Source organism: Cellulophaga fucicola (assembly GCF_900119145.1).
Taxonomy (GTDB): domain Bacteria; phylum Bacteroidota; class Bacteroidia; order Flavobacteriales; family Flavobacteriaceae; genus Cellulophaga; species Cellulophaga fucicola.
On record NZ_FPIY01000001.1, the window covers coordinates 1268773 to 1326443 of the forward strand.

General features: G+C 32.0%; 50 protein-coding genes (2 of these 50 only partly in view). 29 read left to right on the forward strand and 21 right to left on the reverse strand.

Translation table 11 applies throughout. The features are described from left to right. The 8 genes from murB to BT107_RS05595 all read left to right on the forward strand — a co-directional run. On the forward strand, nucleotides 1–895 hold the 3' portion of the coding sequence (murB, locus tag BT107_RS05560; RefSeq protein ID WP_072302749.1) for a UDP-N-acetylmuramate dehydrogenase. 122 nt of this gene lie to the left of the window's left edge; only the last 895 of its 1017 coding nucleotides appear in the window; its start codon lies off the left edge, out of view; it ends in the stop codon at nucleotides 893–895. 205 nt (nucleotides 896–1100) lie between these two features. Beyond that, complete coding sequence (locus tag BT107_RS05565; RefSeq protein WP_072302750.1) at nucleotides 1101–1664, forward strand: RNA polymerase sigma factor; 564 nt, start codon at nucleotides 1101–1103, stop codon at nucleotides 1662–1664. Continuing rightward, a complete protein-coding gene (locus BT107_RS05570) occupies nucleotides 1661–2425 on the forward strand; it encodes an anti-sigma factor (protein ID WP_072302751.1) in 765 nt (254 codons plus the stop codon). The genes BT107_RS05565 and BT107_RS05570 overlap by 4 nt, the downstream gene beginning before the upstream one ends. A gap of 56 nt (nucleotides 2426–2481) precedes the next feature. Next, entirely contained in the window at nucleotides 2482–2691 is a 210-nt protein-coding gene (locus BT107_RS05575; RefSeq protein ID WP_072302752.1) for a membrane or secreted protein, read from the forward strand. Between the two features lie 24 nt (nucleotides 2692–2715). Beyond that, entirely contained in the window at nucleotides 2716–3285 is a 570-nt protein-coding gene (locus BT107_RS05580) for an RNA polymerase sigma factor (RefSeq protein ID WP_072302753.1), read from the forward strand. Nucleotides 3286–3342: 57 nt separating this feature from the next. Next, nucleotides 3343–4218, forward strand: coding sequence for a lipoyl synthase (lipA, locus tag BT107_RS05585; RefSeq protein WP_072302754.1), 876 nt, complete (start codon nucleotides 3343–3345; stop codon nucleotides 4216–4218). Between the two features lie 61 nt (nucleotides 4219–4279). Next, entirely contained in the window at nucleotides 4280–5290 is a 1011-nt protein-coding gene (gap, locus tag BT107_RS05590; protein WP_072302755.1) for a type I glyceraldehyde-3-phosphate dehydrogenase, read from the forward strand. Beyond that, nucleotides 5287–7494: a tetratricopeptide repeat-containing hybrid sensor histidine kinase/response regulator gene (locus BT107_RS05595; protein WP_072302756.1), complete on the forward strand. Its 2208-nt coding sequence runs from the start codon at nucleotides 5287–5289 to the stop codon at nucleotides 7492–7494. The genes gap and BT107_RS05595 overlap by 4 nt, the downstream gene beginning before the upstream one ends. Here BT107_RS05595 and lpxK read toward each other — a convergent pair. Further along, nucleotides 7487–8485, reverse strand: coding sequence for a tetraacyldisaccharide 4'-kinase (gene lpxK / locus BT107_RS05600; RefSeq protein ID WP_072302924.1), 999 nt, complete (start codon nucleotides 8483–8485; stop codon nucleotides 7487–7489). The genes BT107_RS05595 and lpxK overlap by 8 nt on opposite strands. Before the next feature lie 50 nt (nucleotides 8486–8535). On the opposite strand from lpxK, the gene BT107_RS05605 reads away from it, so the two are divergent. Together BT107_RS05605 and BT107_RS05610 are read left to right on the forward strand one after the other, a co-directional pair. Next, nucleotides 8536–9630 (forward strand): Nif3-like dinuclear metal center hexameric protein, encoded by a 1095-nt coding sequence (locus BT107_RS05605; RefSeq protein ID WP_072302757.1) that lies wholly within the window; start codon nucleotides 8536–8538, stop codon nucleotides 9628–9630. A 3-nt stretch (nucleotides 9631–9633) separates the two neighbouring features. Next, nucleotides 9634–10413: a zinc ribbon domain-containing protein gene (locus BT107_RS05610; RefSeq protein ID WP_072302758.1), complete on the forward strand. Its 780-nt coding sequence runs from the start codon at nucleotides 9634–9636 to the stop codon at nucleotides 10411–10413. A gap of 374 nt (nucleotides 10414–10787) precedes the next feature. Here the strand turns inward: BT107_RS05610 and BT107_RS05615 are convergent, their stop codons facing one another. Both BT107_RS05615 and BT107_RS05620 read right to left on the reverse strand, forming a co-directional pair. After that, entirely contained in the window at nucleotides 10788–11594 is an 807-nt protein-coding gene (locus tag BT107_RS05615; protein WP_072302759.1) for a lysophospholipid acyltransferase family protein, read from the reverse strand. Between the two features lie 38 nt (nucleotides 11595–11632). Further along, a complete protein-coding gene (locus BT107_RS05620) occupies nucleotides 11633–12274 on the reverse strand; it encodes an NUDIX hydrolase (RefSeq protein ID WP_072302760.1) in 642 nt (213 codons plus the stop codon). Here BT107_RS05620 and BT107_RS05625 point away from each other — a divergent pair. After that, a complete protein-coding gene (locus BT107_RS05625; protein WP_072302761.1) occupies nucleotides 12273–12983 on the forward strand; it encodes a peptidylprolyl isomerase in 711 nt (236 codons plus the stop codon). The two genes, BT107_RS05620 and BT107_RS05625, sit on opposite strands and share 2 nt — an antisense overlap. A 23-nt stretch (nucleotides 12984–13006) precedes the next feature. Here the strand turns inward: BT107_RS05625 and BT107_RS05630 are convergent, their stop codons facing one another. Together BT107_RS05630 and BT107_RS05635 are read right to left on the reverse strand one after the other, a co-directional pair. Then, nucleotides 13007–13636 (reverse strand): trimeric intracellular cation channel family protein, encoded by a 630-nt coding sequence (locus BT107_RS05630; protein ID WP_072302762.1) that lies wholly within the window; start codon nucleotides 13634–13636, stop codon nucleotides 13007–13009. Nucleotides 13637–13640: 4 nt separating this feature from the next. Then, entirely contained in the window at nucleotides 13641–14357 is a 717-nt protein-coding gene (locus BT107_RS05635) for an RDD family protein (RefSeq protein ID WP_072302763.1), read from the reverse strand. A 34-nt stretch (nucleotides 14358–14391) separates the two neighbouring features. On the opposite strand from BT107_RS05635, the gene BT107_RS05640 reads away from it, so the two are divergent. The 11 genes from BT107_RS05640 to BT107_RS05685 all read left to right on the forward strand — a co-directional run bounded on the left by BT107_RS05640 (nucleotide 14392) and on the right by BT107_RS05685 (nucleotide 24273). Continuing rightward, on the forward strand, nucleotides 14392–15360 hold the full coding sequence (locus tag BT107_RS05640; RefSeq protein WP_072302764.1) for a stage II sporulation protein M: 969 nt from the start codon (nucleotides 14392–14394) through the stop codon (nucleotides 15358–15360). Next, the gene (locus BT107_RS05645; RefSeq protein ID WP_072302765.1) at nucleotides 15347–16231 is read left to right on the forward strand and encodes a hypothetical protein; all 885 of its coding nucleotides are present in this window, start codon (nucleotides 15347–15349) and stop codon (nucleotides 16229–16231) included. Before BT107_RS05640 ends, BT107_RS05645 begins: the two co-directional genes overlap by 14 nt. Nucleotide 16232: 1 nt before the next feature. Next, nucleotides 16233–16970: a DUF4129 domain-containing protein gene (locus BT107_RS05650; protein ID WP_072302766.1), complete on the forward strand. Its 738-nt coding sequence runs from the start codon at nucleotides 16233–16235 to the stop codon at nucleotides 16968–16970. Next, complete coding sequence (locus tag BT107_RS05655) at nucleotides 16967–18178, forward strand: DUF4350 domain-containing protein (protein ID WP_072302767.1); 1212 nt, start codon at nucleotides 16967–16969, stop codon at nucleotides 18176–18178. Before BT107_RS05650 ends, BT107_RS05655 begins: the two co-directional genes overlap by 4 nt. Next, a complete protein-coding gene (locus BT107_RS05660; protein ID WP_072302768.1) occupies nucleotides 18165–19151 on the forward strand; it encodes an AAA family ATPase in 987 nt (328 codons plus the stop codon). The genes BT107_RS05655 and BT107_RS05660 overlap by 14 nt, the downstream gene beginning before the upstream one ends. A 3-nt stretch (nucleotides 19152–19154) precedes the next feature. Next, nucleotides 19155–20486 carry a DUF58 domain-containing protein gene (locus tag BT107_RS05665; protein ID WP_072302769.1) on the forward strand — a complete coding sequence of 444 codons (1332 nt, stop codon included), beginning with the start codon at nucleotides 19155–19157 and terminating at the stop codon, nucleotides 20484–20486. A 60-nt stretch (nucleotides 20487–20546) separates the two neighbouring features. Beyond that, nucleotides 20547–20684, forward strand: a complete 138-nt coding sequence (locus BT107_RS17660; protein ID WP_244543100.1) for a hypothetical protein — start codon at nucleotides 20547–20549, stop codon at nucleotides 20682–20684. 382 nt (nucleotides 20685–21066) lie between these two features. Then, nucleotides 21067–21297, forward strand: coding sequence for a putative signal transducing protein (locus tag BT107_RS05670; RefSeq protein WP_072302770.1), 231 nt, complete (start codon nucleotides 21067–21069; stop codon nucleotides 21295–21297). 123 nt (nucleotides 21298–21420) lie between these two features. After that, a complete protein-coding gene (locus tag BT107_RS05675; RefSeq protein WP_072302771.1) occupies nucleotides 21421–23037 on the forward strand; it encodes an ATP-binding protein in 1617 nt (538 codons plus the stop codon). Further along, entirely contained in the window at nucleotides 23034–23456 is a 423-nt protein-coding gene (locus BT107_RS05680) for a response regulator (RefSeq protein ID WP_072302772.1), read from the forward strand. The genes BT107_RS05675 and BT107_RS05680 overlap by 4 nt, the downstream gene beginning before the upstream one ends. 28 nt (nucleotides 23457–23484) lie before the next feature. Further along, a complete protein-coding gene (locus BT107_RS05685) occupies nucleotides 23485–24273 on the forward strand; it encodes an ABC transporter substrate-binding protein (RefSeq protein WP_072302773.1) in 789 nt (262 codons plus the stop codon). Here BT107_RS05685 and BT107_RS05690 read toward each other — a convergent pair whose 3' ends face one another. The 5 genes from BT107_RS05690 to BT107_RS05710 all read right to left on the reverse strand — a co-directional run bounded on the left by BT107_RS05690 (nucleotide 24274) and on the right by BT107_RS05710 (nucleotide 30693). Further along, the gene (locus tag BT107_RS05690) at nucleotides 24274–25215 is read right to left on the reverse strand and encodes an NAD(P)H-dependent flavin oxidoreductase (RefSeq protein ID WP_072302774.1); all 942 of its coding nucleotides are present in this window, start codon (nucleotides 25213–25215) and stop codon (nucleotides 24274–24276) included. A 30-nt stretch (nucleotides 25216–25245) separates the two neighbouring features. Further along, a complete protein-coding gene (mnmA, locus tag BT107_RS05695; RefSeq protein WP_072302775.1) occupies nucleotides 25246–26436 on the reverse strand; it encodes a tRNA 2-thiouridine(34) synthase MnmA in 1191 nt (396 codons plus the stop codon). A 376-nt stretch (nucleotides 26437–26812) separates the two neighbouring features. After that, the gene (gene yidC, locus BT107_RS05700) at nucleotides 26813–28660 is read right to left on the reverse strand and encodes a membrane protein insertase YidC (RefSeq protein WP_072302776.1); all 1848 of its coding nucleotides are present in this window, start codon (nucleotides 28658–28660) and stop codon (nucleotides 26813–26815) included. Nucleotides 28661–28775: 115 nt separating this feature from the next. Then, nucleotides 28776–30398, reverse strand: coding sequence for a CTP synthase (locus BT107_RS05705; RefSeq protein ID WP_072302777.1), 1623 nt, complete (start codon nucleotides 30396–30398; stop codon nucleotides 28776–28778). Nucleotides 30399–30459: 61 nt separating this feature from the next. Beyond that, nucleotides 30460–30693: a DUF3820 family protein gene (locus BT107_RS05710; RefSeq protein ID WP_072302778.1), complete on the reverse strand. Its 234-nt coding sequence runs from the start codon at nucleotides 30691–30693 to the stop codon at nucleotides 30460–30462. 121 nt (nucleotides 30694–30814) lie between these two features. On the opposite strand from BT107_RS05710, the gene BT107_RS17500 reads away from it, so the two are divergent. Beyond that, the gene (locus BT107_RS17500) at nucleotides 30815–31915 is read left to right on the forward strand and encodes a lipocalin family protein (protein ID WP_072302779.1); all 1101 of its coding nucleotides are present in this window, start codon (nucleotides 30815–30817) and stop codon (nucleotides 31913–31915) included. Nucleotides 31916–31993: 78 nt separating this feature from the next. Here the strand turns inward: BT107_RS17500 and BT107_RS05720 are convergent, their stop codons facing one another. From BT107_RS05720 to bshC, 5 genes are read right to left on the reverse strand one after another with little or no spacing between them, the layout of a single operon-like run. Then, on the reverse strand, nucleotides 31994–32491 hold the full coding sequence (locus BT107_RS05720) for a DUF922 domain-containing protein (RefSeq protein ID WP_244543101.1): 498 nt from the start codon (nucleotides 32489–32491) through the stop codon (nucleotides 31994–31996). Between the two features lie 45 nt (nucleotides 32492–32536). Then, entirely contained in the window at nucleotides 32537–34948 is a 2412-nt protein-coding gene (locus BT107_RS05725; protein ID WP_170854701.1) for a LysM peptidoglycan-binding domain-containing protein, read from the reverse strand. A gap of 2 nt (nucleotides 34949–34950) precedes the next feature. Next, nucleotides 34951–36486, reverse strand: a complete 1536-nt coding sequence (gene guaA, locus BT107_RS05735) for a glutamine-hydrolyzing GMP synthase (protein ID WP_072302781.1) — start codon at nucleotides 36484–36486, stop codon at nucleotides 34951–34953. Nucleotides 36487–36537: 51 nt separating this feature from the next. After that, the gene (locus tag BT107_RS05740; RefSeq protein ID WP_072302782.1) at nucleotides 36538–37908 is read right to left on the reverse strand and encodes a pyridoxal phosphate-dependent decarboxylase family protein; all 1371 of its coding nucleotides are present in this window, start codon (nucleotides 37906–37908) and stop codon (nucleotides 36538–36540) included. A gap of 5 nt (nucleotides 37909–37913) precedes the next feature. Then, entirely contained in the window at nucleotides 37914–39515 is a 1602-nt protein-coding gene (bshC, locus tag BT107_RS05745) for a bacillithiol biosynthesis cysteine-adding enzyme BshC (RefSeq protein ID WP_072302783.1), read from the reverse strand. A 228-nt stretch (nucleotides 39516–39743) separates the two neighbouring features. On the opposite strand from bshC, the gene BT107_RS05750 reads away from it, so the two are divergent. Together BT107_RS05750 and BT107_RS05755 are read left to right on the forward strand one after the other, a co-directional pair. Next, on the forward strand, nucleotides 39744–41048 hold the full coding sequence (locus BT107_RS05750) for a carboxypeptidase-like regulatory domain-containing protein (RefSeq protein WP_072302784.1): 1305 nt from the start codon (nucleotides 39744–39746) through the stop codon (nucleotides 41046–41048). Nucleotides 41049–41084: 36 nt separating this feature from the next. Then, entirely contained in the window at nucleotides 41085–42131 is a 1047-nt protein-coding gene (locus tag BT107_RS05755) for a S66 peptidase family protein (RefSeq protein WP_072302785.1), read from the forward strand. A gap of 24 nt (nucleotides 42132–42155) precedes the next feature. On the opposite strand, the gene rocD is transcribed toward BT107_RS05755, so the two are convergent. Then, a complete protein-coding gene (gene rocD / locus BT107_RS05760; protein WP_072302786.1) occupies nucleotides 42156–43436 on the reverse strand; it encodes an ornithine--oxo-acid transaminase in 1281 nt (426 codons plus the stop codon). Nucleotides 43437–43716: 280 nt separating this feature from the next. Here rocD and rlmD point away from each other — a divergent pair, with 280 nt between their 5' ends. From rlmD to BT107_RS05775, 3 genes are read left to right on the forward strand one after another with little or no spacing between them, the layout of a single operon-like run. Beyond that, entirely contained in the window at nucleotides 43717–45129 is a 1413-nt protein-coding gene (rlmD, locus tag BT107_RS05765) for a 23S rRNA (uracil(1939)-C(5))-methyltransferase RlmD (RefSeq protein WP_072302787.1), read from the forward strand. Between the two features lie 39 nt (nucleotides 45130–45168). Beyond that, a complete protein-coding gene (locus tag BT107_RS05770; protein ID WP_072302788.1) occupies nucleotides 45169–45675 on the forward strand; it encodes a DUF6452 family protein in 507 nt (168 codons plus the stop codon). Beyond that, on the forward strand, nucleotides 45656–46423 hold the full coding sequence (locus BT107_RS05775) for a DUF6048 family protein (RefSeq protein WP_072302789.1): 768 nt from the start codon (nucleotides 45656–45658) through the stop codon (nucleotides 46421–46423). Before BT107_RS05770 ends, BT107_RS05775 begins: the two co-directional genes overlap by 20 nt. Before the next feature lie 76 nt (nucleotides 46424–46499). Here the strand turns inward: BT107_RS05775 and BT107_RS05780 are convergent, their stop codons facing one another. Genes BT107_RS05780 through BT107_RS05800 form a run of 5 tightly spaced genes read right to left on the reverse strand, consistent with a single transcriptional unit; the run spans nucleotide 46500 to nucleotide 56612 of the window. Beyond that, nucleotides 46500–47207 carry a hypothetical protein gene (locus BT107_RS05780; protein ID WP_072302790.1) on the reverse strand — a complete coding sequence of 236 codons (708 nt, stop codon included), beginning with the start codon at nucleotides 47205–47207 and terminating at the stop codon, nucleotides 46500–46502. Then, nucleotides 47207–50548: an alpha-amylase family glycosyl hydrolase gene (locus BT107_RS05785; protein ID WP_072302791.1), complete on the reverse strand. Its 3342-nt coding sequence runs from the start codon at nucleotides 50546–50548 to the stop codon at nucleotides 47207–47209. The genes BT107_RS05780 and BT107_RS05785 overlap by 1 nt, the downstream gene beginning before the upstream one ends. Before the next feature lie 55 nt (nucleotides 50549–50603). After that, nucleotides 50604–51968, reverse strand: coding sequence for a SusE domain-containing protein (locus BT107_RS05790; protein ID WP_072302792.1), 1365 nt, complete (start codon nucleotides 51966–51968; stop codon nucleotides 50604–50606). A gap of 18 nt (nucleotides 51969–51986) precedes the next feature. Next, nucleotides 51987–53525, reverse strand: a complete 1539-nt coding sequence (locus tag BT107_RS05795; RefSeq protein ID WP_072302793.1) for a RagB/SusD family nutrient uptake outer membrane protein — start codon at nucleotides 53523–53525, stop codon at nucleotides 51987–51989. Nucleotides 53526–53528: 3 nt separating this feature from the next. Continuing rightward, a complete protein-coding gene (locus BT107_RS05800) occupies nucleotides 53529–56612 on the reverse strand; it encodes a SusC/RagA family TonB-linked outer membrane protein (RefSeq protein ID WP_072302794.1) in 3084 nt (1027 codons plus the stop codon). Between the two features lie 265 nt (nucleotides 56613–56877). Between BT107_RS05800 and BT107_RS05805 the strand changes: the two genes are divergently transcribed. Further along, nucleotides 56878–57671 carry the 5' portion of a LacI family DNA-binding transcriptional regulator gene (locus BT107_RS05805; protein ID WP_072302795.1) on the forward strand. 244 nt of this gene lie beyond the right edge of the window, so only the first 794 of its 1038 coding nucleotides appear in the window; it begins with the start codon at nucleotides 56878–56880; the stop codon falls past the right edge of the window.

Consider the following 57671-nt stretch of genomic DNA (forward strand, 5'->3'; position numbering starts at 1 on the left):
CTACCCTAATAAGTTTATTATTAGTGGAGGCAGTAATATGTTACTAACTAAAGATATAGATGCTTTAGTAATTCGTATTGCACTTAAAGGTATAGAAGTTACCAAAGAAGATGATAAAAATGTTTGGCTAAAAGTAATGGCTGGTGAAAATTGGCACCAGCTAGTACTTTGGTGTATAGAGCATAATTATGGAGGACTAGAAAATATGTCTCTTATCCCTGGTAATACAGGAACTGCTCCTATACAAAATATTGGTGCTTACGGGGTAGAGTTAAAAGATAACTTTGAGAGTTGCCAGGCTTTACATATTTCTAGCGGAGAATTACACAATTTTACAAAAGAGGATTGTAATTTTGGCTACAGAGATTCTTTTTTTAAGAATGATGGCAAAGGCAAATACATAATTACTTCTGTAGTATTAAAATTATCTAAAAAAGATCACCAGTTAAAAATATCTTATGGCGCTATAGAAGCCGAACTTTTAAAGAATAAAATTACAAAACCTACTATAAAAGATGTTTCTAATGCTGTAATAGCGATTAGAAAAAGTAAACTACCAGATCCTGCTGAATTAGGAAACAGCGGTAGCTTCTTTAAGAACCCAATAGTAGACAAATTTATTTTTGATAACTTTATCCAAAATAATCCTGAAGCCCCATTTTATAAACTAACAGACGATACGTACAAAATACCTGCCGGCTGGTTAATAGAACAATGTGGATTTAAAGGAAAAAGATATGACGATGCTGGCGTGCACAAAAACCAAGCACTAGTATTAGTTAACTACGGAAAAGCAACAGGAACAGAAATTTTAAATCTATCAAAAAAGATACAAGAAGCTGTATTAGAGAAGTTTGAGATTAAGATTGATGCTGAAGTTAATATCATAAAATAACCCCTGAAACTAAAAAGCAACAGGGGTTATACCAAACCAAACTAACCAAAAATAAGTGGCAGTAACCAGCTGCCTACTTAAGTTGTAAATATTTTTATTATCGCAATCAATTTTGTAATCTTGCGTTTAACTATATACGTTGCAAAATGTATATTTGGATGCCGCATTGTAAAAAAAATTACAAAAATTAGCGCAACACAACTATATGAGTACACTACTTGAAAAACATATTGTAGAGTTACTACAAGACCGAGATGAAAAAGCAATATCTTTATTGTACGATCATTACGGTGATACTTTATTTGGGGTTGCCAATAAAGTGGTTAGAAACGAAGAGCTAGCACAAGACGTGCTACAAGAAAGTTTTGTTAAAATCTGGAAAAAAGCAGATTCTTACGACTCTTCTAAGGCTAAGCTATTTACCTGGTTATTTAGAATAACACGTAATACAGCTATAGATAAACTTAGAAGTGTAAACACAAAATCAGATAAGGAGATCCAAATAGATGTTTCAGACGTATATAATTTAGGTACAGAGAGCACTAAGCCAGAATTAATGGATGTTAAGGACAACTTAAATAAGTTAGAACCTAAATATCAAATAGTACTGGAAGCCTTGTTTTTTGAAGGGATGACCCAACAAGAGGCTAGTGAAGAGCTTAACATTCCTTTAGGCACAATAAAGTCTAGATTAAAAATAGGACTTAGAGAACTAAAGAAAATTTATGGCTCTACGACATTAACTTTACTTATAATATTTTTGTTATGACAGATAAAATAAAAAAATTCTTAGAGTCAGACCTACTAGAAAAATATCTTTTAGGAACTACTTCTACAGAAGAGACACTAAAAGTAGAGCGCTACATAGCTATACACCCAGAGGTTAACAAAACCTACATTGAGTTACAAGATAACTTAGAGATTTTTGCTAAGTTACACGCTATGGACACTCCAGACGGATTAAAGAATAAAATCCTAGACAGAGTTAAAGCAGAGAAAAAATCGCACAGCAAGTTCTACAGGTATATAGCCGTTGCTTGTTCGTTAGCTTTTCTTTTTGCTGCAGCCTCATTCTTCTTTTGGAATCAGAATAAATCTTTAAAAGAAGAAAACACTATTGTTAACAATAAGATGAAGACTATTGAAGACAATATGAAACAACAGTTAGAAGATGTTAGGAATCAATTTATTGTTCTTAATAATCCAAAAACAAAAAGGTATAATGTAAAAGGAAATACAAAGGCAAAAGAATTAAAAGCTGTTGCCTACATAAATCCTGTAAAAAAATTATCATACATAAATGTTAAAAATATACCTAATTTACCAGAAGACAAATGTTTACAAATGTGGGCAGAAGTAGATGGTAAAATGATAAACATTGGTATTATTAAAGACATTAGTGATAAAGACAAATTACTGGCATTACCATACGGAGATAATGCGGTAGGTTATATAACAATAGAACCTAAAGGTGGGAACAAGACACCAACAGTAGAAAATATTGTAGCTAATATATCATATGCAAACTAACGTTAAAGTATATGCATATAAAAGCTATAATTAGTATCTTTGCCTAAAATTTAATTATGAAATTAGTTTTAATAACCATAGGCCTATTAAGCCTTGGTTTTGCTGGAATTGCAATTAAAATATGGGCGAAGAAAGATGGCAAATTTGCAGGGACGTGTGCTAGCCAAAGTCCATTTTTAAATCAAGATGGACAAGCTTGCGGTATGTGCGGCAAACTCCCTGCGGAGCAAGATTGCAAAAAGGAGGCATCAACAGAAATACAATAGGCAAATGCAAATTTGCCTTTTTTTATGAAAATAACTGAAGAAGAACTTATTCCAAATCTACTAAAAGCCAAGGCGGGTAACCAAATTGCTTTTAGCAACCTCTTAGATACATTTTGGAATGATGTTTACGGCTTTTTACTCGTTAGAACAGAAAACGAAAACGACGCAGAAGACCTAACTATACAGACTTTCTCCAAAGCTTTTGACAAAATAAACACCTATGATATGAGCTACAAGTTTAAAACTTGGCTTATAACAATTGCTAAAAACCTTCATGTTGATTTATTTAGAAAACGAAAAAAGAGTGTTCTAGAAAATATGAATTATGGTAATGATGACGCAATAAAAGTATTAGATGATGCACCCACAATTGAAGATCAATTAATAATAGATCAAAACTTAGCTAATCTACTACACGATATTAAAAAGCTAAAACCCGCATATCAAAAAATTATAAACCTTCGTTACTTTAACGAACTGAGTTACGCAGACATAGCAACAGAACTTAACGAACCTATAAACAGCGTTAAGGTAAAACTTCTAAGAGCAAAAAAGTTACTTGCAGAAATTATAAAAACAAAAGGTAAATCTTGACCTCTACTCTATTATAACTAACGCTATTTTGTTCGTATATTTGTACAAAATATTTTTATGAGTACTACTACTGCAGAAAACGTACATCCACCTAAAGGAAAACCAAAATGGTTACGAGTTAAGCTACCTACTGGTAAAAAGTATACACAGTTAAGAGGCTTAGTAGATAAATACAGCTTAAATACTATATGCACTTCTGGTAGTTGCCCAAATATGGGTGAATGTTGGGGAGAAGGAACAGCTACTTTTATGATCTTAGGTAACGTATGTACAAGGTCATGTGGTTTTTGTGGTGTTAAAACAGGCAGACCTGAAGATGTAGATTGGGAAGAACCAGAAAAAGTTGCACGTTCTATTAAAATTATGAGCATTAAACATGCTGTAATTACTTCTGTAGATAGAGATGACTTAAAAGATATGGGTTCTATTATATGGGCAGAAACTGTTAAAGCCATAAGAAGAATGAACCCTGAGACAACTTTAGAAACACTAATTCCTGATTTTCAAGGAATGGGTACACACTTAGATCGTATTTTAGAGGTTGCTCCCGAGGTTATTTCTCATAACATGGAAACCGTAAAAAGACTTACTAGAGAAGTACGCATACAAGCTAAATACGAAAGAAGTTTAGACGTTTTACGTTACTTAAAAGATAATGGTGCCAGAAGAACTAAATCTGGAATTATGCTAGGTCTAGGAGAACAAGAAGATGAAGTTATAAAGGTTATGGAAGACCTTAGAAATGCAAACGTAGATGTTGTAACTATTGGTCAATACCTTCAACCTTCTAAAAAACATCTTCCTGTTAAGGAATTTATTTTACCAGAGCAATTTAAAAAGTATGAGGAATTAGGCTTAGAAATGGGCTTTAGACATGTAGAAAGTGGCGCTCTAGTTCGTTCATCATACAAAGCGCATAAACATATTAACTAAAACAGTTAAGGTTTACCCGCATACATATTAACTTATTTAAGGATTATTTTTTCGTATTAAAATGAAAAAAATAAATATAGGCATCAACGGTTTTGGTAGAATTGGTCGTACCCTTTTTAGACTACTACAACAACACCCACACATAAATGTAGTTGCTATTAATGATTTAGCAAATGCACAAACATTAGCACATTTATTAAAATACGATAGTATTCACGGTGTTTTTAAAGAAGAAGTTTCTAGTACAGAAAGCACAATTATAGTAAATGGCAATGTCATTTCTTTAACAAACGCAACCTCTCCTAAAGACATTCCTTGGAGCAAAAACAATGTAGATTTAGTTATAGAGTCTTCTGGTAAGTTTAAAACTACTGAAGATTTAAATTATCATATAAAAAACGGAGCAAAAAAAGTTATTTTATCTGTTCCACCAGTAGATAATTCTATAAAAATGATAGTTTACGGCATTAATCATTCTGATATTACAGAAGACGACAATATTATATCTAACGCCTCTTGTACTACCAACAATGCTGCTCCAATGGTTAAAGTTATACACGATTTATGTGGTATAGAGCAAGCATACATTACTACAATACACTCGTACACCACAGATCAAAGCTTACACGACCAGCCTCATAGAGATTTACGAAGAGCAAGAGCCGCTGGACAATCTATAATACCTACAACTACAGGAGCCGCTAGAGCTTTAACCAAAATATTTCCAGATTTGGCAAATGTTATTGGCGGTTGTGGCATACGTGTACCTGTAGCAAATGGATCTTTAACAGACATTACTTTTAATGTAAAAAAAGAAACATCTATAGCAGAGATTAATAATGCCTTTAAAGATTATGCCGCTAATAGTTTAAAAGAAATTATGTATTACACCGAAGATCCTATTGTTTCTATAGATGTAAACAATAGTTCTTATTCTTGTACGTTTGATTCTCAGATGACTTCTGTTATTGGTAAAATGGTAAAAGTTATTGGTTGGTATGATAATGAATCTGGTTACAGTAGTAGAATTATTGACCTTGTAAACTTGTTGATTAATAAAAAATATATTTGAAAAGTAAACGTACAAAAGTAGCACACAAAAATTTGCTTGTAACTATCCTTAGTTTCTTGCTGTTTACTTACGCCCATTCTCAAGACTCACCTGTTGCATTAAAAGATTTAGATTACCATTTTTCTGTTGCTCGAAAATATCAAAATCAAGATAATATAGAGAAAGCTTTGCAAGCCATACAAAAGGCAACTGAATATGCAGAAAAAAATGAGGACGAAAAAGGGTTAATAGATTGTTTTCATCATTATGCTTTTTTATACTTAAAACTTAATAATGTTGATAGATCTAAATTTTACTGGGAACGCACCAAAGTACTATTAAAAGACATTGCCTACCCATACGGCTCTAGTGAAAACAAATATCTAGAAGCCATTTATCTTTATCTAGATAAAAATAATTTTCAGGCTGAAGAAAAATTATCAGAAGCCAAAAGATTAAGTAATGATCGTAATTTACTTAATCGCATTGCTTTAACGCAAGCAAATATCAATTTTCAAAAAACAAATTTTTTAAAGGCATCTAGATACTACAATGCTTTAATTGTAAATTCTGATATTTATGAGAAAGACTATTTCTCTACTCAAGGCTATTTAGGTCTTGCTAAAATTAATTCCCTAGATAACCCTGAAGATTGTATAAAATATTGTTTAGAAGCATTACCTCTTGCTAGAAAAAACGAATTTATAAAAGAACTTTTAGAAGCTAATTCATTACTAAGCACTGCTTACGAAGACATAGGAGATTACAACTCTTCACTTAGAGCTAATAAAGATTTAATTAAGATAAAAGACTCTCTCTATGCCGCTATTAACGTTAAAGCCAAAGAAAGAACAGCTAACGACATACATATTGAAGGCTTAGAAGAAGATGTAAAAAACTTGGTTAAAAAAAACCTAGAGCAAGAACAGTCTATAACAAGATCCGAAAGTACTAATATTGTTGCTTTTGCCATTTTAGTTATTATCTCTTTACTTGCAGTTTCGTTATATAGAAATAATCAGATAAAAATAAAAACGAACAACTTATTACAAAAAACAAATACAGAATTAGAGATAGCAAAAGACAAAGCTGTCAAAGCTATGGAAGCTAAAACTAATTTTTTATCTACTGTTAGTCACGAACTACGAACACCTTTATATGCTGTAACTGGTTTAACCAACTTATTACTAGAAGAAAACCCTACGCAAAGTCAAAAAGATCATTTAAAATCTTTAAAATTTTCGGGAGATTATCTTTTAAACTTTATAAACGATATTCTTCAGGTTAATAAAATTGATGCTCAAAAACTAGAAACATTACAAATAGAGTTTAACCTAAGAAAAACAATAAGAGATGTTATAGACTCGCTTCAACAAAGTGCAAAATCTAACAACACTTCTTTGACTCTAGCTTACGACAAAAATATGTCTAGGACCCATTTAGGAGACCCTATAAAAATATCTCAGATACTTATAAACCTTATTGGTAATGCTATAAAATTTACTAAAAATGGCTCTGTTGTAGTTACCGTAAAAGAACTAAAAAGAATTGAGGACATTTGTACTATATATTTTGAAGTAAAAGACACAGGCATTGGTATTTCTGAAGAATTACAAGAAAATATTTTTGATAGTTTTGAACAAGGCTCTATTCAAATTAACAGAGAATACGGAGGCACAGGACTTGGGCTAACCATTGTAAAAAACCTTTTAGGCTTATTTGGAAGTGACATAAATTTAGAAAGTAAAAAGGGAGTTGGCTCTGCTTTTAGTTTTGAAATAAAGCTGGTCTGCAAAGATCAAAACACAGATAACCCTGACGATGATTTTAGTCCAAGAGAATTTATTTTTGAAGGCTTACACTTGCTTATTGTAGAAGACAATAAAATAAACCAAGTAATTACCAAGAAAATGCTTTCTAAAAAAGGAATGACAAGTGATATTGCCAACAACGGCACAGAAGGTGTAGAACTTACCAGAATTAACAATTACGACGCCATTCTAATGGATATACATATGCCTGGAATTAGTGGTGTAGAAGCTACTATAGAGATTCGTAAGTTTAACACAGAAATACCTATTATAGCACTAACAGCAATTTCTTTAGACGACAGTGTAGAGAATTTTTATGCTGCTGGATGCGACGATATTGTAACCAAACCGTTTAAACCAGAGTATTTCTACCAAAAAATAGGAGAAAATATTTTCAACAAAAAAACTACTTAATAACAGCTCTTATAGCTGTTAATAAAGTTTCGTTCTCATTATTCAGTAATTTATGTTGCACCTCTATATAACATAGATTAGAAACTTTGCCTTTTAACCTAACAAAATCTTTCTCTGTAGTTAATACAAATTCTTTAGCTGCAAAGGTTTTTATTTCTGCTTCTGTAAAAAAATGATGATCGTTATACGCTAAGTGCTCAAATACTATATTTTGTTCTTTTAAAAATACTATAAGAGGATCTGGATTTGCAATACCTGTAACAAGCGTTACCTTTTTTCCTTTTAAGTTAGACAAAGATAAAGGCGTCTTATATCCTTTTAACTCTAAGTTATATGTTAAGGATGCAAAAATTAGTTTTTGATTTTTATTTGGCTTTAACTTAGTTTCAATTTTACTACGTTCTGCTTCGTTTATACTTTCAGGGCATTTAGTCACAATAATTACGTTTGCTCGCTTAGCCTGGTTTTTAGCATCTCGTAAATTACCAGTTGGCAAGTACCAATCGTCTACATACAAATTAGAATACGCAGTTAGCAAAATATTAAATGTTGGTTTTACTTTTCTATGCTGATAGGCATCATCTAATAAAATAACATCTGGCTTAATATCTTGTTCTATTGCCGTTATACCTCTTCTTCTATTACCATCTACAACCATAGTTATAGCTGGGTGTTTTTTATAAATCTGATAAGGCTCGTCCCCTAATTCCTCTACCGTTGTATTAATATTTGCCAGTAATAACCCTTTAGATTTACGACCATATCCCCTACTTAAAACAGCAATTTTATATTGTTGTTCTAATCCAGATATTAAAAGCTCTATCATAGGCGTTTTACCAGTACCACCTGCACTTAGGTTACCAACACAAATAGTTGTAGTTTTAAAAGATGTAGAAGATAAAACACCAATTTTAAACAAATAATTGCGCAAGTAAACTACCAAAGCGTAAACTAAGGAAAAAGGAAATGCTATTTTTCTGAGGAGTTGCATAAGAACGAAAGTAAATATTTTATCTTTGAAAACCATTAAAGCTACCAAAAATGACTGTAAAAGAAATTACAAACATTATAGAGGATTTTGCGCCGCTAAATTACGCAGAAGATTTTGATAATGTAGGCCTATTAGTTGGCGATGCTACCGCAGAAGTTACAGGCGTACTTGCCACACTAGATACGCTAGAAAACGTTGTAGATGAGGCTATTGAAAAAAACTGTAACTTAATTTTAAGTTTTCATCCAATTATATTTTCTGGTTTAAAAAAAATTACCGGCAGAAATTATGTAGAACGTGTTGTGCTAAAAGCAATTAAAAACGACATTGCTATATACAGTATGCATACCGCACTAGATAATAGTAATAAAGGCGTAAACGCAAAAATTTGTGAAGTTTTAGATCTTACAAATACTAAAATTTTAATTCCGCAAAAAGGAACTATAAAAAAACTGACTACTTACGCTCCCAAAAATGAAGCAGAACAATTAAAGGAAGCCTTATTTATAGCTGGCGCCGGTACAATTGGCAACTATAGCAATTGTAGCTTTACAACAAATGGCTTAGGTAGTTTTAATCCTAATACAAATGCGAACCCTACAATTGGAAAAATAGGAGAAACAAAAACGGAAGAAGAAACACAAATAAATGTCACTTTTGAAAAAGCTAAAGAGAGTGCCATTTTAAAAGCTCTTTTTAAAAATCATTCTTATGAAGAGGTTGCATATGAAATTACAACCTTAGAAAACACAAACCAAAATATTGGTATGGGAATGGTTGGCGAACTAGAAAACGCCTTAAATGAAGTAGATTTTTTACAAGAAGTAAAGAATAAGATGAATGTAGACTGTATTAGACACTCTAATTTACTAAATAAAAAAATAAAAAAAGTTGCAGTTTTAGGCGGCAGCGGCTCTTTTGCAATAAATGCCGCAAAGGCTGTAGGTGCTGATATTTTTATAACTGCAGACCTAAAATACCATCAATTTTACGAGGCAGAAAACAAATTAATATTAGCAGATATAGGACACTTTGAAACAGAGCAGTTTACAAAAAATCTTTTAGTAGAGATTCTTACGAAAAAAATTCCTAATTTTGCAATCTCTTTATCGGAGAGCATTACAAATCCTATCAAGTATTTTTAAAATATGGCAAAAAAGAAAGAAACAACGGTAGAAGAAAAATTAAGAGCAATATATGATTTGCAATTAATTGATTCTAGAGTCGATGAGATAAGAAACGTTAGGGGTGAACTCCCGTTGGAAGTAGAAGATTTGGAAGATGAAGTTTTAGGACTTAAAACTAGATTGGACAAATTAAAAACTGATGTAGAAACAGTTAATTTTGAGATAACAGCGAAGAAAAATTTAATTGAAGAAGCTAAAGGCTTAATTAAAAAATACGCTGAACAACAAAAGAATGTAAGAAACAGTCGTGAATTTAACTCTTTATCTAAAGAAGTTGAATTTCAGGAGTTGGAAATACAATTAGCTGAGAAAAACATTAAAGAATTTAAAGCGCAAATAGAGCAAAAGAAACAAGTAATTTCTAGCACTAAAGAGCGTTTATCTGCTAAAGACACACATTTAAAGCACAAAAAAGGTGAATTAAATGAAATCTTAGCTGAAACTGAAAAAGAAGAAAAAGCGTTACTAAAGAAATCTGAAGAATTTGAAAATCAGATTGAAGAACGTTTAGTAAAAGCTTACAAGAGAATTAGAACCAATGTAAAAAATGGTTTAGCTGTTGTACCAATCGAAAGAGGTGCTTCTGGAGGTTCTTTCTTTACAATACCACCACAGGTACAAGTAGAGATTGCTGCTCGTAAAAAGATTATTACAGATGAACACAGTGGTAGAATATTAGTAGACCCTGTTTTAGCTGAAGAAGAAAGTGAAAGAATGTTAAAAATGTTTTCTAAATTATAGAAACTTACATTTTTTAAGAATAAAAAAAGACCGCTCTAATAGCGGTCTTTTTTTATTTATACTACTCCTAATATTCTACTAATACAATTAATATAAGAAGTTTATCCACTACAATCTCATTTCTAAAACTAATAGCCTACATTTTAACCAAAGCTTCTTAAAGAGACTAAATACATCTGTTTGACTAAAACGAAATCTTAGTCTTAGACAAAGTAATAGCTTATTCATCACATTGTAGTTAAAGAGTTATATACTACTGTTACTTAGTATACTGTTTGCTAAACTGATTAAATAGAAACTAAATATACCCAATAAAAAAAAAGCCAACTACACAATGTAGATGGCTTTTTATTTTTTAAATGACTACAAGAAAATTAGTCTAGTTTCCATTTTCTTAATCTATTTTCTTCTTCTAATGCTTTTAAATCTGCTTTAGAAATCACTTTTAAATAAGAAGGATCTTGTTCTATTGCATGTCCTAACTTTTCTATAATAGAATCAAATGACTCGTCATCATAATCTATATCTAACGGTTCTTTAATAACCATAGACTGCAATATTCCTTTTTTCTTTATACGTAATCCCTTTTTATCAAAAGAGCGCCTAAAACCGTCTATTACAACAGGCACAACAATAGGCTTGTATTTTTTAATAATATGCGCTGTACCCTTACGTAAGGGCTTCCACGGCGTTGTTGTTCCTTGCGGAAAAGTAATAACCCAACCATCATCTAGAGCAGTACCTATATTAGAGATATCACTCATTTTTACTTGTCTTTTTACATCTTGCCCGTCTGCACGCCAAGTACGTTGTATACTTATAGAACCCGCATAAGCTAGAATCTTAGTTAAAAGACTTTTTTTCATTGTCTCTGCAGCAGCCACATAATACATATTAAGTTTAGGTTTCCAAATGTAACCTATGTTTTTAATACTATCTTCTCTACCACTTAAACTGGCATTAAAAACGTGAAACATAGCAACCACATCTGCAAAATATGTCTGGTGGTTAGATACAAAAAGTACCCCCTTGTCTGGCAAATCTCTAAGTATTTGCGATCCTTCTATTTCTAATTTATTAAACCCTTTGTACCTACGATGCGTTATAAGTGCCGCTAAACGTATTAACCATTTCTTTAAAAATAGTACATGTCCAAAAGGATTCTTTTTAAATAAACCCATAATTATTATTGTGTTGCCAAATCTACAAATTTATACTACTATAACAATTGTTTTAATAGTTCTTTCAATTCACTCATAATCATAGCCGTTGCCCCCCAAACTACGTAACCATTTAATTTAAAGGCCGGTACATCTATATTATCTGCATAAGATGTAGATAATTTTTGAGTACTTATTTTACTATCATCCATAAAATCTAACAAAGAAACCTCTACTAAATGCTCTACTTCTGATTCTTGAATTACAAAAGGAGCAGGATTAGGATATAAACCTACATACGGCTGCACCTCAAAATTACTTGGCGGTATATAAATAGAAGATAATTTACCCATTACTTCTACTCTATTTTGTGGCACGCCTACTTCTTCAAAAGTTTCACGCAAAGCCGTATCTAACAAATTTTTATCCTCTTTTTCTACTTTTCCTCCAGGAAAACCTATCTGGTTAGAGTGTACACCCTTATAGGTTTTACGCAGCATTAAAAGTAAATTAGTATTATTTTGTTCTGTTGGATAAAAAAGAGCCATAACACCAGCCTTCTTAGCTGTTTTCCTCTCATTTTTTATTCTACTTAGCTCACCTATTCTAATAGATGGTGCCATTTTGTTATGAGATTCCTCACCCAATAAAGGAAGATTTTCTATTTTTGAAATTCGCTTGGTAAAATCATCAAAATTCATGAATTCAAAGATACTATCTTACACTATAATATTACTATTAATTTTAACAGTTAGTTGTAATAACACTTCAAAAAAACAAGAAAAATCACAAGAAACTAAGATCAAAAAAGATACTGTTAAAATTGATAGTTCTAAAATTACAAAAAAAGAGGCGGAATTTAAACTAACAGAAGAAAACGCTATTCCGTTTTTCTTTGATTACAATAAAACCTTAACTGAGAACAAAGTAAAGATTACAACCAATTTAGGTAGTTTTACATTAGAACTCTTTGAAAATGTACCGTACCACAGAGCAAACTTTATATACCTAACTAAAAAAGGATATTTTAACGACACCTATTTTCATAGAGTGGTTAAAAATTTTATTATACAAGGTGGTAATGCCGATAATATTAAGACAGCTAAGAAAAGAGGTGAAATTGGTAGATACTTATTACCGCCAGACACAAAAAAAGGACACAAACACCATAGAGGCGTTATATCTATGCCTAGTAGTGAAAATGATAACCCACATAAACTAGCATCACCTTACGAGTTTTTTATTGTGGTAACTAAACCTGGATCTTACCATTTAGATGGCGATTACACTCCGTTTGGGCGCGTAATACAAGGTATGGATGTTGTAGATATAATTAACAGCCAACCAGTAGATGAGGGCGATTGGCCTAAACAAAATATATTTATTATTAAAGCTGAAATTGTAAAATAACTAAAAATCAAATTTAAGAACAACTACTCCTTAGTTTCATCTATTGCTACGCTATGATAAATAGTAGGTAATGCAATTTTAAATTTAACGGCTAATAAACGTACCGTAATTACCACTAAAATGCATATAACTTGTATATATGTTGGCTTTATTGGTAGTTTTAGTAATAAAAAATAACTAGCAGCTCCTATTATACAAGCCGTAGCATACACTTCTTTTCTAAAGATTACAGGAATTTCGTTACATAAAATATCTCTTATAACACCTCCAAAACAAGCTGTAATAGTACCAATTACAACACACATTACAGGTATAAGATTTGCGTCTAAGCCTTTTTCTACTCCAGCTAAAGTATACAAACCAATACCAATGGTATCAAACATAAATAAAGATGTTCTTAAGTATTTTAACTGTTTTCTAAAAATTATGGCAAGTACTACTGTAATTAATATAGTATAAAGATAAATAGGCTGTAACAACCAAGTAACAGGTGTGTTTCCTAACAATAAATCTCTTAAAGTACCACCACCAACTGCAGTTACAAAAGCTACAATAAAAACACCAAACGGATCTAACTTTTTGTCTAAAGCTACCAAAACACCAGAAATAGCAAATGCTATAGTTCCTAAAATATCAATGACTAAATAAAACATAAGCTTATAATTCTTGCGTGTAAAAGATGTAATCTTTAATAACTATAGCTACAAACTCTAGAGGTTTTTTGTCTGTAGTAATATTTGTAACCTCTTTTATTTTTTCTGCTAAAGAAACAATAACATTGTGGTCTCCGTTTCGTCTTGCAGAGCTATATAGTTCTTTTATAGTTTGCATCTCTGCATCTTTAAAAACAGTTACTTGTGGGTAGCTCGGCTTATAATTTTCAGGTAAATTAGCCACCATTGTATCTTCTAATTTTACTTTTTTCTTTTCAGTAATTACTGTAGTCCCTGCTGCTATATCTCCTAAACGTTGTCCGTTACCTCTTAACAATATTGTAAGTACCGCTACACCTCCTGTAGACAATGCTACATCTACAATACGCATTACCCACCTAATAAAATAACTAGAAAAATTTGGAGTAGAGCCGTCTATTTTAACCACTCTAATAGACATTATTCTTTTACCAATAGTTGCACCGTTCATAAAGGTTTCTAATATTAAATAATAAAAGAAAGCTGGCAACATAACAATTAAATACAAATGCCAAGCATCTTCAAAAACTATGTTCATATAAACCAACAAGAAAATCATAAGAAATGTATAAATAGAAATAACAATGCTGTCTATAATATAAGCAAGCATTCTATCACCCAAATGTGCAGCATTCTGATGAATGCTAATATTTTGAGCAGTTTCTATTTGAATTTCATTCATATTTTAGTTTCTTTGGTACAAATCTTAAAAGCTAATGCGCGAAGCTGCCTTTGTAAAGCAAAATAAAGACAAATGGACTACTTTTGAAAGTGTCCTGGCAAAGAAAACGGAAATTGACCCAAACAAATTATCAGATTTGTACATCGAAATTACCGATCACCTTAGCTATGCCAAGACTTTCTACCCTGGTAGCAACACTGCATTTTTTTTAAATTCTTTAGCTTCAGAGGCACATCAAAAAATATATAAGACCAAAAAGGAGCCAAAAAACAGAATTATCACCTTTTGGAAAACAGAATTTCCTACATTATTTTATCACAATCGTCGAGAATTGCTAATTGCCTTCCTTGTTTTTGCGTTTTTTACGCTAGTAGGAGTTTTCTCTGCAGCTAATGATGGTGATTTTGTTAGGTCTTTTTTAGGAGATGGTTATGTTAATATGACATTAGAAAATATAGCAAATGATGACCCTATGGCTGTTTATAAACAGCAAGGAGAATTTCAAATGTTTTTAGGTATTACCATAAATAACATTAAAGTCGCTATAATGGCTTTTATATATGGCATTTTGCTAGGTATTGGCTCATTATTTATAATGATGCAAAATGGCATTATGCTAGGTAGTTTTCAATATATGTTTTATGAAAAAGGCTTACTTTGGGAATCTGCCAGAACAATATGGATACACGGTACTATAGAAATCTCTGTTATTATAATTGCTGGTTGTGCCGGACTTGTTTTAGCTAAAGGGATTCTTTTTCCTGGTACATATACCAGAATAGAATCTTTTAAAAGAGGAACCGTTATTGGTCTTAAAATAATGCTATCTACAGTACCTTTTTTTATTATAGCTGGTTTTTTAGAAGGCTTTGTTACAAGACATACAGAAATGCCAGATTGGCTTGCAATTTTAATAATTACAAGCTCATTAGCATTAATTTTATTTTATTACGTTATTTACCCATATTTATTACACAAAAAAACTACCCATGCAGAACAATAATTATGTTGAGTTTAAAAAGAAAAGAGATTTAGGCGAAATCTTAGGAGATACTTTTGCTTTTCTAAGAGGTCAATTAAAACCATTTTTTAACACTTTTTTTAAAATTGCAGGACCTTATTTAGTTGTGTTTTTATTATGCAATGCATTTTATACCTACTCTGTTGGAAATATTATAAATTTTAATTTAGAAAGCTCGGATGAAATTTCAAGTGCACTTTTAATAGGCTTATCTGCTTTCCTTTTTATAATATCTATGGGAGTTGCTTACGCAATGGCACAATCTGTAACACTGCACTATATAAAAAGTTATGTAGAAAATAATGGCGCTACTAATTTTGAGCAAATAAAGTCTGAAGTTTACAGTACATTTTGGAAATTTATTGGCCTTGCTTTTTTAGTAGGTATATGTGTTTTAATTGGACTTATGTTTTGTATAATACCTGGAGTATATTTATATGTGCCACTAACTCTTTCTTTTAGTATTCTTATTTTTAATAAAAAATCTGTGGGTGATGCATTTAGCGATGGTTTTTCTTTAGTTAAAGATTACTGGTGGATAACATTTGCAACGCTATTGGTTGTTGGTATTGTTGTGACTATAGCTGGCTATGCTTTTAGTGTTCCTTCTGCAATATATATGTACGCTAAAATGGGTGTGTTTTCTGCAGAAATAGACCCTAGCAATATGGGAGATACTTTAATAGATCCCATAGGAATTGTTATAAATATGATAAGTATTTTATTTCAATATTTACTAAGTATTATAACAGTTGTTGCTGGCGCTCTGATTTATTTTGACTTAAATGAAAGAAAAAATTTAACAGGAACCTTAGAACGTATTAAAAGTTTAGGTAATACTACTGACTATTAATATGAGTAAATTTCTTTTCTCTTTATTTATTTGCTTTACGTTTTCGCTAGCTGCGTATAGTTTTCAAGACTCTACATCTGTTCAGTATGATGATGCTCCGCTGTATGTAAAAAAGATTACTAAAGAAGATTTACAAAAATATAAAGAAGACTCTAAATATGATTACACCTTAGAGAAGGCTGATAATTCCTGGTGGGAAAATTTAAAAACTTGGGCTTATTCTTATCTGCTACGTTTTTTTCAATGGATATTTGGCGGTACAAAAGCAGTAGGATTTTTAGCAGCTTTTTTACAATTTATACCATATATACTTCTTGCTTTTTTAATTTTTATTTTGATAATGTTATTCCTTAAAACAAATATGCGAGGTATTAACTTAGCTAAAAAGAACTTAAGCAACGTTACCCTGTCAGAAGAAGAGCATATTATTAAAAATGAAGATATACAACAGCTTATAAAAAATGCTTTAGAAGACAAAAATTATAGACTAGCCGTTAGATATTACTATCTATACATTTTAAAAATAATGAGCGAAAAAGAGCTTATAGATTGGCAATTGCAAAAAACAAATGACGATTACCAAAAAGAATTAAGTCAATCTAAATACGCAACACCCTTTGTTACTATCACAAGATTGTATGACTACATTTGGTATGGTGATTTTACCATAGATGAGTCTAAATACAATAAAGCTGCAGAAGAATTTATTAAACTACAAAATAGTATAACCAAATCGTGATAAAAAAAGGAGGCACATATATAATTATAATAGTAATCACATTAGTTGTTTACCTTGCTCTAGAATACAGTAAACCCAAGCAGGTTAACTGGTTTCCTTCTTTTGCCAGTCACCATAAAATAGCGTACGGTACAAAAGTACTTAATGATTTAATGGAGAAAAGGTTTGAAGACAAAATGACTTCTGTATACCAACCTCCATATACTTATTTAAAAGATAACGATACTATAACGGGTACATATTTTCTATTAAACAATAGTTTAGAATTAGACAAAAATGAAGTTAACGAATTGCTAGATTGGACCGCAAAAGGCAATACACTTTTCCTTGCGGGCTCTTCTTTTGGTACATCTCTAAAAAATGAATTAGGTTTTAAAACTAAAACATTATACAGTGATGATATTCAGCATCAATTCTATATGCAACTGGTTAATCCGTCTTTAAAAAACAAAAAACCTATTGTATTTAGTAAAAAGAGTAATGTTAATTATTTTTCTGAAATAGATACATTGAATACTACTGTTCTAGGAGTTATAGATAATTTTAAAACTATATCTATTAAAAATGCAAACGTAATTAAACAAGATTACGGTAAAGGAAAAGTTATACTTAGCACCTTCCCAACTGCATTTACTAATTATTTTATTTTACAAAATAGCAACAATACAGATTACACTGCTGCCTTACTATCTTACATAGATAGTAATAAGAATATCTATGTAGACAATCACCATAAAGCAGGTAAAAAATTCTACACGTCGCCAATGCGTGTTTTTTTAAGTGCTAAAGAATTAAAGTGGGCATATTACATTGCTATAATTGGCGCTCTACTTTACGTGTTTTTCGAAGGAAAAAGAAAACAACGTGCAATACCAATAGTTACTCCGTTAAAAAATCAAACTTTAGCATTTACAAGGACTATTGCAGATATGTACTTTAAAAGAAATAGACAAAAAGAAATTGTAGAACATAAAATTAACTTTTTCTTGGACTACGTGCGTTCTAAATTCCACGTAAATACCTTAGAACAAAACGATGATTTTTACAATACAATCTCAGCTAGAAGTTTTCATACAAAAGAAGAAACTAGGGAGTTATTTTCTCTTTTAGATCAACTTTTAGAACAACATACAGTTACTAATGAAGAACTTTTATCATTAGACAAAAAAATAGAAAAATTTAAAGCAAAAGCAAATGGAAGCAAATAACGATATCAACTTTGACAGCAGAATACCTTTAGAAGATTTAAAAAATGCTGTAACAAATATTAAACAAGAGTTAGCCAAAGTAATTATTGGTCAAGACCGTTTTGTAGAGCTATTAATTGTTTCTCTTTTGGTAGACGGACACGTTCTAATAGAAGGTGTCCCCGGTATAGCAAAAACAGTTACTGCTAAATTATTTGCTAAAACTTTAAAAACTGAGTTTAGTCGAATTCAATTTACACCAGATTTAATGCCTAGTGATATTTTAGGAACTTCTATTTTTAATGTAAAAACATCTGAGTTTGAATATAAAAGAGGTCCTATTTTTTCTAACATCATTTTAATTGATGAAATAAACAGAGCTCCGGCTAAAACACAAGCTGCTTTGTTTGAAATTATGGAAGAGACACAAGTTACTATGGATGGTACTACTTATAAAATGGAAGCCCCTTTTATGGTTTTAGCAACACAAAACCCAATTGAGCAAGAAGGTACCTATGCGTTACCAGAAGCTCAATTAGACCGTTTTTTATTTAAAATTAAAGTAGAATACCCTAGCTTAGAAGACGAAATAAAAATATTAACTACACACCACCAACGTAAAGGCATAAAAGCAGATACGCTTATAAAAGATATTTTAACACCTGCCAAGTTAAAAGAATACAAGCAAAACATACAAGAGGTAATTGTAGAAGAAAAAATTATACGTTACGTTGCAGAGATTATTACAAAAACACGTAACCACCCGCATTTATATTTAGGAGGTTCTCCAAGAGCTTCGTTGGCTACTTTAAATGCAGCTAAAGCATTTGCTGCTATAAACGGAAGAGATTTTGTTACTCCTGAAGACGTTAAAAAAGCACTAGAACCTGTATTAAACCACAGAGTTATTTTAACTCCAGAACGCGAAATGGAAGGTATGACAACAGAAAGCGTTGTACATATGATTATGGAATCTGTAGAAATACCTAGATAATACATGCGCTTTTTAAAATCGTTTTACATACACAACACTTTTTTTTGGTATTTAGCCATCTTATCAGCAATGTTCATAACATCTTACTGGAATAAGTGGCTGTACCCAATTGCTTGGCTTTGTACAATGATTTTAATTGCCTTATTTATATTAGATATTTACTTACTTTACGCTACAAAAAATGGTGTAAAAGCATCTAGATCTTTACCGCAAAAATTATCAAACAGCGACCATAACCCAGTAGTTATGGAATTTAAGAGTACTTACGCTTTTAAAGCAGGTATTTCTGTGGTAGAAGAATTGCCAATTCAATTTCAAAAAAGAGACTTTAAATACAATACAACATTAATTAAAGGAACACCTAAGTTATTTGAATACACTGTACGACCTGTAGAACGCGGCGAGTATTATTTTGGAAATCTAAACATTTACACATCTTCTCCACTGCGTATAGTAAAACGTAAGTTTCTGTTTCAGAAAAACCAAATGGTTCCTGTGTACCCTTCTATTATTCAAATGCAGAAATACGATTTTTTAGCTATTAGCAATAAATTATCGGAATTTGGAATGAAAAAAATTAGGCGTATTGGCAATACTCAAGAGTTTGAGCAAATTAAAGAATATGTACAGGGTGATGACTTTAGAACTATTAACTGGAAAGCTACTGCAAAAAGCAATCATTTAATGGTGAATCAGTATCAGGATGAAAAATCGCAACCAATATATTCTGTTATAGACACTGGACGTGTAATGAAAATGCCTTTTAATGGCTTAAAACTTTTAGATTATGCCATTAATAGTACTCTTGCGTTTTCTAATGTTGCTCTAAAAAAGAATGATAAAACAGGGATGATATCGTTCTCTAAAAACATAGAAACTTTTTTACCTGCGGTACAGAAACCAACCTATTTAAACGCTATTTTAGAGAAACTTTACAACATTACAACAGAATATACAGATTCTGACTTTGGCCTGCTCTACGCTCATATAAAACGCAGAGTAAACCATAGAAGTTTACTTTTGTTGTACACTAATTTTGAACATATAACTGCAATGCGCAGGCAATTACCTTTTTTATTAGCCATTGCTAAAAAACACGTTTTAGTTGTTATCTTTTTTGAAAATACAGAATTAGAAAGCTTGGTAAATTCTAATACAGAAGACTTACAAGGTATTTACCATAAAACTATTGCAGAAAAGTTTTCTATGGAAAAAAAGTTAATGCAAAAAGAATTACAACAATACGGCATACAAACAATACTTACAAAGCCAGAAGAGCTTACAATTAATACCATAAACAAGTATTTAGAAATAAAAGCAAGAGGGCTTTTATAGAAGCGAATAAGCTGTTTTTTATGTCTATTTGTAACAAACATAAAAACAAATTCTATTACTTTGAAAGCTACCAATAGTACACTAGCCGGCACCAACACAATATTCTCTTTATACAAAGCAGCTATAGACTACCAAAAAATAAAGTTTGCTGATAATGTTTGGCCTTTATTTTCTAAAGAATTAGAGAAACAGAAATAAAAAAAAACGGACAATTTAAACTTGTAATTAATAACACTATTGCCTGCATTTGGGATATAACTTTTTGTGCTCCAGAAATTTGGTAGACAGAGACCAAGAGTCTGCAGTTTATATGCATAGAATAGTAACTAATCCTGAATTTAGGGGATTTTCTTTTTTAGGTATATTCAAAATAGAAAATTCTGAAAACTTGCCTAACCATTACCATAATGCAAATGTTTGTCTTTTTGAAATTAAAACACCTTAAATACTCACTTACATTATTCATTGTAAAAGAAGCACTTAAAAGAATTCTTTAAAAAATTCCTACAATATTACAGTAATACGATTAAAATTATTTAATTTTCCCTATATTATATATTCTAAACCCTAAATAAAACTTATGCTAAAGTCTAACTACCAAAAAATATACAGTGGCAACCAATTTGATGTTCTAGCAATTGTAGAGGAACTACACGCTATACACATAGAAGGTATTGTAAAAGACGAAACAGAATCTGGCAGATTAGCTGGTTTTGGAACTGCTATCCCTGGTGAGCAAGATTTATATGTACACAATGACGAAGCAGAAAAAGCAAAAGAGCTTTTAGAAAATCGTTTTAAAAAATCTTAATACAAACGTGTTATTTAATTCAGTGCTAAATAGATAAATCTATACTTAGCAAGAAAATAATATAAAAATACCAACAACTACTTACAAAAAAATTTTACTTTTACCGTAGGTGTTTATGTACATATGAAAGCTTCCCCCAAAACAATAGAATTAAGGTTCTCTAGAACTTTAATTCTAATCATAATTGCTATATGCGTTTTTCCATTTATTCTTCAGCAACTTGGAGTTAATTTCGGAAGCGTTAATCTTGTCTTTAATGCTAACGGGGAAAAAGTAAAACTAGACCATACTTCACAAGATCTAATTTTAACCAATTTAAGAGGAACTTTTACTCATTTAATTTTAGAATGGACTGCAATATGTATTGCTATTGCTACTGCAATACTTGCTTTTATACAATACAGAATAACAAATAACCCAGCTACTCCTATAATTGGCGCAGCTCTTTTATGTGCAGGCTTTATAGATGCTTTTCATGCGCTCTCTGCTATTAAAGTAATTAAATCTGTTTCAGATAACGAGAATTTTTTACCCTTTACATGGGCTATATCTAGAATATTTAATAGTGTAATTTTAATTTTAGGAACTAGTATCTTTCTTTTTAAATCTAAAAGAATGGCACCTAAAAAAGGTAGACGCTTTGTCTTGCTTATTTGCCTAAGTTTTATATTTATTGCTTATTTAACGGTATACTTTGCGGCATTAAGTAATAGTCTACCGCAAACTACTTTTCAAAATAGCTTTATAACAAGACCTTATGATGTAATACCTCTGTTTTTATTTTTGTTTATGGCAATATGGTTACTACCTCAGTTTCATAAAAAAGAAAATAGCGTATTTTCTAGTGCTTTATTATGGAGTATGATACCTGCAATAGCAACCCAAATGTATATGGTTTTTGGATCTAAAGATTTACACGACTCTAACTTTAACATAGCACATTCTCTTAAAGCAATTTCTTATTTAATTCCTTTTATTGGCATAACACTAGATTACATTACAACCCATAAAAAAGAACAGGTTAGAATAACAGAATTAAAAAATGCGCAATTTAATTTAAGACAAAAAAATAAAGAGTTAGAGCAGTTTGCCTATATAGCATCTCACGACTTACAAGAACCATTGCGTACTGTTATGAACTTTACACAATTGTTTGAAGAAGAGTTTCAAGATAAAATAGACACTAACGGATCTACATACTTAAACTTTATTAAAGAAGCCACAATTAGAATGAGCGCACTAATAAAAGGCCTCTTAGATTATTCTAGAATTGGATCCAAAACAGAAATTAGTAACGTAAAATTTAATAAATTATTAAAGACTGTAAAAATTGATTTGGAAGCTATTATTAAAGAATCTGGCGCCAAAATAAAAGTAAAGAAATTACCCAAAATTAAAGGGCATAAAACAGAATTGCGTATGTTATTCCAGAACCTAATAACAAATGCAATTAAGTTTAGAAAAGAAGGTATACCTCCTGTAATACAAATTAAAGCCATAGATATTGGCGAGTATTGGGAGTTTAGTGTAAAAGATAACGGAATTGGTATTGAAGAAAAACACAAAGAAAAAATATTTTCTATGTTTCAACAACTACATTCTAAAGGTACATATGAAGGTACAGGGATTGGACTAGCTCACAGTTTTAAAATTGTATCTATACACAAAGGACAAATTTGGGTAGTTTCTGAGCCTAACAAAGGAAGCGAATTTAAGTTCACTATTAAAAAAGAAGAATGAATACTAAGCTAAAAAGTATATTGCTAATTGATGATGACGATGCAACTAATTTTTTGCATAAAATGGTAATTAACAAACTTAATTGCACAGAGGAAATTGTAATTAAAACAAACGGAGAAGAAGGTATAAACTATCTAAAAACAGAAATAGACGGTAAATACCCACAGCCTAATCTAATTTTACTAGACATTAATATGCCTATTATGAATGGATGGGAGTTTCTACAAGAATACAAAAAACTTCATGAAAACCAAATGGCTGAAACTGTTGTTGTAATGCTTACTACGTCTCTTAATCCAGATGATAAAGAAAGAGCACTAGGCTTAACAGTAATTAATGATTTTAAAAGTAAACCTTTAACTCCTGTTGGGTTAAAAGATATTTTAGATAATTTTTTTCTGTTTTCTGATGAAAGCTAGCTGTTAAAATTAAAGTACCTTTATCGCTATGCAAATTTCTTTTACAGATCAAATGGGTAGACAGGTAGTGTGCCCAAAAAGACCATTACGTATTATATCTCTAGTTCCGTCACAAACAGAACTCTTAGTAGACTTAGGACTAGAAGAGTACATTGTAGGCGTTACAAAATTCTGTATACACCCCAAACACTTACGTATGTCTAAAAAGGTAGTTGGCGGTACAAAAAAAATCTCCTTAGCTAAAATTGAAGCTATAAAACCAGATATTATATTATGCAATAAGGAAGAAAATACAAAGGAAATTGTAGAAAGCTTAGAAAAATTATACCCTGTACACGTATCAGACATTAATGATTTAGAAGACTCACTAGAATTAATAATGCAATACGGTACTATTTTTAATAAATTATTTAGTGCTACTAAAATTGTTAGCACCATACGAAACGAAGCAAATTCTTTTAAAGATTTTATAAAAGATAAGCATACTAAAAAAGTAGCATACCTAATCTGGAAAGATCCATATATGGCTGCAGGCCAAGGAACTTTTATAAACCACATGCTAACCTTAAATAAATATGAAAATGTTTTTAAGAGTGATTTAAGATACCCAGAAGCAACTTTAGAAGAGATTAAAGAACTTAATCCCGATCTTTTATTGTTATCATCAGAACCGTTTCCTTTTAAGAGAGAACATATAGGTGAGATTAAAAAAATAATGCCATCTACAACTATTGAGTTGGTAGATGGCGAATACTTTTCTTGGTATGGCAGCAGATTATTAGATGCCTTTATTTATTTTAAATCTCTACATTACTAATTATAAGTTTAATGCAGCATTTTTAGCAAGTTCAAACTCAGCTATTATTTCTTTTACTATTGCCGCAGCAGGCATTATTTTATGAATTATAGCAGCGACTTGACCTATCTCTAGTTCCCCATCTACCATATCACCCTCAAACATACCACGTTTAGCTCTTGCTCTTCCTAAAAGAGTTTTTAAATCTTCTGGAGTTGCACAATCTTTATAGGCTTGTTGCACATCATCAAAAAACTTATTTTTTAACAAACGTACAGGCGCAAGTTCTTTAAGAGTTAGTTGTGTATCGCCTTCTTGAGCCGCCACTACCCTTTCTTTAAATAACTGATGAGAAGATGCCTCTTCACTAGCAACAAAACGACTACCAATTTGTACACCATCTGCACCTAAAATCATTGCTGCTAACATTGCCTTACCAGTTGCAATTCCGCCAGCTGCTATTAAAGGAATTTTTAATTGCTCTTTAACTGCTGGTATTAACGTTAAAGTTGTAGTCTCATCTCTACCATTATGTCCGCCTGCCTCAAAACCTTCTGCAACAACAGCATCTACACCCGCTGCTTCAGATTTTAATGCAAACTTTAAACTACTAACAACATGTACTACAGTAATTCCTTTTTCTTTTAAAAAGCTTGTCCACGTTTTTGGATTACCCGCAGAGGTAAATACTATTTTTACGCCTAGCTCTACAATTATATTCATAATCTCCTCTACGTTAGGGTACAGCATTGGTACATTAACAGCAAAAGGTTTAGATGTAGCTTCTTTACATTTAACAATATGCTCTCTTAAAACATCAGGATACATAGACCCTGCACCAATTATTCCTAATCCGCCTGCATTAGATACTGCAGAAGCCAATTTCCAACCACTAGTCCAAATCATTCCGGCTTGTATAATTGGATATTCTATTTTAAATAATGATGTTATTCTATTTTGCATATTTTAATTTTATCAAACTTAAAAAAATTATTAAGATATAACTCCAGAGCCTATTAACTCATCCTCTATATACCAAGCAACAAATTGCCCTTCGGTCATAGCAGATTGCTCTTCTTCAAAATCTACATACAAACCAGCATTAACCTTATATAAAGTTGCTTTTTGCAATGCTTGTCTGTAACGTATACGCGCCATAACCTGCATTGTACCATCGACCTCTAAAGCCATATCTGTACGCACCCAATGTAGTTCCTCATTAGACACAAAAAGTGCTCTACGGTATAACCCTGGATGATCTTTTCCTTGACCAGTATAAATTACATTATCGTTTACATCTGTTTCTATTACAAATAATGGTTCTTTTGTACCACCAACTGCCAATCCTTTACGCTGTCCTTTAGTAAAATAATGTGCTCCTTGATGTTCACCAACAACTTTACCATCTTCTAGATTGTAAATAGGCTTAGTAGCATAATAAGCTAGCTCTGCCTCTTTATTTTTAAATTCTGGCAATGTAGTATTGTATTGTTCTAATACAGATGGAACTTCTACAATAACACCTGTTTTAGGTTTTAATTTTTGTTGAAGAAAATCTGGCAAACGAACTTTACCGATAAAGCAAAGACCTTGAGAATCTTTTTTATCAGCCGTAATTAAATCGTTCTCCGCAGCTATTTTACGTACTTCTGGTTTCGTTAAATCTCCTATTGGAAATAACGTTTTAGACAATTGCTCTTGTGATAATTGACACAAGAAATAAGATTGATCCTTATTATCATCCTTACCTGCTAATAACTGGTGTATTTCTGTACCCTCTTTATTTACAAAAGATGTTTTTCTACAATAGTGTCCTGTAGCAACATAATCTGCTCCTAGTTGCAATGCTATCTTTAAAAAAACATCGAACTTAATTTCTCTATTACAAAGTACATCTGGGTTTGGTGTTCTACCCTTTTCGTACTCGTTAAACATATAGTCTACTATACGTTCTTTATATTCTACACTTAAATCTACTGTCTGAAAAGGAATTCCCAGTTTTTCTGCTACTATTAATGCATCATTACTATCCTCTAACCAAGGACACTCATTAGAAATTGTTACAGTATCATCATGCCAGTTTTTCATAAACAAGCCAATAACCTCATAACCTTGCTCTTTTAAAAGATAGGCTGTAACGCTAGAATCTACTCCACCTGAAAGTCCTACTACTACTTTTTTCATTTTTATTAATCTGAATTGCAAAAATACAAAAAACTAAAATGTCTTGTATTTCTATTACTATGCATAAATCTTTAATTTATGATACAAATTTATGCTGTTTATCGATGTTTTATATCGATTAAAATCTACTCCAAAACTTAGTCGGATGTTTAACAACAAAATGACTCTAATTAACATACAAAAAAGAGGCTTTGACAACTAAACTTTTTTAGATCCTCTAATAGGTTGCATCTTTGGAGTCCCAAATGTAACTAAGCTTAACCTACTTAGTGCTTAAAGCTCCTAGAAATAGGGGCTTTTTTTATTTAAAAATACTTGTAAAAAAAATCCTGCTTCAGTTATGAAGCAGGATTTTTATATATAAATTAAAAGAATATTACTTATTCTTTTTTTGTTCCTCTGCTTGCTCCATCATTTCACGCATCTTCTTCTGAAACTTATTTTCTTTTTTAGGTTTCTTTTTATTCTCCTGAATTTTAGCGTGTATCTTATCTTCATCTATAATAAACTTCTTAATTGCCAACATAATAAATATTGTAATTAAGTTAGATACAAAGTAATACAAACTAAGTCCACTTGCGTAACTATTAAAGAATACTAACATCATTAATGGAGATAGATAAAGTATAAATTTCATATTAGGCATACCTGGTTGTTGCTGCATATTCTGTCCAGATGTCATCATCATATAAAAGAAAATGGCAATAGATGCTAATATTGGAAACAAACTTACGTGATCTCCGTACAATGGAATATGGAATGGTAATTCCGCTATAATATCATAAGAAGATAAATCGTCTGCCCATAAAAACGGCTTTTGGCGCAATGCAAAAGATGTTGGGAAAAACATAAACAAAGCATAAAATACTGGCAACTGCACTAAAGCTGGCAAACAACCACTCATAGGACTGGCGCCTGCTTTGTTATACAGCTTCATCGTTTCTTGCTGCTTTTTCATTGCATTGTCTTTATACTTTTCTCCTATTTCTGCAATTTCAGGTTTTAACACCTTCATTTTTGCTTGGGATAAGTAAGACTTATATGTTACTGGCGACATTAATAAACGTACCATTATTGTCATTACTATAATTGCTATACCATAAGGTAAAAAGCCACTTAAAAATGTATATGCTGGTGTAAATACGTATCTGTTAATAAAACCAAAGATACCCCAACCGTAAGGTATAGAATCTTCTAAACCAAGATCTTCGTATTTAGAAAGTTCTTGTATATCTGTTGGCCCGTAATACAAGTTCATATTATACGCAAGTTCACCTCCTTTTGCTTCTAAAGGCAAGATTGCAGTATTCTCTTTAGTATACTTTGTTTCTGGAGTATCGTCTTCAACTAAATTCTTAGAACTTAATTTAGCAGTTTTAAAGTGTGTATCTGATGCTAAAATTGAGCTAAAAAAATGTTGTCTGTATGATAACCATTTTATGTCTACTTCTTCATCTTCTTCATCATCGCTACCTTCTGACAATTTACTAATATCACCATCGTCATGATTATACGTTAAACGTGTATACCTATTTTCATAAGTAACACTTTTACTGTGACGAATTCCCTTCTGTTTCCATTCTAATGTAATTGGAGCAGATGAATTTATAACACCATTTAAACCTTGAGAACGTATATTAAAATCTAATAAATATTCATCTGGCTTAATTTCGTATCTATATTCTAAAAAGTCTGTGCTAGACACTTTAGCTTTCATAGAAAGAATAGTGTTCTTTCCGTTTTTAGAAATTGTTGGTTCAAAAAATAACTCCTTAGTATCTAAAACTCTGTTGTCTGATGTAGTAAATGTTATTCCAAAACTAGAATTATTATCTTTTACTAAATAAAGAGGAAGAGAGTCATAGGTAACAAAGTTTTTCATCTTTGCCTCTACTATTTGTCCTCCTTTATTATCTACCTTTAAGAAAAGAACGTTATTTTCTAAAACCGTAGTACCTTCTTTAGATGGCGTATAACCAAAAGCTCCTATTTTACTTTTATAGTTAGCTACTTCTGTAGAATCGTTTAAATTTAAAACTGGAGTTTGTGCAACTGCAGGTTCTTCCTTTTCTGTTGTAGCAGATGCTTCAACTTTGTCTTGTTCCTTTTTCTGTGCTTCTAACTCTTCTGCAGTTGGTTGCGTGGTGTTAAACCACACAACAAATAAACCAAAAATCAGTAAAAAACCAATAAGGGTTTTAGGGTCAAATTTCTTTTCTTCCATTCTAATATGTCAAAGATTTTATAGTATATAACTACAAATCTAATTTGTGTTAATAATAAATTACAGTTTGCAAATATATGCCCAAATGTACATTCTATGCCAAACTGACACTCTTTTATTGCTTTTTATGGTCTAAGGCAGCTTTAACAAAACCAACAAATAGTGGATGTGGGTTAGCTACTGTACTCTTATATTCCGGGTGATATTGCACGCCTATAAACCAAGGATGTACATCTTTTGGTAATTCTACAATTTCTACAAGACCTGTATCTTTGTTAATACCAGAAGCCTGTAAACCTGCTTTTGTTATTTGTTCTTTATACTTGTTATTAAACTCGTATCTGTGTCTATGACGTTCAGAAATATCTGCTGTACCATTATACACCTCTTTTACTAAACTATTATCTTCTAAATGACAAGCCCAAGTACCTAAACGCATAGTACCACCTTTGTTTACTACGGTTTTTTGTTCTTCCATTAAATTTATTACTGGGTTTGGCGTATACTCATCCATTTCTTTAGAATTAGCATCTGCTAATTTTAAAACGTTTCTAGAAAACTCTATAACTGCCATTTGCATACCTAAACAAATACCTAAAAACGGAATTTTGTTTTCTCTAGCATACCTTACAGCTTCAATTTTACCCTCTATACCTCTTTCTCCAAATCCTGGAGCAACAAGTATACCGTCTAAACCTTTTAATTCTTCAGACATATCTTTACCTAAAATATGCTCAGAATGTATAGACTTAACTTCTACTTTTACTTCGTTTTCTGCACCTGCGTGTATAAAAGCTTCTAAAATAGATTTGTAAGAATCTTGTAATTCTACATATTTACCAATAAGGCCAATAGTAACATTATTCTTAGGGTTTTTGTGACGCTTTAAAAATTGGTTCCATGTAGTTAAATCTGGTTTTACAGTATCAGATAAAGCTAACCTTTCTAAAACAACCGTATCTAAACCTTCTTCTTGCATTAATAAAGGAACATCGTAAATAGTAGATGCATCTATAGATTGTATAACCGCTTCACGTTTAACATTACAAAACAATGCTAATTTATGCTTAATCTCGTCAGATATTTCGTGCTCTGTTCTACACACTAAAATATCAGCCTTAATACCACTCTCCATTAATGTTTTAACAGAGTGTTGTGTTGGTTTTGTTTTTAACTCTCCAGCAGCAGATAAATAAGGCACCAATGTTAAGTGAATTACAATTCCGTTATTATCTCCAAGTTCCCATAACAACTGTCTAACAGCTTCTATATAAGGTAGAGACTCAATATCACCAACAGTACCACCAATTTCTGTAATTACAATATCGTAATCTCCACTTTTACCAAGTATTTGAATACGCTCTTTAATTTCGTTGGTAATATGCGGTACAACCTGTACTGTTTTACCTAAAAACTCACCACGACGTTCTTTTTCTATAACGCTTTGGTAAATTCTTCCGGTAGTAACATTGTTTGCTTGTGAGGTTCTAACGTTTAAAAAACGTTCGTAATGACCAAGATCTAAATCCGTTTCTGCACCATCGTCAGTAACGTAGCATTCTCCGTGTTCGTAAGGGTTTAATGTTCCTGGATCTACGTTAATGTACGGATCCAATTTCTGAATGGTAGTTCTATATCCTCTAGCTTGTAATAATTTAGCCAAAGATGCAGCTATAATTCCTTTTCCTAGAGAAGATGTAACCCCTCCGGTTACAAAAATGTACTTAGTATTTGCCATGTAGCGTTAGGTTGTTTTCTTAACGCAAGCAAAAATAGCAAATTGCTATAACAAAAGAGGACTATTCTTTAGGAAAATCTTTCTGAATTTTTAGAATGATATCTTCTAATCCATTTATTTTAATTTCAAGCATAGATTTTAACAAATTACCTAGTTTACCCTCAGGAAATCCCTTTTGATTAAACCAAATTAAATACCGTTCTGGTAAGTGTACTAAGTACCAGCCTTTATACTTACCAAACGGCATTCTATAATGAGCCAATTCTATTAATTTTTTATTGTCGTTTTTTAACATAGTATAAAAGTCCAAAATCGTTTTTTATTCGTAAATCCTAAAGAAATCAACAACATACACTTTAAACTCAGTAAAAAAGAAGATATATTTACTGCAAAAAACACTTTTAACCAACTACACTATGAAAAAGGTAATTAGCCTATTTGTTTTTTTATTACTATTAAATTCTTGCAACAAAGATAGTCAAGAACTTTTTAACTTAATAGAACAAAGCGAAAATACAGATACAGATAATACAGATTTAGACACTGATGAAGATGGCATTAGTGATGATGATGAAAATAATGATGGTACCGACCCTTTAAAAGCAGATACGGATAATGATGGTGTTGATGATGGTGATGAAAAAAAAGATGGCACAAACCCTCTAAAAGCTGATACTGATGACGACAACATTGATGATGGAACAGAAAAGAGTGATGGGACAGACCCATTAAATCCTGATTCTGACGATGACAACGTTAATGATGGAGTAGAAAAAAATGATGGAACAGACCCTTTAAATGTTGATTCTGATGATGATGGCTTGAATGACGGACAAGAAAAGACTAATGAAACTGACCCTTTAGAAGAAGACACAGATGGTGATGGTGTTTTAGATGGAACTGAATTAACAGACAATACAGACCCAACAGAAAATTGTTCGTTCTTATTAAATAGTCAAACCGTAACTACATCTAATGAATGGAATATTTTAGATTGTGATAATGACGGTATTAATAATATCACTGAAGTAAACACAGGAACAGACCCATTAGTTGTAAACGAGGAAATTGTAAAATCTCCTATTCTTGGTACATGGTCACTAGTTAGCGCAACTATAGATAATGGAACTGCCAGCACAGTAGTAAACAACCAAACATATCCATTAGAATACACAGCAAGTTCTGAAAACGAAAGCTCTACAGCAACATTTACAGAAGATCCTAACAAAATTTTAAGCACAGGAGAATATACTACAGTTATACAGTTTAACTTTCTAGGAAAAGATTACACGGAAACAATAACATCTGAAAGTCCGCTTACTTCTGGTGATTGGAATATTAATAACAATACACTAGAACTTAATGCAAATGAAATTGTAGATGGCAACTACACAATAATAAGTTTAACAGAAACTAGTTTAGTGCTACAAACTGAAGTAAACAGAATAATACAAACAGGAGGTGTAGATTTAGACACCAAAGGCACTTTGGTAATTACAATGATAAAGGAACAGTAATTATTCCCTATACTTAATAACACAAAAAAAGAGTGACACATAATTATGTGTCACTCTTTTTTGTTAATAGAGTTGCCCCTATTTTTTCTTAATTAAATCAGCAGCTATTTTCTTATTCCAAAAGAGCTGTTTTTCTATGTCTCTAGAGTAGTTTGTTTCTTTATCATATAAATCTTGATAAGCCTCTAGATCTTTATTTATTTTAGCATAAATATCTTTAACTTCTTTTCTTGTATTAGGAGATGGGCTTAGAGTACTCAATTTCAATCTCATTTTTCGAGCAAAGAGTTCTGCTATATCAAAATGCAATTGTTCATGACTCAATGTAATATCTGTACATAAGTCTTTCTTATACCAAGATTTATAAGGATAAAAAAAAGCACCAATTTCAAAAGTGAAACTGGCGCTATTATTTTTAAAACTTGTTGTGTATTTATAATTAATACCACTAGCAGTAATTGCTGCCACTCTATTACTTACTGGCGCTTTTTCTTTAAAGTTAGACCAAGTTAATTTTACTCCTGGTTTCCATAAAATAGTTTCCTCTGTTTGCGCTTGTACATTTTTACATATCACTAAAACAAGTAAAAAACATATTTTCCTAAAGAAAAGCATAAAACATTACTTTTTAGGTTCTACCTTTTCTGCCTCAATAACTTTCATATCATTATACTGCATAATATAAGCTGCTGTATTAACAAAACCTGCATTTTGTTTATTTGTATAATTAAACTTATTAGCAATGTACTCTGTTTCTCCAACAATCTTAGATACTTCAAACAAATCGTTCTTATAAGCTAACTTTAAAAGTACATCATACATAATATCATAACCTCTTGCAGCATATTTATTAGGATTAGACCCAAACTTAGACCTGTATAAACTATTAAATTCTGAATCTGTTATTTCCTTGTTTACAGCTGGGTAAGTAAAGTTTAAATTAGATAAAAGCATATTATCAACATCATCTCTATCAAAAGCTTTATTAATATTTGTTGTAAACATTCTAATCTTAGTATCTCTAGTATTTAAAGAGTTTATTACAGAAGTTGCATGTTTAGATAATGCTATATTACTTGTTTCTACAAAAATAAAGTTGTCTGCATTACGAACTAAAAGCCATTTTAATTTATTTATATTAATAGTTAAATCTTTAATTAAACCAACTTTCTTAGCTTTTGGAAACCTTGCAGTAATAGCATCTGACTCTGCTTTATGTTTAGAATCTGCAATAATTACTATGTTTTGGTTTGTATATATACTAGAAACATAATCTAACACCTTTTTTCTTAAAACTTCATCAGATGGTAAAGAGTAAAATGTATTACCAAAACCTATTTCTTGCTCTGCCAAGTTAGGAGATATTACAGGTATTTGTAAACCTGCAGTTTTCTTAGCTACTTCTTGTATAGATGCAGGATCTAAAGGACCAATAACAGCACTATAATCTGCAACGTTTTCTTCTGCTAAAACTTTTTTAACAGCATCTACACTACTAGTAGATTGCGTATCAAAAGTGCTAACATCTATAGAAATTCCTTTTTGCTTTAAAGATTCTAAAGCTAATTGCATTCCAGAATATAAGCTTAGACTTATATTAGTATCTGTTCTTTTCTCTATTCCTTTTTTAGCTGATGATGTATTGTTTACATCTATTAAGTCTAATCTAAACGGTAACAAAACCATTACTTTAGGCTTAATAGCAACATTAATACTATCTACTAAATTAATTTTTGGTAGTATTAGTGAATTTTTAATGTTGAAATTATTACTTCTTGTTTTTGGTAACTTTAATGACATACCAGCTTTAATTCCGTCTTTTAAAGCAGGATTAAAAGTAGTTAACTCACTAAATGAAACTCCTAAATCTCTAACTAAAGACATTTCTCCCTGACCTTGTCTTACTACATAAAAGATAAAATTATCAGAATTTATTGCCTGACTATCTGTTGAAGCTTGATCTTTTAAAGTTGGAATTTTAATTTTCATTCCCTCTTGTAATCCTTTTTCTTTAACTAAAGGGTTTACTTCTTTGATCTTATCTTCAGAAATACCGTATGCTTTTTCTAACCTGTAAAAAGTCATTTTTGGAGGAACAGTATAGGTAATAAAAGCAGGTACATCTGAAGTTCCTGTTTTTACGATACTATCTCTGTATAATACATTTTTCTCTGGTAATTGTAACTGCTGACCTTCTGCTAAGTAATTAGAAGATTTAGGTAATTCTGGATTTAACAATAATAAACTATCTACAGTAATACCAAATTTATTGGCAATACTCCAACGTGTTTCTTTTGCTTTTACAACGTAAGGTTTAAGTACAAATTCTTTTACTTCTACTTTTTTGTAATGCGGAATTTTTAAAGTCATTCCTTTTTTTACATCATCAGAATATAAACTTTTATTGTACTTTTTTATTTGATCTTGAGTAACCTTAAATTGTTTAGATATACCATATAAAGTCTCTCTCTTTTTAACTTTATAGTTTATAAATTTATCCGGAGTATCCTCATAAGTTACAACTGTATTAGCTATTGTATTACTACCATCAGTACTATTAATAACTGTAGTTGAAGCTGCTACTTTTTTATAAACAGGAATTTTTAAAACAGTTCCTTTTTTTAATTGCTCTGAGTATAACTGTTTGTTATAACGCTTTATATCGTCTTCTGTAACATTGTACTCCTTAGAAAGACTATATAATGTTTCACGTTTTTTTGCTTTATGCTCAATAAAACGAATAGGCTTCTCTTGTTCCACAGCTTTTTCTTCTAATAAAGAAGCTGTTACAGCAGCCATTTTTTTATCCATTGGAACAATTAAAATGGTATTAGGAGACAGTTTCTGTCCTTTTTTAATCTCTTTGTTATAAATTAAAATATCGTCTATAGCAACATTATAGGTTTTAGAAATACTCTCTAGAGATTCCCCTCTTTTTACAGGGTGTGTCTTATACTTTTGAGCGTAAGAACTAGCTGTAACTAGACATATTACTAAAAAAGAAAGAACTGTTTTAAAAAATTTACTATTCATAATTATTCCCATTCTATGGTTGCTGGCGGCTTAGAGCTAATATCATAAACTACTCTATTTACACCTTTTACTTTGTTTATTATATTATTAGACACTTTTTGTAAAAACTCATATGGTAAATTAACCCAATCAGCGGTCATACCATCTGTACTTTCTACAGCACGTAAAGCTACACATTTTTCATAAGTACGCTCATCGCCCATTACTCCTACACTATTTACGGGTAAAAGTATGGCTCCGGCCTGCCAAACCTTATCATATAGTCCACTTTTTTTAAGTTCACCTATAAAAACAGCATCAACCTCTTGTAAAATTGCTACTTTTTCTGGTGTAATATCACCTAATATACGAATTGCTAATCCTGGTCCTGGAAAAGGATGACGTCCTAAAAGATCTTTTTCCATTCCCATAGATGCTCCTACTCGTCTTACTTCATCCTTAAATAAAGCTTTTAAAGGCTCTACTATTTTAAGTTTCATAAAATCTGGTAAGCCTCCTACATTATGATGACTCTTTATTGTTGCACTTGGCCCACCTGTTGCAGAAACACTTTCTATAACATCTGGATAAATTGTTCCTTGTGCCAACCAGTTTACTCCTTGTATTTGGTGTGCTTCATCATCAAAAACTTCTATAAATACACGACCAATAGCTTTGCGCTTTTGTTCTGGATCACTTAACCCAGCTAAAGCATCCAAAAAGCGTGCCGAAGCATCTACTCCTTTTACGTTTAAGCCCATACCCTTGTATTGTTCTAATACATCTGTAAATTCGTTTTTACGTAACAATCCGTTATTTACAAAAATACAGTATAGGTTTTTCCCTATTGCTTTATGCAATAACATTGCTGCTACAGAAGAATCTACACCTCCTGATAAACCTAAAACAACTTTATCTTCTCCAATCTGTGCTTTTAAAGCATCTACTGTTTCTTCTACAAAACTATCTGGTGTCCAATCTGGATTTACATCTGCAATGTCTACTAAAAAGTTTTCTAACAATTGCTTACCGTCTGTAGAGTGGTAAACTTCTGGATGAAACTGAATAGCGTATGTTGTTTCTCCTTCTATTTTATATGCTGCATTTTGTACATCATGTGTACTCGCTAACAATGTACCATTTGTTGGTAATGATTTTATAGTATCACTATGACTCATCCAAACCTGGCTACCTTCCTTTATATTCTTAAGAAAAGCTTCGTCTTCTTTTACAAAACTTAAATTAGCTCTACCATACTCTCTTGTATTAGATGGGGCTACCTCGCCTCCAGAAAAATGTGCCAAATACTGAGCTCCGTAACATACGGCTAGCATTGGTTTTTCTCCTCTAATACCTTTAAGTTCTGGATGAAAAGCTTCATCTGAACGCACAGACATAGGGCTACCTGATAAGATAACTGCCTTGTACTCTGCTAAGTTTTTTGGAATTTTGTTGAATGGGTGAATCTCGGAATAAATATTGAGTTCTCTAACTCTACGCGCAATAAGCTGTGTATACTGCGATCCGAAGTCTAAAATTAATACCTTGTCATGTTGCATGCGCAAAAGTAATATTTAATTATAAAAAAGCTAAACGAAACTATTGAAAATTTACTCCATTGTTTGTAATATCATTTCTATGTCTTTTTCTGTTGTATCTGGGTTGATAAAACAAAATCTAGAAACAGTCTCATAAGTATCACCTTGTTTCCATTTTGTAGGTGTAACTAAAGCAAATCCTTTTTTATGATTTTCATAAGTCCAATGCGTATAGTCTTCTGGTTTCCAACCTTTTCTTCTATACAACACACAAGATAAACTTGGCTCTCTTACCAATTCTAAATCTGGATGCTCCTCTATCATTTTACCTGCAATCAGCGCTAATTCTAGCCCACGCTCTACAGCTTCTTTATATCTGTCTGTACCGTGCATTGCTAAAGAAAACCATAAAGGCAAGCCTCTAACTCTACGTGTTAACTGTATTTGGTAATCTGTTGGATTAAAACCGTGTGCACCTTCATCTTTAAAAATATCTAAATAAGAACCTTGCTGAGAGTGTGCATTTTTTGCTAACTCCATGTTTTTATAAATTACAGCACCACAGTCGTACGGAGAAAACATCCATTTATGCGGATCTATTGTAATACTATCTGCTTGTTCTATACCATTAAATAAGTGCCTTACAGAATCTGCTACCAAAGCCCCACCACCATAAGCCGCATCTATATGGTACCATAAATCTTCTTTTTTACAAACTGCGGCTATGCCACTTAAATCATCTATAATACCTGCATTTGTTGTTCCGCCAGTAGCAACTACTGCAAAAAGTCTATTACGCTCTTCTTCAGATAAATTTGCAATTGTTTCTTCTAATTCTGATTGATGTAAACTCTCTTCTGAATCTACCAAAAGAATATCTACGTCTATAACTTTAGCCATTGCTTTTACAGACGAGTGCGCACCTATTGATGCTATAATTAATCCTTTTTTGCCTCTATTCTCTTCTTTTTCTCTAAAGTGTTCTCTTGCTGTAACCAATGCAGATAAATTGGCTGCTGTACCACCACTTGTAAAAACACCAAAAGCACCTTCTGGTAAACCTGTTAAAGAAACTATCCATTTCATAGCTTCATTTTCACAGAAAATACCACCTGCTCCTTCCATCCAATATGCACCGTGTATACTAGATGCAGAGGTAACCAAATCGAACATAATAGCTGCTCTAGTTGGTGATGCTGGTACAAATGCTAAATGCCTAGGATGGTCTATTTGCACATTTGCGTTTGCCAAGTGTTTTTTCCATAAATTAAATGCGTTTTCACCTCCAATACCTTTATCCGTAATAGTTTCGCCAACTAAGCTTTTTAACTCTGCTGCTTTAACTGGCTTCCCTATTTCTCTTTCGGTTGCAGAAATTCTATCAATGGCGTATTTCATTATATCCATTGTCATTTCTACTAACCCTAAATCTATTTTGTGCATTTATTTTATAATTCTAATATTAAAAAATTACCATCTAACGGCCTTAAATGTGCCATTAAAGCAGTTATTAAACTTGGTCCAAACTCTAAATAAGGTTCAGAAAAGTTATGATTTCTTTCTTGTAAAGATTTATTAGGGAACAACTCGTTTTGCACATCTGTTAAACGCACTACATGGTCTTTTAACTTTCTTTTTTGCGCTTGTAACAATCTATCTTCTAATGCTTGCAATCCTTTTTTCTGTTTTACCTCTTGAGCTTTTACAGCGCCTAAAAAGGTTTTATCTGTTTGTTCTGCAAGCACATACAACTCCTTAAACTGTTCTTCTAAATATTGTTTTTGTTTGGTAAAATCTATATCTACATTAGATATTTCTCTAATTTTTTTATTAACCAAACTGTTTTGTTTTAAAAACAAATCTTGAATTGACACATTTAATTTATGAAGCTTTTCTCCCTGTTTTTTAGAAATTAACAAGGCCGAGTTACGTAAAAGCAACATAGGAAAAGTTACATTCTGACTCTCAAAATAAGTCTTAAGTTCTAACCAATATGCTAATTCTCCGCCACCACCTATGTAACAAAGATTAGGTAATATAATCTCCTGAAACAATGGTCTACCAACTACATTTGGAGAAAAGCGCTCTGGAAATTCATCAAGTTCTTTTAGTATGGTTTCTTTAGTAAACGTAGTCTTAGTATTATTTACAAGGTATATATCATCTTTTTCTATAATTCGTTCTCTAACACCATCAACCAAATAAAAATAATTAATTTCTCTAGGGTTTACTTGTATTTTATAATCTGTAGACACTGAACTAAGCTTTGCTATTGTAGCCTCTACTTTGGTTTGCGCTGTATGCTTAAAAAGATCTTCTTTTACATAAGGTATTTGCAACCTCTTAAGTTCTTTATCGTCGCCATCTACTATAACCAGACCATATGCAGAGAATAGCTCGTTTGCTAAATACCTTGTTGCATCTGTAAGGTTTGTATGCTTTAAATACGCATTTGTAAACAATGCCTTAAGATCTTCTGCATTTTTACCGCCGCCAATATCACTAGAAAATGCCTGATACACTTGGTCTAAACCCTCTGTACTTAACCTACCTACCCCACCTGAAGCATCAATATTCCATTGTAATTTTTTCCCTTTAAAATTAAAATAGTTTATCTCATCAAAATCGTGATCTTCTGTAGCCATCCAATAGATAGGTACAAAGTTTTGTTCTGGGTAAGTTCTTTTTAATTCTTCGGTTAAATTAATGGTAGATATTATCTTATATAAAAAATAAAGTGGTCCTGTAAATAAATTTAGCTGATGCCCAGTAACAACAGTAAATGTATTTTGTTCTTTTAATAAAGAAATATTTGTTTTTGTTTTTTCTGATGCTGCAATTTCTGTGTACTGCCCACCTAAAGCTTCTGCTAGTATAGCCCTATTCTCTTTAGGGAAGTTCTTGCTTTTTTCGGCTATCTGATCCTTAAAGTTTTCTAAGTTAGGAAACCTGTTATAAAAAAGATCTAATTCTTTTTTCTCTTCTAAATAATCGCACATTAAACTAGAGAAATAACCTGTTTTGTGATACGGAATATTGTTGACTTTCATAAATACGACTATATACGTGCAAAGATAAAAATACTTTACCTATCTAATTCTAAAAAAAATGTTGTGTTTAAAAAACGATAAAACTAAGCATTCATTTGTAAGTAATCCGTACTTTTTAGACTTAGATTATTATAAATCCTTGCTAATAAAAACTTAAAAAGTGTTAAAAAAAACGTATCTTTAAGAAACTCGGATTACCGCTTATATCTAACTACTAAACCTTCTACTATGACACTCTCACAAACAAAACCAATAAAATTGTCGGTATTTTATGTGTTTCTTATCAGTTGTTTTCTATTTTTTTTAGGACAACAAAATGTAAATGCACAAGATTACAATCAATTTAAAGGAGAAATAATAGATAATAACTCTAGAAAACCTCTTGTTTTTGCAACACTAACACTTGCAAACTCCAATATAAGCACTATTAGTAATGCAGAAGGTAAATTCTCTTTAAAAATACCAAAAGAAACTAGCAATGGTCAATTAATAGTATCTTTTTTAGGATACAAAACAAAAACTATTGCTTTAGAAGATTTAAAATCTGGAAACAATAAAATATACCTAGATATAACTATTACAGAACTAAGCGAAATAAACATCTCTATACCAAAAGACCCAAGAGCATTGGTATTAGAGACACTAAAAAAAAGAGGAGAAAATTATTTTAACGACCCAACTCTAATGACTGCTTTTTACAGAGAAAGTATAAAAAAAAGAAGAAAAAATATTTCTTTATCTGAAGCTGTTGTAAACATATACAAGGCTCCATACTCTAATACAAGAAATGATGTTGTTGAATTATACAAAACTCGTAAAAGCACCAATTACTCTAAGATGGACACACTTGCGTTAAAGTTACAAGGAGGTCCTTTTAATGCACTTTACGTAGATATTATGAAATATCCACAGTACATTTTTGGTGTAGATCTATTAAAATATTACGAGTTTACTTTTGATCATTCTACAAGAATAAACAACAAGCTAATCTATGTTATTAGTTTTAAACAAAACGAAACTACCAACGATCCTTTATATAGAGGAAAACTATATATAGATGCAGAAAAAAAAATACTTACTAGTGCTGTTTATTCTTTAAATATTACCGACAAACAAAAAGCTGCAAAACTATTTGTTCGTAAAAAACCAAACAGAGCTAAAGTATGGCCAACTGATGTTGCATACAGAGTAGATTACAGAGAAAAAAACAACAAATGGTACTATGGCTATAGCAGTGCTATTCTGGAGTTTAAAATTAATTGGGACGATAGACTTTTTAACTCTGTTTATAGTATGAGTTGTGAAATGGCAGTTACAGACTGGGAGAAAAATACAACCAAAGAATCTCCTAAAGGAAAAAATAAAATAAGGACTTCAATTATTTTAGGTGATGAGGCTTTTGGTTTCTCTGATCCTGACTTCTGGGGAGAATACAACATTATAGAACCCGAAAAATCTATAGAGTCTGCCATAAAAAAAATTAACCGTCAATTAAAAAGAAGCAAAGGAAATGGCTCTTCTGCAAAACCATAAAAGTGTATATTAGTAGTAGAAATACAATTTACTACAATGCTTAAACGACGAAAATTTATTGCATCTGCCCTAGGTACCGCTGCTGCTAGTATGTTGCCCATAACGGTAAATACTAGCTTTACAAATGAAACTACAACATTATTAAAAGGCAAAAGATTAAAGAAAGGTGATACTATTGGTTTAGTTGCCCCTGGTTATGCAGTATCTTCAGACGGCTTAGAACACGCAAAGGCAACCCTTCGTAAAATGGGATTTATTCCTTACCATACGGATCGTATTATTGGTAACTATGGATATTTTAGCAATACTGATGAAGAAAGAGCTAAGGACCTTAATGAAATGTTTGCAAACCAAAATGTAGATGGTATTTTATGTGCTCGTGGTGGCTACGGTTGCACACGTATAATGCAGATGATAGATTATGATACAATTAAAAATAATCCAAAAGTTTTTATTGGTTTTAGCGATATAACAACCTTATTAAATGGTTTTTATAAAGAAACTGGCTTGGTTGGTTTTCACGGTCCTGTAGGTACAACATTAGATAATGAATATGGAATTTCTCAACTAGAGCAACTGGTTGTTAATCCTAAGAAAAATCTTGAAATTAAAAATTCCGTTTTAACAGAAAAACAAAAAGAAGACACAGAATACCAACGTTATATTATTACTCCTGGTACTGCAAACGGTATTTTAGTTGGCGGTAGCTTAACGCTTATAAATGCACTAATTGGTACTCCACACGAAATAGATTTTACAGATAAAATTGTTTGTATAGAAGACGTAGAAGAATCTCCTTACCGCATAGATCGTATGCTAACACAACTAATAGAAGGTAAAAATTTTAAAAATGCTGCTGGTTTAGTTTTAGGTGTTTTTGCTGGTTGCGAAGCTTCCAGCTCCAAAAGAGCTTTTACTCTTAAAGAAGTTATTACAGATAGATTACAACCTTTAAACATACCTGCAGTATACGGAATGTCTTTTGGGCACATACCTACTAATTTTACTTTTCCTATTGGTATTAAAGCAAAATTAAGCACGACCTCTATGACATTAACAGTCGTAGAAAAAGCCGTGCTTTAATTGTATTTATTAAAATAGTAACCCTTATTTTTTAAACTCGCTTAAAGTTTTTGTAATAATAGAAACACAGTCTAATAATTGTTCTTTAGTCATTACCAATGGTGGCGCAAACCTAATAATATTACCGTGAGTAGGCTTAGCTAATAAACCATTCTCTTTTAACGCCATACAAATGTCCCAAGCAGTAGAACTATCTTCTGTATCGTTAATTATAATAGCATTTAATAAGCCTTTACCTCTAACTGTAGTAACTAAATCGCTAGTAGCAATAAATTTTGTTAATTCTGCTCTAAATAACTCACCTAATACTTGAGCATTTTCCGCTAGTTTTTCATCTCTAACAACTTCTAACGCAGCAATACCAATTGCAGCTGCAACAGGGTTACCACCAAAAGTACTACCGTGGTTACCAGGTCTAATAACACCCATTATATCATTATTAGCTAATACACCAGATACTGGGTAAGAACCACCAGATAAAGCTTTACCTAAAATTAAGATATCTGCTTTTACCTCTGGAGTTCCAGAACAGTTTTTATCTTCACAAGAACAATTACCACAAGTAGCTAATAAACGACCTGTACGTGCAATTCCTGTTTGTACTTCATCAGCAATAAATAATACATTATGCTTTTTACACAATTCTTTAGCCGCTGCTAAATAACCTTCACTAGGTACATAAACTCCAGCTTCACCTTGTATTGGTTCTACTAAAAATCCTGCTACATTTTTGCTACTCTCTAAAGCCGCTTCTAATGCAACTAAATTATCGTACTCAATTTTTATAAAACCACTAGTATAAGGTCCAAAGTTTTTACGAGCAACAGGATCATTAGAAAATGAAATAATAGTAGTAGTACGTCCGTGAAAATTATTCTCACAAACAATAATTTGTGCTTCATTCTCTGGAATACCTTTAACTTCGTAAGCCCATTTTCTACAGATTTTAAGCGCAGTCTCTACAGCTTCTGCACCCGTGTTCATTGGTAATAACTTATCGTAGTTAAATGTCTCTGTTGCAAATTTCTCAAACTTACCTAAGATATCATTATAAAATGCTCTAGATGTAAGCGTTAACGTTTGTGCTTGGTTTACCATTGCACCCACTATTTTTGGGTGACAATGACCTTGATTTACTGCAGAATAAGCAGATAAAAAATCATAGTACTTTTTACCTTCTACATCCCATACAAAAACACCTTCACCTTTGTTTAAAACAACTGGTAATGGATGGTAATTGTGTGCTCCGTGCTTTTCTTCTAATGCAATTGCATCTGCAGATGCCGATCCTTTAATAATTGACATAATCTTCTTCTTTTAAATATAAAACTTAAACGATTCCTGCTTAAAGGAGAGAAATCAACCTTATTTTTTAATGTGCTGCAAATTACAAATTGCTAAGCGAGCATAAAAAAATTAAGACATTAATAATTTAATAGTCATTAATTTATAATTCTTCAAAATAATAATAAAAATAACCAAAACTCTATATTAAAAAATAGTAATCCGTATGTAGCTGCAATTTTATTAGTAATTAATAATAGTCAAGCATTTAGATAACAAATAATTCTACTATTTTTGCGCTATGCGAAGAAAAACAAAAAGAGTAGTTTTTGAAAATGTAGAAGTAGTAGATGCTGGTGCAAAAGGAAAAACTATAGGAAAGGCTCCTGACGGACGTGTAATTTTTTTAAATAACGCCGTACCTGGTGATGTTGTGGATGTACAAACTACAAAGAAGAGAAAAGCCTATTTTGAAGGTACTGCTATAAACTACCATACCTTATCTGATAAAAGAACAGAACCTAAATGTGAGCATTTTGGTGTATGTGGTGGTTGTAAATGGCAGCATATGGGCTATAACCACCAATTATTTTACAAACAAAAAGAGGTTGAAAATAACTTGACAAGAATTGGACACCTAGAATTACCTACCATTACTCCTATCTTAGGTTCTGAAAAACAATATTTTTATCGCAATAAAATGGAGTTTTCTTTTTCTGATAGTAGATGGTTAACTTTAGACGAGGTAAAGTCTGATAAAGAAATTGAAGATCGTAATGCTTTAGGTTTTCATATTCCAGGAATGTGGGATAAAATCCTAGATATTAAAAAATGTCATTTACAAGCAGATCCTTCTAATGCGATTAGATTAGAGACTAAAGAGTTTGCTACAAAAAACAATATGACCTTTTTTAACCCAAGACACCATACGGGTGAGTTACGTTCTTTAATGTTACGTACTACGTCTACTGGTGAAATTATGGTTTTAATTCAGTTTTTTGACGACAACAAAGAAAACAGAGAGTTACTATTAAACCACTTGGCTACTACATTCCCTGAAATTACGGCTTTATTGTACGTTATAAACCAAAAGCATAACGATACTATTTACGATCAAGATATTGTTTGTTTTGCTGGTAGAGATCATATTTTTGAAGAAATGGAAGGTCTTCAGTTTAAAATAAATCCAAAGTCTTTTTATCAAACGAACTCGGACCAAGCATACGAGTTGTATAAAATTACTAGAGATTTTGCAGAGCTTAGTGGTGATGAACTAGTATACGATTTATATACAGGTACAGGAACTATTGCACAGTTTGTTGCTAAAAAAGCAAAAAAAGTGGTTGGTATAGAAGCTGTTCCAGAAGCCATAGAAGATGCTAAAGCCAATGCTGAGCATAATAAAATAGACAACACTGTTTTTTATGCTGGTGATATGAAAAAGATTTTTAATCCTGAGTTTATTGCTCAAAATGGCACACCAGACGTAATTATTACAGATCCACCAAGAGAAGGTATGCATAAAGATGTTGTAGAGCAAATTTTAGCTATTGCCCCTAACAAAGTGGTTTATGTAAGTTGTAACAGTGCTACACAGGCAAGAGATTTAGAATTGATGAAAGATATGTATGAGATTACAAGACTACAAGCTGTAGATATGTTTCCGCAGACACATCATGTAGAAAATGTTGTACTTTTAAAAAAGAGGGCATAATAATTGTTCCAAATTAAAAATATCAAAATACTATAGTTGATGAAAAAAATAGGACTATTATGTTTAATTCTAATTACGACTTGTGTTTCATCTTGTGAAAAAGATGACATCTGCGTAGATGGCGAGACACCTTTATTGGTGATTAACTTTTACGAATTTGATGCTACAGAAGAAACTGAAAAAGCAGTTACTAAACTAAGAGTTGTTGGTGACGGCAAAGACATTACTGTAGATACAGTTATAGACAGAACAGATTTAAAAACTATTAGTATTCCTTTACAAACAGATGCAACTTCTACAACGTATAATTTAATATCTAACTCTGCTACCAACGATGCTGATGAAGAAACAGGTAATGCAGATACTATTACCTTTAATTATACAACAGAAGAAATTTATATTTCTAGAGCGTGCGGATTTGTTATTCACTTTAATGAACTAACGAGCACTCTTGCTGCTGACACTGATAATTGGATTAAAAACGTAGAAGTAGTAGAAACCACAGTAGAAAACCAAGCCGTAACACATGTTAAAATATATCACTAGTATTTGCCTTTTTGGCATTGTTTTTAGCGGCTTAGCGCAAAGCAAGACCATAGATTTAAACAAGAAAGATTCTCTTGTTTACGAACAGCCTTACGGTATACGTTTGGGTGTTGACTTAAATAGACTTGCCCAAAATTTTTACAAAGAAGATTACAAAGGTTTAGAAATTACAGGAGACTATAGACTGTCTCAAAACCTATACGTTGCTGCAGAACTTGGCAACGAGGAGAACACAAGAGAAGAAGATAATTTTAATTTTACAACCACTGGTAGCTACCTTAAACTTGGTGTAGATTTAAATGTATATGATAATTGGTATGGCATGAACAACTCTATCTATATTGGTGGTAGATACGCTTATAGTACATTTAAACAGAAAATAAACAGTTACCAAATTTACGATAGTAATAGGTACTGGAATGAAGACTTTGTAACAGGGACAGAAAACTTATCTGAGTTTGATGGCCTTAATGCATCTTGGTTCGAGTTTGTTTTAGGAACTAAAGTAGAGCTATTTAAGAACTTATATTTAGGAGCAAGTGTACGTTTAGGCTATTTACTAAGCAACAAGACTGGAGATGGCTTTGCTAACATTTGGATTCCTGGTTTTAACAAAACCACAGAAGATAGCAATTTTGGTAGTGGATACAATTACAGTGTTAGCTATTTAATACCGTTATACAAAAAGGCTAAAAAAAAGAAAAAGGTGGTTCCTAATACAGATAAAGAACCTAATCCAACAAAATAAGTAAGGTTAATTACCTTAAAAAAAAGCCAGAAGCACTCCTGTTTCTGGCCAACTACAATTATAACTAACAACGAGGTTAATTCACTTTAAACTCAAATATTTCTGATATAGAACAATTTGCTTCTTCATCTGTTGTTTTTACACGCCAATAATATATTGTATTTGCCGTAACATCTACCTCTAAAAAAGTATCTGTAGTTACACCTAAACTAGTGGTTGGCGGTGTTGCTGTACCAAAGAATACCTCATAATTTTTAATGTCATTATCTACGTCTGCTCCTTGCCAACTTAGGGTTACTTTACTACTTGTTGCTGTTACCGTAGTACCTACTGCTGGCACTAAAGCTTCTGCCATAAAAGGCGCATAATTAACAACTCCGTCTCCTGCTAAATAAAATTTCCAGATAGCACTTTCTGCTGTTTCTGTTGTACTAGAAGATGTAGAAATTACTTGCCAAGAATAAGGCTCACCTTTATTTAATGTAATATTAGTAGCCTCCGTAGCACTTGCAAATGTATTTACTTGACCGCTAGTTAAATTTTTAACCTCCACATTGTAACTATCTACATTTGTTGCTGCTTGCCAACTAAAGGCCACTGTAGCCTGACTATCATTAACAGATACACCTGTTAAGCAAACCTCATCATTAGCTGGTAAGCTTAACTCTGATGCTGTTGGAATAAAAATCTCTGGCTCAGTTGGACTATCATCTCCACCTCCGCCACAGCTAGTTAAAATTATAGCAATTATAAATTCGTATATTTTTAAATACCTTGTCTGCATTACTTAATAATTTTAAATGTTTTATTAATTGTTTTGCCCTTTACAGAAACCACATATTTACCTGTTTTTAAAACAGCTGTTGCTATCTTAATTTCTCTATTTGCTGCTATTTTTTTCGTATCAACAAATAATTGCCTTCCCATAAAATCATAAATAACAACATTTACACTAGCATCTTTACCTGCACAATAAACACTTAGCTCTGTCTCTACTGGATTTGGATAAAAACGCACTTCTTCAGATACAAAAACTTCTTCTGTAAACTTACCCTGACAAGCTATTCCTGTTGCAGCGCTAATCCTATTCATACCAGGTTTTAACTGTATATCAATATTTTTATCTGTAGTTTCAAATGTTATTCCGTTTACCGTAACAAAATATAACTCTGCTCCTTTTAAAGCGAGATTTACACTTTTAGACGATGTATCTATTTTTGATGAAACGGATAAATCTTCAGGCTCAGTAATAACAACATTAAAACATTGCTCGTAACCCGTTTCACTATCAATAGTAAAACAAACGGCATAAGACCCAGCACTTAAATCATTTAACTCTAACTCTTCTGTAAAATTATCCGTTGAAGTAAAACCATTAGGTCCACTTATTATAGCTGTATAATTTAAGCTCTCTACTGTAGTAATCTTAATTTTTCCGTTGTTAGAAACAGAACAGGTTTCGCTAACTGTAGCAATTTGGTAATTTGTTACTGGTAGTGTAAACAAAGTGCAACCAGTAACATCTACAGTTGCTCCTAAAGGTGTATTAGAACAAGCATCGTTAGCATTTACAACACCATCACTATCTAAATCATTTGGGTCTACAAACGGTTTATCTCCATAAACAATAAATTCTCCTGCAGCTAAACTTATACTAGATGTTGTACTAGTAATCTCTAATGGCTTATTTTTATTTAATAAGTTATACCACGTACCGGTCTCTTGAAAATCTGGAGTTATACTTTGGGTTGACATACCAAAATTACCCAAAACAACGATATGTTTTATTTGGTCTGATGTTGCACCATCTAACGTTAAATGTATTTTCTTTAATCCGTTTGGGTTTGATGCATCTATAGTAAAATTTGTAGTGGTAAAAACTGAAGCATTTTTCTTTAGATTGATAAGTTTGCTCCACGTATTGTAAACAGCTTTTCGGTTAGGGTTATTCTCATACTCCCATAAAATTGGCTTATTGCCAACGCGTCCATTTTCTTCAATAGAAATATCATACCCCAATTCTCCAAATTGCCATATCATTTTTGGTCCTGGAACTGTAAAGAAAAATGCTCCAGCCATTTTTAAACGCTCCAAAGTTGTATTTAAACTTTTAGTTGAATAGTCGTTTTCTTCGTTTCCAAAATTTAAGCTTTTATATAGTAATCTCTCCTCATCATGGCTTTCCATAAAAGATATTGCAGATGGCTGTTTAAATCCTTTTTGCACATAAGAAACTCCAGAAAAATTAGATTTCCCTGCCGTATTGTACCCCATTAAAGCCTCGTTATAAGATTCAGTTTGCTTGTTCCAAAGTAAAATTCCTTTACCTTCTGCAACTCTATAATCTGCCCATTGTTCCTCTTCTGTAATACCTCCTAAATGTTCAAAAATGACATAAAAATTATCATTAACATTCCATTGATCATCTGCATATTGCTGTAAAACATCTACTCTATCTTGTTGATATGCATTAGTACAACTATCGTCATTTGCAGTACAATTTTGAGTAAAACCCTTGGTTAAATCCCATCTAAAACCATCTAAATTAAATTCATTTATCCAATATTGCGCAGTACGCTTAACATACTCTTGTGTAGCAGCAGATTGATGATTATAGTCGTTAAAAACACTATAAGAGTGCTTTGCTTCCTCATTAAAAAACGGATTATCAGCTGTTGCTTTACCTCCTAAACCACCATTGCTATCGTTCCATAATCTAAAATAAGGGTTTTGTCCGCTTGCGTGATTGTATACAACATCTAAAATTACTGCTATGCCTCTACTATGGCATTCATCAACCAAATCTTTAAAAGCCTCTTTTGTTCCATAATATTTATCTAATGCCATATGAAAAGACGGATTATATCCCCAACTCTCATTACCATCAAACTCACTAATTGGCATAAGCTCTATTGCATTTATACCTAAATCTTGTATGTAATCTAGTCTATTTTTTAACGCAGAGAAGCTATGTAAAGCATCAAAATCTCTAAGTAAAACTTCGTAAACAACTAAATCTGATTTTTCTGGTGCTACATAGTTTGTTGTTTTCCAAGTATACGCTGCATCACCTGTACGTAAAACAGTTACAGCTTCCGTAGTTAAATTGGTTGGATATTCTGGTAGATTAGGATAAGTAACCTCATCTATATATTGATCTGAATATGGATCTAAAACTAATGTAGAATATGGATCTGCAACGTTAATTTCAAAATTAACCAAGTATTGGTACATATGGTTTGTTTGCGGAGTTAAACCAGTTAACTCTATCCAAAACCTATCTGTTGCACTATCTTTTTTCATTAGATAGTTATTGTCTATTTCCCAATTGTTAAAATCGCCAATAATATGTACAAAATCTTTTAAAGGTGCATAAAAAACCAATGTTGCTTTAGTTGCATCTAACGGATCTAAATTAATACCATCTAACATACCTGTTGGTACTGCCTCCTCTTGCACTACAGGAGATACAACAGCGCTAAATGTTGACGTTTTGGTTTCTGACCCACTAGTTATTTCTAGTGTAAAGTTTGTGTTTTCAGTTACCAAGTAATTGTAACTGTAATCTGTAATTTCTGTTTGTGTATCTACTATAACAGCATTTGCTTTAAGTACAAAAGTTGCGCTTAAAGAAGATGTAGCCGCAACTAATAAATTATCTCCAGAATTTACTACAGATGTAGTTTCTGTTGGCGAAGAAAGGTTAAATTGAAACGTACCAACATCAAAAATATAATCTTGTGTTTTTTTGTCTCCATCACCATTTTTAGCTTTAATTAGAAGTCCTATTTTACCAATATTTGTTCTATTAAAAAAAGAAGTCGGTGTTAGTTTAAAACTATAAGTACCATCACCATTATCTGTGATTTTTTGACTCTCGTCTGAGTTTGTCCAACTTCCGTTGGTAGGTGAATCTTGTGTATTTTCACCCGCTGAATCTAAAGACCAAGCCCATATGTATGCATCTGAAACACTCCAAGTAGAAAGGTTTAAATTAGAAACAGTAATAGTAATTTCTTCATTTTCTCCAAAAGCTTCTGGAGAAACCGAATAGGTTACGTTTTGTACTTGAGAAAAACCAAGCGTAGTAAAAAACAAAAAAAGAAGTAGTAACGTTTTTTTCATAGTCAGTTATTAAAAAAGGGTTGCACTATGTGCAACCCTTTTAAGTTTATTTACTTTATTCTATTACTATTGTAGGAGAAGCTTCATCTGAAAAATCTATGGTAACTTTATATGTACCAGTAACAACACTAATATTATTGTCATTTTCCGTATCCAAGACTCCGTCTGACTCTAAATCACCATAACTTGCATCCCAAGCATCGTTAGCTCTAACCTTTATTTCTCCGTCTACTAAATCAATACTATCTATGATCCATACACCAGGATTACCAAAATCTGGAGTAAATTTAGTATCTGGTCCATCCCATCCGTTAGGAGTAGCAGAACCAACTAAGCCCCAAATTGTAGTTTCTTCTAATGAATACTCTAAAGTATTAAAATTAACCGTTAATAAGTAATAACCGGCAGTAACAGCAATATTATTATCTGCTTCTGTATCTAAAACTCCATCTAGGTTTCCATCACCATAACTAGTATCCCACTTATCATTCATCCTAACCTTCATTTCACCATCTACTAATTGTACTACAGCTTTAAATGTATCTGTATTGTAATCATATGCTAGTTTTACATTAGGACCATCCCATCCGTTAGGAGCAGCACTACCTACAATACCCCAAAAATATTCTTCAATAGTATAAGAGTTATCACTTAAGTTAATAGTAACTTTATAGGTACCAGCTTCTGCTATAACTATATTGTTATCTGGGTCTGCATCTAAAATACCATCTAAGGTAGCATCACCTAAATCTCCGCCCCAAGTATTGTTTTCTCTTAATTTAATTTCACCAGGAACTAGGTTTGCATATGCAACAATTACATTAGCTTCTTCTGTAGTGTAGAATGGCACGTCTGGACCATCCCAACCATTTGGAGTAGCAGAACCTACAATACCCCAAGAAGACATCTCTACACCACTACCTGCTTCTATATCTTCTGGTAATACAACATTTAATGTTGTTACTTCAGAAAAGCTTTCTGGAGCATTTTCTGCACCATCACCAATATATGCTCTAACTCTAAAATACAATACACCTGTATTTGGCATATCTACTGTATTTGGATCATTATCTAAACCTGCTGTAGTTGCTAATTCTAGCATTTTTTCTACAGTTACGCCTAAATTATTTTCTGCAGTTGTACCTATTTCTACTACCTCTGCAAAATCTTCTGTTGCAGAACCCTGTAAATCGTAAGCATTAGGAGTTGCAATACCAAAATCTGGACTGTTCCATACAAAACGTTCTGCTATATTGGTCTTTGTAGCATCTGTTAATACATATTCACTTAAAAAAGTACTTGTAAAAGCAATATCTTCTGATGGTGCTTTTGCTGTGTATATTAAATTATCATCGTCTTCACAAGAGGTAAAACCTAAAGCCGTTAAGATGAATAATCCTATAATTCTTATATTTTTCATAGTTATGGTTTTTGTTATTTAGTATCCGTTATTTTGTTTTAGGTTAGGATTTGCCTCTAAAGCCTGTAAAGGAATTGGAAACAATTTATACGTATCTGGTATTGCTGTACCATTAGCTACGCCACCTTTCCATGGCCAAACGTAAGAGCTACCCGTGAACTTTTCAAAACGAATTAAATCGGTTCTTCTGTGTCCTTCTAAATTTAGTTCTCTACCACGTTCATCTAAAACAAAGTCTAATGTTAAATCTGCAGCATCTATTGGTTCTGCATTAGCTCTTTCTCTTACCTGATTTACATAACCTAAAGCTTCGCCTAAATTCTGAGAAGTTCTAATAGCACACTCTGCATACATTAAATAAGCATCTGCCAACCTAAACAATGGAAAATCTGTACTAGAAAATGCTGTTGGTGCAGTAGAAGCTGTTAAAGCATTTGTATTTCTAAATTTAATTGGAGGATAACCATCTGTCCAAGTTTTATAGTCGTTCATTTCATAAGAGTGCCCTTCTGTAAAAAACAAACTAGCTCTTTCATCTGTTGTTGTTTCTAAATCACCGTATAAACCATACCAACCTTTAGATGCTCTATGACCTCCCCAGCCATCTGTTAATCCATAATCTGCTAGGGTCATAGTTTCAGAACTACTAGAACCATTAATTATGTATGTTGTATTACCGTAACTTTGACTCGTAATTGCGTCTGCAATTAAAGGAAATATCATTTCTGACGATGTATTGTTATCTGCAGAAAAAATACTAACATAGTTATCTGCTAAAGTATAGCCACCGTTTGTTATTACCTTACCTATTGCAGTAAGTGCTTCTGTATATTTTGGTGTTCCTGTATATACTTCTGCATTTATATACAACTTAGCTAGTAACATATTACCTACTGCCTTGTTTGCTCTACCATAATCATTAGAATCTGGTAATGTTTCTACAACAGCAAGTAACTCTGACTCTACATAAGCAAATAACTCTGCTCTTGTTGCTTCTGGTAATGGTGCCGAAGAACCAAAATTTTCTTCTGTTGCTAATACACCTTTACCAAATGTATCTATAAGGTAATAGTAAGCTAAAGCTCTTATAAAACGAACTTCAGAAGTTACCTCTGTCTTACCTTCTGTATCTACATTTTCTAAAACAGATAATAAATTATTACACTGTGGTATTGTATAATAAATTCTATTATACAGATATCTGAAAAATTTATTATTCTCGTCCCAATTAGATGTTGTTGTAAGTTGGTCTAATCCATCATCTCCCCATCTATTTTTTATACCATCTGCAGTAAAATCCTGAAGATTTACAATTCCTCTTAAAAAAGGAGATTCACCTGCATCATCACTAATATCTGAGCTTCCTGGGCCATCTGGTCCAGATAATGCAAAAGAACCATACAATCTAGAAACTATTCCCTGTACCGCATTAGGATCTCTAGCTATTAATTCTTCTAATGTTAATTCTACTAGCGGGTCTGTATCTAGATCTTTTGTACACCCAACGTTACTACATAGGGCCATTCCTAAAAAAGCTATTATTATAATTTTTTTCATATCCTAAAAGTCTAAATTTAATCCCAAGGTGAATACTCTAGGTCTTGGGTAAAAATTATTATCTATTGAGTTAAAATTCTCAGGGTCTTGTCCGCTATAATCGCTTATAACAAAAAGGTTATTTGCAGCACCGTATACTCTTAAAGAAGCGTCTTTTAAGAAATTAGGAACTCTAAAACCTATTACAATATTCTCCATTCTTAAAAAAGAAGCATCTTCTAAGAAATAATCTGAAAAAGGAATATTACCCTGTACATTTACAAATGAAGTAGTAGCTGCATCAGAATTAAAATCTAATACATTACTTAAACTATTACTATTATTAGGTATAGCTTTATCTATCCACCCAGAAGTTAAACGTCTTGCATTGTAAACTTGTCCTCCAAGTTGACCTCTAAAGCTAGAACTAAGGTCCCAATTTTTGTAGTTTAGATTAAGTCCAAAACCAAAAGTCCAGTTAGGTCTTAATGTTTCATAATACCTGTCATCATTATTTATAACATTATCACCATTTACATCTACAAATGCATTAGAGATTGGATCTCCACTAACATCATATACTTGTTTAAAAACCCATGCTGAGTAAGGTTGGTAACCTACGGCGTGGTATGCTAAACTAACTCCTGTACCTGTTGGTAAGCCAGACTCGCTTGCAGTTATTCTTGTTACATCTTTTAAACTAGTAACTTCTGATCTATTGTAACCTACATTAGAATTAAATTCTAAATTAAAGTCTTGAGTTGATATAGGTCTTATGTTTAAGTTAACTTCAAAACCTTTACTTTCTGTTTCACCTACGTTTTGCACAAAAGCATCTGACAATGCCTGTCCTGGTGGTACTGCTGTTCTAGCCAATAAATCTTTTGTTTCCTTTTGATAAAAATCTACTGAACCAGAAACAATACTATTAGCAAACAAATCAAAATCTAAACCTACATTATAAGTTGTTGTTTTTTCCCAAGTTAAATCTGGATTAAAAGCTTTTGCAGAGTACAAGTTTACTCCACTTAAATACTGACTAGTACTAGAACCAATCTCAAAAAGTGGTGAAGATGGGTAGTAACCAACAGCTCCCGTAATATCCTGTTGTCCTGTTCTACCTGCTCCTAATCTTAACTTAAGATCGTTTACTGTGTTAGAATCTTCTAAGAAACCTGCGTTTCCAATTTTCCAGGCTACAGCAGCAGCAGGAAAATAACCCCATCTATTATCTTTTGTAAATAAAGAAGAACCATCTGCTCTAAAAGATAATGTTACCAAAAATTGATCTGCTAAATCTATATTTGTTCTACCAAAGAAAGATTGTAGGTTTAGTACATTATAATATCTATTATTAAGGTTGTTAGGGTTTATTAACTCTTCTCTAATTCCTGTTTCTTCATTGTACTTATATCTTACAGAAGTACCATCGTTTTTAAAGTTTTGATAAGAGTAACCTCCTTGAACTTCAAATCTTTTTACAAAACCTTCAAACTTTTTTGTGTACACTAAGTATGCATCTAAAGTTGTATTTGTAATATCTTGATCCTCTGAATAATTTACACCTGGATTAAATAAGTAATTTGTATTTATATCCGTATCTACGTTATTAAAAGCATATGTAGAAATAGAATTATCTAAAAAAGTTTCTTCTATATTAGCTTTAGAAGCTTCTAAACCTAAATTAACAACTGCTCTTAATTCTGGTAAAGCATGTAACTTATAATCCAATTCTACATTTCCTAATATACGAGCAACTTGTTCTGGTCTTTGTCTTTGTTTCAACAAAGCTAAAGGATTGCTTTGCCCATCTAATAACAACCTATTACCATCTACAATAGTATTTTGGTAATAACCTCCAAAACGATTGCTTGGACTATCGTCAAAAACAGGTTTAGTAGGATCCATATTTAGAGCTCCACCTAAAGCTCCACCCTCATCTATAGAGTTTTTATCAGAAAAAAGCCCTTTTGCATTTACACTTACTTTTAAATGATCATCAAAAAAAGTAGGTGTTAATTTAACAGATAAAGTAACTCTTTCATAATCGTTAGTTTTAACCACACCACCGGTATTAGTATAACCAACAGAACCTCTAAATGGTATTTTACCTCCTAAATTAGCTCTTGCACTAAAATTAGTATTTGTAGATATAGCTGTTCTAAAGATTTGATCTTGCCAATCTGTATCTCCAATAATTCTACCTTCTATAGCTGCTGTTAATGGATTATCAGTTGCTGTTGTATTAGGATCGTCTACACCTAACAAGTTTGTAAACGTAGGGTGATACTGACTTATAAAGCTAACATATTGCTTACTATCCATTAAGTCAATATTGTTAGCAACATTACTTACAGACACGTCTGAAGAAAAGTTAAACTTAACCTCTCCTGAAGTTCCTTTTTTAGTAGAAATAATAATTACACCATTAGATGCTCTAGAACCATAAATGGCCGTAGCTGAAGCATCTTTTAATACACTAAAGCTTTCAATATCATTAGGGTTTATAAGCGATAAAGGGTTACCTACACCTGCAGGGTTTGTATTATCTACAGGAATACCATCTATTACTATTAAAGGACTATTGTTTGCCGATAATGATGAACCACCTCTAATTCTAATATTAGGTGCAGAATCTGGCTGACCACCATTAGATGTAATACGCACACCTGCCATTTTACCAGTTAATAATTGGTCGGCAGATACTACAGATCCCTGATTAAAGTCTTTAGAAGATAGTACATCTACAGAACCTGTTAAGTCTTCTTTTTTTGCACTACCATAACCAATAAGTACAACCTCATCTAGTAACTCGGTAGATTCTAACATTTCTACATTTAAAGTACTAGAAGTAACTTTCACTTCTGTTTCATTGTAACCAATAGAAGTAAATACAAGTACATCACCCATATTTACATTTCTTATTTCGTACATTCCATCAAAATCTGAAATAGATCCGTTTGTTGTTCCTCTTACAACAACATTTACTCCTAATAATGGAGATTTTGTTGTTTTGTCTGTAATTTTCCCAGACACAGTTTGTTGTGCAAAAAAGAGCAAGGGAAAAAGAAGAAACACACCTAAAAAAATATTTTTTAGTTTATTCATAAAGTTAGTTTGAGTTAATAATTTGATTAAAACTTAACACATTTTTATATTTCGCTTAGTGAAAGTATACGGTTAACTTTAATTTAACAAATCTACATAGTTACGCAACGGGTTGCATGTTAACAACTTTATCAAAAAGTATGTTTTTACGTGTAAAAATTAGGTAAATATTAATAGATTGTTATTTATTTACAGTGAAAAATTAAGTATTATCAATTTATAGTTAATACTCACCCTTTGTTCACAAACGTTGTATCTTTATATTATGAAAGCCAAAATTACCATAAAAGACATTGCAAAAGAGTTAGGCGTGTCTTCTTCTACCGTTTCTAGAGCTTTAAAGAATAGCCCTGAGATAAGTGAAGAAACTCGCAAAAAAGTAAAAGCTTTTGCAGACTTATATCACTATAGACCAAATATGTTAGCGCAAAAATTACGTAACAATAAAACTATGGTAATTGGGGTAATTATTCCAGAAATTGTACATCACTTCTTCTCTAGAGTAATAAGTGGCGTAGAGAAAATAGCAAACGGAAGAGATTATAATGTAATGATATGCTTATCTAACGAATCTTATGAAAAAGAGAAGTTAAACATACAGATGATGGCTAACGGAAGCGTAGATGGCTTGCTAGTTTCCATTGCTAAAGAAACCTTAGAAAAGGGCGACTTTGATCATTTTAAGGAATTAAAAGATTATAGTATTCCCTTAGTTTTATTTGATCGAATTTCTGATAAAATAGATTGTGATAAAGTTATAGTAGACGATATTGGCGGAGGCTACAAAGCAACCAAACACCTATTAGATGTAGGGTGCAAAAAAATAGCAATATTATCTACTCCAGATCACGTTAATGTTGGTGCTTTGCGTACTATTGGTTATAAAAAAGCATTAGAAGAAAGTAACATTAAAGTTAATAACGATCTTATTTTTAAAGTAAATGATAAGTCTAATATTACTGACCAAATTACAACCTTTATGCACAATACAACTATAGAGTATGATGGTATTGTAGCAGTGAACGAAATTTATGCAGCCAACGTTATTAAAATTGCTAA

Bases quoted from the DNA above. Each gene is read 5' to 3' on its own strand.
- BT107_RS05800 (WP_072302794.1), bottom strand. From the start codon at position 56,612: ATGAATAAACTAAAAAATATTTTTTTAGGTGTGTTTCTTCTTTTTCCC.
- guaA (WP_072302781.1), bottom strand. From the start codon at position 36,486: ATGCAACATGACAAGGTATTAATTTTAGACTTCGGATCGCAGTATACA.
- BT107_RS05705 (WP_072302777.1), bottom strand. From the start codon at position 30,398: ATGGCAAATACTAAGTACATTTTTGTAACCGGAGGGGTTACATCTTCT.
- BT107_RS05725 (WP_170854701.1), bottom strand. From the start codon at position 34,948: ATGAATAGTAAATTTTTTAAAACAGTTCTTTCTTTTTTAGTAATATGT.
- BT107_RS05740 (WP_072302782.1), bottom strand. From the start codon at position 37,908: ATGCACAAAATAGATTTAGGGTTAGTAGAAATGACAATGGATATAATG.
- bshC (WP_072302783.1), bottom strand. From the start codon at position 39,515: ATGAAAGTCAACAATATTCCGTATCACAAAACAGGTTATTTCTCTAGT.
- BT107_RS05775 (WP_072302789.1), top strand. From the start codon at position 45,656: ATGTTAAAATATATCACTAGTATTTGCCTTTTTGGCATTGTTTTTAGC.
- BT107_RS05635 (WP_072302763.1), bottom strand. From the start codon at position 14,357: ATGAATGAAATTCAAATAGAAACTGCTCAAAATATTAGCATTCATCAG.
- BT107_RS05785 (WP_072302791.1), bottom strand. From the start codon at position 50,548: ATGAAAAAAACGTTACTACTTCTTTTTTTGTTTTTTACTACGCTTGGT.
- BT107_RS05795 (WP_072302793.1), bottom strand. From the start codon at position 53,525: ATGAAAAAAATTATAATAATAGCTTTTTTAGGAATGGCCCTATGTAGT.
- BT107_RS05645 (WP_072302765.1), top strand. From the start codon at position 15,347: ATGCAGAACAATAATTATGTTGAGTTTAAAAAGAAAAGAGATTTAGGC.
- yidC (WP_072302776.1), bottom strand. From the start codon at position 28,660: ATGGAAGAAAAGAAATTTGACCCTAAAACCCTTATTGGTTTTTTACTG.
- BT107_RS05665 (WP_072302769.1), top strand. From the start codon at position 19,155: ATGCGCTTTTTAAAATCGTTTTACATACACAACACTTTTTTTTGGTAT.
- rocD (WP_072302786.1), bottom strand. From the start codon at position 43,436: ATGTCAATTATTAAAGGATCGGCATCTGCAGATGCAATTGCATTAGAA.
- BT107_RS05710 (WP_072302778.1), bottom strand. From the start codon at position 30,693: ATGTTAAAAAACGACAATAAAAAATTAATAGAATTGGCTCATTATAGA.
- BT107_RS05625 (WP_072302761.1), top strand. From the start codon at position 12,273: ATGAATTCAAAGATACTATCTTACACTATAATATTACTATTAATTTTA.
- BT107_RS05670 (WP_072302770.1), top strand. From the start codon at position 21,067: ATGCTAAAGTCTAACTACCAAAAAATATACAGTGGCAACCAATTTGAT.
- BT107_RS05755 (WP_072302785.1), top strand. From the start codon at position 41,085: ATGCTTAAACGACGAAAATTTATTGCATCTGCCCTAGGTACCGCTGCT.
- mnmA (WP_072302775.1), bottom strand. From the start codon at position 26,436: ATGAAAAAAGTAGTAGTAGGACTTTCAGGTGGAGTAGATTCTAGCGTT.
- BT107_RS05675 (WP_072302771.1), top strand. From the start codon at position 21,421: ATGAAAGCTTCCCCCAAAACAATAGAATTAAGGTTCTCTAGAACTTTA.
- BT107_RS05565 (WP_072302750.1), top strand. From the start codon at position 1,101: ATGAGTACACTACTTGAAAAACATATTGTAGAGTTACTACAAGACCGA.
- BT107_RS05660 (WP_072302768.1), top strand. From the start codon at position 18,165: ATGGAAGCAAATAACGATATCAACTTTGACAGCAGAATACCTTTAGAA.
- BT107_RS05750 (WP_072302784.1), top strand. From the start codon at position 39,744: ATGACACTCTCACAAACAAAACCAATAAAATTGTCGGTATTTTATGTG.
- BT107_RS05630 (WP_072302762.1), bottom strand. From the start codon at position 13,636: ATGTTTTATTTAGTCATTGATATTTTAGGAACTATAGCATTTGCTATT.
- lpxK (WP_072302924.1), bottom strand. From the start codon at position 8,485: ATGCAACTCCTCAGAAAAATAGCATTTCCTTTTTCCTTAGTTTACGCT.
- BT107_RS05650 (WP_072302766.1), top strand. From the start codon at position 16,233: ATGAGTAAATTTCTTTTCTCTTTATTTATTTGCTTTACGTTTTCGCTA.
- BT107_RS05570 (WP_072302751.1), top strand. From the start codon at position 1,661: ATGACAGATAAAATAAAAAAATTCTTAGAGTCAGACCTACTAGAAAAA.
- BT107_RS05575 (WP_072302752.1), top strand. From the start codon at position 2,482: ATGAAATTAGTTTTAATAACCATAGGCCTATTAAGCCTTGGTTTTGCT.
- BT107_RS05680 (WP_072302772.1), top strand. From the start codon at position 23,034: ATGAATACTAAGCTAAAAAGTATATTGCTAATTGATGATGACGATGCA.
- BT107_RS05615 (WP_072302759.1), bottom strand. From the start codon at position 11,594: ATGGGTTTATTTAAAAAGAATCCTTTTGGACATGTACTATTTTTAAAG.
- BT107_RS05770 (WP_072302788.1), top strand. From the start codon at position 45,169: ATGAAAAAAATAGGACTATTATGTTTAATTCTAATTACGACTTGTGTT.
- BT107_RS05685 (WP_072302773.1), top strand. From the start codon at position 23,485: ATGCAAATTTCTTTTACAGATCAAATGGGTAGACAGGTAGTGTGCCCA.
- BT107_RS05640 (WP_072302764.1), top strand. From the start codon at position 14,392: ATGCGCGAAGCTGCCTTTGTAAAGCAAAATAAAGACAAATGGACTACT.
- BT107_RS05605 (WP_072302757.1), top strand. From the start codon at position 8,536: ATGACTGTAAAAGAAATTACAAACATTATAGAGGATTTTGCGCCGCTA.
- lipA (WP_072302754.1), top strand. From the start codon at position 3,343: ATGAGTACTACTACTGCAGAAAACGTACATCCACCTAAAGGAAAACCA.
- BT107_RS05790 (WP_072302792.1), bottom strand. From the start codon at position 51,968: ATGAAAAATATAAGAATTATAGGATTATTCATCTTAACGGCTTTAGGT.
- BT107_RS05620 (WP_072302760.1), bottom strand. From the start codon at position 12,274: ATGAATTTTGATGATTTTACCAAGCGAATTTCAAAAATAGAAAATCTT.
- BT107_RS05690 (WP_072302774.1), bottom strand. From the start codon at position 25,215: ATGCAAAATAGAATAACATCATTATTTAAAATAGAATATCCAATTATA.
- rlmD (WP_072302787.1), top strand. From the start codon at position 43,717: ATGCGAAGAAAAACAAAAAGAGTAGTTTTTGAAAATGTAGAAGTAGTA.
- BT107_RS05580 (WP_072302753.1), top strand. From the start codon at position 2,716: ATGAAAATAACTGAAGAAGAACTTATTCCAAATCTACTAAAAGCCAAG.
- gap (WP_072302755.1), top strand. From the start codon at position 4,280: ATGAAAAAAATAAATATAGGCATCAACGGTTTTGGTAGAATTGGTCGT.
- BT107_RS05780 (WP_072302790.1), bottom strand. From the start codon at position 47,207: ATGCAGACAAGGTATTTAAAAATATACGAATTTATAATTGCTATAATT.
- BT107_RS17500 (WP_072302779.1), top strand. From the start codon at position 30,815: ATGAAAAAGGTAATTAGCCTATTTGTTTTTTTATTACTATTAAATTCT.
- BT107_RS05610 (WP_072302758.1), top strand. From the start codon at position 9,634: ATGGCAAAAAAGAAAGAAACAACGGTAGAAGAAAAATTAAGAGCAATA.